44 protein-coding genes, 4 tRNA genes and 1 pseudogene (1 of these 49 running past the window's edge) are annotated in these 57,671 nt (G+C 60.6%); 33 read left to right on the top strand and 16 right to left on the bottom strand.

From position 1 onward, the window contains the following. From ACM6G4_RS00290 to ACM6G4_RS00265, 6 genes are all read right to left on the bottom strand, one after another. Nucleotides 1-39 carry the 5' end (the start) of a FadD3 family acyl-CoA ligase gene (locus ACM6G4_RS00290; RefSeq protein WP_056722382.1) on the bottom strand. It extends 1,542 nt beyond the left edge of the window, so only the first 39 of its 1,581 coding nucleotides appear in the window; its start codon is at nt 37-39; the stop codon falls past the left edge of the window. A gap of 72 nt (nt 40-111) precedes the next feature. Beyond that, the gene (locus tag ACM6G4_RS00285; protein WP_414912749.1) at nt 112-858 is read right to left on the bottom strand and encodes an SDR family NAD(P)-dependent oxidoreductase; all 747 of its coding nucleotides are present in this window, start codon (nt 856-858) and stop codon (nt 112-114) included. Nucleotides 859-1,089: 231 nt separating this feature from the next. After that, on the bottom strand, nt 1,090-2,172 hold the full coding sequence (locus ACM6G4_RS00280; RefSeq protein WP_414912748.1) for a 2Fe-2S iron-sulfur cluster-binding protein: 1,083 nt from the start codon (nt 2,170-2,172) through the stop codon (nt 1,090-1,092). A 13-nt stretch (nt 2,173-2,185) separates the two neighbouring features. Then, nucleotides 2,186-2,941 (bottom strand): glucose 1-dehydrogenase, encoded by a 756-nt coding sequence (locus tag ACM6G4_RS00275; RefSeq protein WP_056722377.1) that lies wholly within the window; start codon nt 2,939-2,941, stop codon nt 2,186-2,188. Continuing rightward, nucleotides 2,929-4,608 (bottom strand): FAD-binding protein, encoded by a 1,680-nt coding sequence (locus tag ACM6G4_RS00270; RefSeq protein ID WP_414912747.1) that lies wholly within the window; start codon nt 4,606-4,608, stop codon nt 2,929-2,931. The genes ACM6G4_RS00275 and ACM6G4_RS00270 overlap by 13 nt, the downstream gene beginning before the upstream one ends. A 9-nt stretch (nt 4,609-4,617) precedes the next feature. Beyond that, the gene (locus ACM6G4_RS00265; RefSeq protein WP_046042741.1) at nt 4,618-5,133 is read right to left on the bottom strand and encodes a flavin reductase family protein; all 516 of its coding nucleotides are present in this window, start codon (nt 5,131-5,133) and stop codon (nt 4,618-4,620) included. Nucleotides 5,134-6,351: 1,218 nt separating this feature from the next. Between ACM6G4_RS00265 and ACM6G4_RS00260 the strand changes: the two genes are divergently transcribed. The 14 genes and pseudogenes from ACM6G4_RS00260 (at nt 6,352) to ACM6G4_RS00195 (ending at nt 20,364) form a co-directional block, all read left to right on the top strand. Beyond that, entirely contained in the window at nt 6,352-7,536 is a 1,185-nt protein-coding gene (locus ACM6G4_RS00260; protein WP_409078867.1) for a flavin-dependent monooxygenase, read from the top strand. Between the two features lie 124 nt (nt 7,537-7,660). Beyond that, nucleotides 7,661-8,782: an LLM class flavin-dependent oxidoreductase gene (locus ACM6G4_RS00255; RefSeq protein WP_116581264.1), complete on the top strand. Its 1,122-nt coding sequence runs from the start codon at nt 7,661-7,663 to the stop codon at nt 8,780-8,782. Between the two features lie 680 nt (nt 8,783-9,462). Beyond that, nucleotides 9,463-9,822: pseudogene (locus ACM6G4_RS00250) on the top strand (DUF6124 family protein). A gap of 141 nt (nt 9,823-9,963) precedes the next feature. Continuing rightward, nucleotides 9,964-10,854, top strand: coding sequence for a VOC family protein (locus ACM6G4_RS00245; protein ID WP_414912746.1), 891 nt, complete (start codon nt 9,964-9,966; stop codon nt 10,852-10,854). 11 nt (nt 10,855-10,865) lie between these two features. Next, a complete protein-coding gene (locus tag ACM6G4_RS00240; RefSeq protein WP_414912745.1) occupies nt 10,866-11,747 on the top strand; it encodes a CoA transferase subunit A in 882 nt (293 codons plus the stop codon). Nucleotides 11,748-11,758: 11 nt separating this feature from the next. Next, nucleotides 11,759-12,547: a CoA-transferase subunit beta gene (locus ACM6G4_RS00235; RefSeq protein WP_414912744.1), complete on the top strand. Its 789-nt coding sequence runs from the start codon at nt 11,759-11,761 to the stop codon at nt 12,545-12,547. A gap of 23 nt (nt 12,548-12,570) precedes the next feature. After that, nucleotides 12,571-13,443 carry an enoyl-CoA hydratase gene (locus ACM6G4_RS00230; protein ID WP_414912743.1) on the top strand — a complete coding sequence of 291 codons (873 nt, stop codon included), beginning with the start codon at nt 12,571-12,573 and terminating at the stop codon, nt 13,441-13,443. Between the two features lie 2 nt (nt 13,444-13,445). Continuing rightward, on the top strand, nt 13,446-14,513 hold the full coding sequence (locus ACM6G4_RS00225; protein ID WP_056722357.1) for an NAD(P)H-dependent flavin oxidoreductase: 1,068 nt from the start codon (nt 13,446-13,448) through the stop codon (nt 14,511-14,513). A gap of 11 nt (nt 14,514-14,524) precedes the next feature. Further along, on the top strand, nt 14,525-15,280 hold the full coding sequence (locus ACM6G4_RS00220; RefSeq protein ID WP_409078864.1) for an enoyl-CoA hydratase family protein: 756 nt from the start codon (nt 14,525-14,527) through the stop codon (nt 15,278-15,280). Nucleotides 15,281-15,290: 10 nt separating this feature from the next. Next, nucleotides 15,291-16,457 (top strand): acyl-CoA dehydrogenase family protein, encoded by a 1,167-nt coding sequence (locus ACM6G4_RS00215; protein ID WP_414912856.1) that lies wholly within the window; start codon nt 15,291-15,293, stop codon nt 16,455-16,457. 10 nt (nt 16,458-16,467) lie between these two features. After that, nucleotides 16,468-17,535 carry an acyl-CoA dehydrogenase family protein gene (locus tag ACM6G4_RS00210; protein ID WP_414912742.1) on the top strand — a complete coding sequence of 356 codons (1,068 nt, stop codon included), beginning with the start codon at nt 16,468-16,470 and terminating at the stop codon, nt 17,533-17,535. A 148-nt stretch (nt 17,536-17,683) separates the two neighbouring features. Next, nucleotides 17,684-18,832 (top strand): acetyl-CoA C-acetyltransferase, encoded by a 1,149-nt coding sequence (locus tag ACM6G4_RS00205; RefSeq protein ID WP_414912741.1) that lies wholly within the window; start codon nt 17,684-17,686, stop codon nt 18,830-18,832. Nucleotides 18,833-18,903: 71 nt separating this feature from the next. Further along, on the top strand, nt 18,904-19,779 hold the full coding sequence (locus tag ACM6G4_RS00200; RefSeq protein WP_056722348.1) for an SDR family oxidoreductase: 876 nt from the start codon (nt 18,904-18,906) through the stop codon (nt 19,777-19,779). 75 nt (nt 19,780-19,854) lie between these two features. Then, nucleotides 19,855-20,364, top strand: a complete 510-nt coding sequence (locus ACM6G4_RS00195) for a DUF1993 family protein (protein ID WP_056722346.1) — start codon at nt 19,855-19,857, stop codon at nt 20,362-20,364. A gap of 150 nt (nt 20,365-20,514) precedes the next feature. Here ACM6G4_RS00195 and sstT read toward each other — a convergent pair whose 3' ends face one another. Further along, on the bottom strand, nt 20,515-21,747 hold the full coding sequence (gene sstT / locus ACM6G4_RS00190) for a serine/threonine transporter SstT (RefSeq protein ID WP_046043062.1): 1,233 nt from the start codon (nt 21,745-21,747) through the stop codon (nt 20,515-20,517). Between the two features lie 345 nt (nt 21,748-22,092). Between sstT and ACM6G4_RS00185 the strand changes: the two genes are divergently transcribed. Then, complete coding sequence (locus ACM6G4_RS00185; RefSeq protein ID WP_414912740.1) at nt 22,093-23,253, top strand: MFS transporter; 1,161 nt, start codon at nt 22,093-22,095, stop codon at nt 23,251-23,253. On the opposite strand, the gene nhaR is transcribed toward ACM6G4_RS00185, so the two are convergent. Further along, a complete protein-coding gene (gene nhaR / locus ACM6G4_RS00180; RefSeq protein WP_056722345.1) occupies nt 23,240-24,139 on the bottom strand; it encodes a transcriptional activator NhaR in 900 nt (299 codons plus the stop codon). The genes ACM6G4_RS00185 and nhaR overlap by 14 nt on opposite strands. A gap of 135 nt (nt 24,140-24,274) precedes the next feature. Between nhaR and ACM6G4_RS00175 the strand changes: the two genes are divergently transcribed. Together ACM6G4_RS00175 and ACM6G4_RS00170 are read left to right on the top strand one after the other, a co-directional pair. After that, nucleotides 24,275-24,517: a hypothetical protein gene (locus ACM6G4_RS00175; RefSeq protein WP_414912739.1), complete on the top strand. Its 243-nt coding sequence runs from the start codon at nt 24,275-24,277 to the stop codon at nt 24,515-24,517. 29 nt (nt 24,518-24,546) lie between these two features. Beyond that, nucleotides 24,547-25,296, top strand: coding sequence for a TerC family protein (locus ACM6G4_RS00170; protein WP_056722343.1), 750 nt, complete (start codon nt 24,547-24,549; stop codon nt 25,294-25,296). Nucleotides 25,297-25,379: 83 nt separating this feature from the next. On the opposite strand, the gene ACM6G4_RS00165 is transcribed toward ACM6G4_RS00170, so the two are convergent. Beyond that, the gene (locus ACM6G4_RS00165; protein WP_177336458.1) at nt 25,380-25,547 is read right to left on the bottom strand and encodes a hypothetical protein; all 168 of its coding nucleotides are present in this window, start codon (nt 25,545-25,547) and stop codon (nt 25,380-25,382) included. Between the two features lie 179 nt (nt 25,548-25,726). Between ACM6G4_RS00165 and ACM6G4_RS00160 the strand changes: the two genes are divergently transcribed. From ACM6G4_RS00160 to ACM6G4_RS00150, 3 genes are all read left to right on the top strand, one after another. After that, entirely contained in the window at nt 25,727-26,461 is a 735-nt protein-coding gene (locus ACM6G4_RS00160; protein ID WP_056722341.1) for a peptidase C39 family protein, read from the top strand. A gap of 94 nt (nt 26,462-26,555) precedes the next feature. Then, nucleotides 26,556-26,762: a DUF6021 family protein gene (locus ACM6G4_RS00155; protein WP_056722339.1), complete on the top strand. Its 207-nt coding sequence runs from the start codon at nt 26,556-26,558 to the stop codon at nt 26,760-26,762. Between the two features lie 17 nt (nt 26,763-26,779). Next, nucleotides 26,780-26,995 (top strand): hypothetical protein, encoded by a 216-nt coding sequence (locus ACM6G4_RS00150; protein ID WP_007977127.1) that lies wholly within the window; start codon nt 26,780-26,782, stop codon nt 26,993-26,995. Nucleotides 26,996-27,051: 56 nt separating this feature from the next. Here ACM6G4_RS00150 and pbpG read toward each other — a convergent pair whose 3' ends face one another. Together pbpG and folD are read right to left on the bottom strand one after the other, a co-directional pair. Next, nucleotides 27,052-27,990, bottom strand: a complete 939-nt coding sequence (gene pbpG, locus ACM6G4_RS00145; protein WP_056722336.1) for a D-alanyl-D-alanine endopeptidase — start codon at nt 27,988-27,990, stop codon at nt 27,052-27,054. 235 nt (nt 27,991-28,225) lie between these two features. Beyond that, entirely contained in the window at nt 28,226-29,080 is an 855-nt protein-coding gene (gene folD, locus ACM6G4_RS00140) for a bifunctional methylenetetrahydrofolate dehydrogenase/methenyltetrahydrofolate cyclohydrolase FolD (protein WP_046043051.1), read from the bottom strand. Between the two features lie 274 nt (nt 29,081-29,354). Between folD and ACM6G4_RS00135 the strand changes: the two genes are divergently transcribed. From ACM6G4_RS00135 to ACM6G4_RS00080, 12 genes are all read left to right on the top strand, one after another. Then, nucleotides 29,355-29,431, top strand: a tRNA-Arg gene (locus ACM6G4_RS00135). A 32-nt stretch (nt 29,432-29,463) separates the two neighbouring features. Beyond that, nucleotides 29,464-29,539, top strand: a tRNA-His gene (locus ACM6G4_RS00130). Nucleotides 29,540-29,595: 56 nt separating this feature from the next. After that, nucleotides 29,596-29,680, top strand: a tRNA-Leu gene (locus tag ACM6G4_RS00125). Nucleotides 29,681-29,758: 78 nt separating this feature from the next. Continuing rightward, nucleotides 29,759-29,834, top strand: a tRNA-His gene (locus ACM6G4_RS00120). Between the two features lie 386 nt (nt 29,835-30,220). Then, nucleotides 30,221-31,531 carry a trigger factor gene (gene tig / locus ACM6G4_RS00115; protein WP_414912738.1) on the top strand — a complete coding sequence of 437 codons (1,311 nt, stop codon included), beginning with the start codon at nt 30,221-30,223 and terminating at the stop codon, nt 31,529-31,531. 93 nt (nt 31,532-31,624) lie between these two features. Then, nucleotides 31,625-32,260 carry an ATP-dependent Clp endopeptidase proteolytic subunit ClpP gene (gene clpP / locus ACM6G4_RS00110; RefSeq protein WP_015094302.1) on the top strand — a complete coding sequence of 212 codons (636 nt, stop codon included), beginning with the start codon at nt 31,625-31,627 and terminating at the stop codon, nt 32,258-32,260. Nucleotides 32,261-32,371: 111 nt separating this feature from the next. After that, a complete protein-coding gene (gene clpX, locus ACM6G4_RS00105; RefSeq protein WP_008048848.1) occupies nt 32,372-33,655 on the top strand; it encodes an ATP-dependent Clp protease ATP-binding subunit ClpX in 1,284 nt (427 codons plus the stop codon). A 252-nt stretch (nt 33,656-33,907) separates the two neighbouring features. Next, nucleotides 33,908-36,304 carry an endopeptidase La gene (gene lon / locus ACM6G4_RS00100; RefSeq protein WP_056722330.1) on the top strand — a complete coding sequence of 799 codons (2,397 nt, stop codon included), beginning with the start codon at nt 33,908-33,910 and terminating at the stop codon, nt 36,302-36,304. Between the two features lie 149 nt (nt 36,305-36,453). Beyond that, a complete protein-coding gene (locus ACM6G4_RS00095) occupies nt 36,454-36,726 on the top strand; it encodes an HU family DNA-binding protein (protein WP_002552737.1) in 273 nt (90 codons plus the stop codon). A 234-nt stretch (nt 36,727-36,960) separates the two neighbouring features. Next, on the top strand, nt 36,961-38,832 hold the full coding sequence (locus tag ACM6G4_RS00090) for a SurA N-terminal domain-containing protein (protein WP_414912737.1): 1,872 nt from the start codon (nt 36,961-36,963) through the stop codon (nt 38,830-38,832). Between the two features lie 203 nt (nt 38,833-39,035). Beyond that, complete coding sequence (locus tag ACM6G4_RS00085; RefSeq protein ID WP_056722327.1) at nt 39,036-39,875, top strand: DUF2242 domain-containing protein; 840 nt, start codon at nt 39,036-39,038, stop codon at nt 39,873-39,875. Nucleotides 39,876-39,930: 55 nt separating this feature from the next. Then, complete coding sequence (locus ACM6G4_RS00080) at nt 39,931-40,203, top strand: hypothetical protein (RefSeq protein ID WP_414912736.1); 273 nt, start codon at nt 39,931-39,933, stop codon at nt 40,201-40,203. Between the two features lie 3 nt (nt 40,204-40,206). On the opposite strand, the gene ACM6G4_RS00075 is transcribed toward ACM6G4_RS00080, so the two are convergent. From ACM6G4_RS00075 to ACM6G4_RS00055, 5 genes are all read right to left on the bottom strand, one after another. After that, on the bottom strand, nt 40,207-41,247 hold the full coding sequence (locus ACM6G4_RS00075; protein ID WP_414912735.1) for an AraC family transcriptional regulator: 1,041 nt from the start codon (nt 41,245-41,247) through the stop codon (nt 40,207-40,209). A gap of 3 nt (nt 41,248-41,250) precedes the next feature. Further along, nucleotides 41,251-42,381: a nitrilase-related carbon-nitrogen hydrolase gene (locus ACM6G4_RS00070; protein ID WP_414912734.1), complete on the bottom strand. Its 1,131-nt coding sequence runs from the start codon at nt 42,379-42,381 to the stop codon at nt 41,251-41,253. Nucleotides 42,382-42,605: 224 nt separating this feature from the next. After that, nucleotides 42,606-43,934: a TolC family outer membrane protein gene (locus ACM6G4_RS00065; RefSeq protein ID WP_414912733.1), complete on the bottom strand. Its 1,329-nt coding sequence runs from the start codon at nt 43,932-43,934 to the stop codon at nt 42,606-42,608. A 1-nt stretch (nt 43,935) separates the two neighbouring features. Further along, nucleotides 43,936-45,276: an HlyD family type I secretion periplasmic adaptor subunit gene (locus ACM6G4_RS00060; RefSeq protein WP_056722318.1), complete on the bottom strand. Its 1,341-nt coding sequence runs from the start codon at nt 45,274-45,276 to the stop codon at nt 43,936-43,938. A gap of 6 nt (nt 45,277-45,282) precedes the next feature. After that, a complete protein-coding gene (locus ACM6G4_RS00055; RefSeq protein WP_056722316.1) occupies nt 45,283-47,019 on the bottom strand; it encodes a type I secretion system permease/ATPase in 1,737 nt (578 codons plus the stop codon). Between the two features lie 671 nt (nt 47,020-47,690). Between ACM6G4_RS00055 and ACM6G4_RS00050 the strand changes: the two genes are divergently transcribed. Continuing rightward, the coding region (locus ACM6G4_RS00050; protein ID WP_414912732.1) for a peroxidase family protein at nt 47,691-57,671 on the top strand (9,981 nt) is incomplete at its 3' end.

The following is a 57,671-nucleotide window of genomic DNA, read 5'->3' as shown; positions in this document are numbered from 1 at the left end:
CAGTTGAGCGATGGTCAGTGCGGTGGCGACAGGCGGCATGGGGCCTCCCCGGTTAGAAGACAGTTGCGAAAAAGGGAGTAGGCCGGGCAGGGCGCCCGGCCGGATAACGAATTACTGGGCGGGCGGGGCGAAACGGCGACCGGCGGAGAAACCACCGTCCACGGCGATCATCTGGCCGCTGACAAAGGACGCTTCGTCCGAGGCCAGGAACAGCGCGACGTTGGCCACTTCTTCCGGCTGCCCGGAGCGGCTGAGCATGTGTTGCGAAGCGAAAAACGCGTGGAACGCGTCATTGTCACGGACCATGCTGGTCATCGGCGTTTCGATCAGGCCCGGGCACAGGCCGTTGACGCGAATGTTGGCGTAGCCGTAGTCGATGGCCATCGAGCGGGTCAGCTGGTTGATGCCGCCCTTGGACACGTTGTAGGCCACGTTGCCGTCGCAGCCTTGCAGGCCGAAGATCGAACCGACGTTGATGATCGAGCCATTGCGTTGTTCAACCATCGACGCCAGCGCGTACTTGCTGGTGAGCATGCTGCCGGTCAGGTTGATGTCCATCACTCGTTGCCAGTTGGCGGTGGTGGTCTGGGTCACGCTGCCCTGGTCGGCGACGCCGGCGGCGTTGACCAGTACGTCGATGCGCCCGAAGCGGCTGATGACTTCTTGCATGACCTGCTGCACCTGCGCTTCGTCGCGCACGTCCAGGGTCATGAACAGGCCGGGAAAGTCAGCCGGTGCGCTGCCGATGTCCAGCCCGATCACTTGCGCGCCTTCGTCGGCGAAACGGCGTACACAGGCCAGACCGATACCCGAAGCGCCGCCGGTGACTACCGCGACCTTATTCTGCAAACGAGCCATAACTGCACCTCTTTTATTGTTGTGGGCTAATGCTTGGGCCGAGTCTAACCGCAGACCGGGCCGGACATGATCGTCCGTTGAGACTATGGCGACAGAGCGCCTCAATCGGCCTGATCGCAAATGAACGCACGTTCCCTGTAGGAGCTGCCGCAGGCTGCGATCTTTTGATTTTTCAGAAGCAAGATCAAAAGATCGCAGCCTGCGGCAGCTCCTACAGGGGCAGGTGTAGCCTCAATCGGGGAATTTCAGGCGTACCCGGGCACCGGTAGGTCGGCTCTGGCAGGCCAGTGTCCAGCCATCGGTCAGTTCCTTGGCGCTCAACACGTCGTTGCGCGCCAATTGGATTTCGCCTTCCTTGACCACGCACATGCACGCCCCGCAAAAACCCTCTTCACAGGACGACGGCACGTCCAGGCCCGCCGCCTTGCAACTTTGCAGCAGGGTGTCGCCGGGCTGGCAGGCAATCTCGTGTTGCTGGCCATCGAGTTCGACGATCAGCGCTTCGCACTGCGAATCCATGGCTGCAGCCCGTGCCACAGCTTCTTCGGCCAGCAGCTCGTCGGGGTCCGGTGGCGAGACGAAACGTTCGACGTGGATCCGCTCGGCCGCTTCGCCCAGTGCCAGCAGCGTGCGCTCCACGGTGTCCATGAACGGTCCCGGCCCGCAGATGAAGTACTCGCCACCGGCCGATCCGCGCAGCAGATGACGGACCTGATGGTCCGTCAGGAAACCCTGCACCGAATCGAGGACGTGCACCACGTGCAGTTGATCAGGATGCGCCTTGATCAACCGGCACAGCTCGTCCTTGAAAATCACCGACGCCTCATCGCGGTTGGCGTAGATCAACTTGATCGGCCGCCGGCTGCTGTGCAGCACCGATTTGAGAATGGAAAACACCGGGGTGATGCCCGAACCGCCCCCGAACAGGACCAGGGGTTTTTCGGTGTCCGTCTGCGGGTCCAGGCAGAACAACCCGGCCGGTGGCAATACTTCCAGCCAGTCGCCGACCTGCACTTCGTTCATCCAGTTCGACACCCGGCCGCCGTCGACCCGTTTCACCGTGACCTTGGGCAGCGCGTCCGCGAGGGGCGAGCTGGCCATGGAGTAGCAGCGGGTCAGCAGTTTGCCGGCCAAGGGCACGCGAAAACTCAGGAACTGGCCCGGTTTGTAGCGAAAGCGCTCACGCAGGGTTGGCGGTATGTCCAGCACCAGCGAGCGCGCATCGGCGGTCTCGTCGATCACCGCGCACACTTGCAATGAGACGCTTGCCGTCGTGTGTTCGGCCGGGGTCAGGTTCTGCTGTTGCGTGCCCATGTTCACCTCGGCCTCAGAGCCCGCTGATCAGTTGCGCATTGTCGACGCGGATCTCGGCACCGTTGACGAATCGCGACTCGTCGGCGGCGAGGAACAGCACCACGTTGGCAATGTCCCGCGGAGCGGCCATGCGGTTCATCGGGTCCTGGTCCAGCGCTTCCTGCGGGATTGGCTGACCACCGGCCAGGGCCTGGGTCATCGGCGTGTTCACGCCATCGGGGTGCACGCTGTTGCAGCGGATGCGGTAACCCTGCTGCTTGCAGTGCAGGGCAATGGAACGGGTCATCGCCGCCACCGCGCCTTTGGACGCCGAATAAGCGCAGAACATCGGCATCGCGCCCAACGCGGCCACCGACGACATGTTGATGATCGACCCGCCGCCGGTTTCCTTCATCGCCTGGATCGCGTACTTGCAGCCGAGGAAGTAGCCTTCGCCGTTGATCTTCTGCACCTTCTGCCACAGCTCCAGCGTGGTGTCTTCGATGCTGCCCAGGGCCAGGATCGCGGCGTTGTTGACCAGCACGTCGAGGCGGCCGAAGTGTTCGACGGTGGTTTTAACGACGTGCTGCCAATCGCTTTCGCTGGCGATGTCGTGGCGTATGAACAGCGCGTTGGCGCCGATTTCCGCGGCCACCTGGCGACCAGCCTCTTCGTTGAGGTCGGTCAGTACTACTTTGGCGCCTTCGCGGGCCAGCAGCAGGGCGTCTTCGCGACCGATGCCGCTGGCGGCGCCGGTGATGATGCAGACTTTGCCTTCTACACGTTGCATTGTTGTTCTCCTGATCGTGCGGTTTGAAGTGCGAATTGGTCGGCCACGTGGGCGGCAGCCCGGCGACCGGAATAAATACAGTCGGCCAGGGACAGGCCGGAGACGTACAGGTTGGACGCGACCCCGACCGCATTGCGGCCGGCGCTGTAGAGACCGTTTATTGGCTGGCCGGTGTGGTCCAGTACCCGACCGCTGTCCTCGCAGACCTTCAGCCCGCCCAGGGTGATGACCGGGCAGGGGAAAAGTTTGCTGTCGAAGGACAGGTCGAGGGCGTACCACGGGCCTTGTTCGAGGTTGGCGAGCATCGCGGCGGATTTGCCGAACTCGTCGGCGACCTCACCCCGTGCCGCGCGGGAATAGCGTTCGACGCTCTGGCGCAGCAGTTCCGGCGGCAGGCTGCAGCGTTTGGCCAACCCGGCCAGACTGGTGCTGCGCTTGGCGTTGAACAACAGGTTGAGCAGCACTGGCAGGCGCTGGAAATTCCACACTTTGCCGGGGCCGACCTGACTGAGTGCTTCTAGAACCAGCGCCTGATTGAGAATCAGAATGGCGCGGCCGTCCTGTTCTTCGACCATGGCGTGGCCGAGGGTCGCGCCGTAGATTTCTTCGTTGGCGTAACGTTGCCCGCGAGCATTGACGATCAGTCCGCGAGCCCAGGCCAGTGGTGGATTGATGAAGCGCCAGGCGCTGACCTTTTCCATTCGCGCCACGCTGCCACCGGCGCTTTGGCCCAGGGCGATGCCGCTGCCATTACACCCGGTGGCGCCTAGCGGCAGACCCGCCAGGTACTGCGGCGCGTGTTGGCGAACCAGATCGCGATTGAAGATAAAGCCGCCGCTGCTCAGCAACACCGCCTGTTCGGCACGAATCAATTGGCGAATGGCGCTGGCCTGTTCGATGCAGCGCTGACGGGCGCGCAAGCGGTCGGCCAACGCCGGAGCGTACATATGAATGGCGGCGGCCCAGCGCGACAGACGGGCATGTTGTCTGGCGGCGCGGCTACCCGACGGCAACTGCCAGGCTTCGACACCGAGGACCTTGTCGTCGAGGTCGAGCACCAGTCGCCGCACTTCGCACTGGCTGCGCAGGCGCGCGCCATTACGCAAGGCGCTGGCCTTGAGCGGGGCGAACAGGCTGGCGCCGGACATGCCCGGGCCTTTGGTGCGGTGGCCACGGGGCGCCGGCTTGGCGCTGGCGGCATAAGCCGGCACGGCTTCGTTGCCGGAGTAATAGAGGTAGTACTGGTCGCTCGGGTACGAGGTCTTGTGCGGCGGCACGCTGGCTTCGAAGGCCGCGCCTTGGCGCTCCAGCCAGGCCAGTTGCTCGCGGCTGCCTTCGCAGAAGTTGCGCAACGTCGCGTGGCTGATCGCTTCGCCGACTTCCTGACGCAGGTAATTGAACATGGCCTCGCTGCTGTCTTCATAGCCAGCCTGTCGTTGATACGGCGTGCCACCGCCGGCATACACCACGCCGCCGCTGAGTGCCGTGGCGCCGCCGCCTTCGAAGCGATCCAGTGCGAGTACCGACAGGCCGCGAGTGCTGGCTTCGATGGCGGCACAGGCGCCGGCACCGCCAAACCCGACGATCAGCAAGTCGCAACGGTCATCCCATGGCAACTGGTCGGCGCTGTTCACTCGCAACGCCGTCAACCGGTTCAGGCTGTCCATGTTCGGGCCTCAGCCAGCAGCAGCGAGAGAAGGTGCGGGTTTGGCGGTGGTGGTGTAGCTGCCGTCGAGGTAGACCAGCGGGGTGATGGCATCAGTGGTGTGGATCTGCAGGATGCGCCCGATGAACACGGTGTGGGTGCCGTAGCTGAAGTGGCCGTCCTGGCGGCAGAGGATCGCCGACTGTGCGTCACCCAGGTAAGGAATGCCGCCGGGGCTGGTCAGCCAGTTGCCACGGTCGAAGCGCGCTTCGCCCTTGATCGCGCCGCTGCACAGGTTGGCCAGGTCTTGTTGTTCGACGCCGAGGATGTTGACGCAGAAGTCGGCACCGGTCGCCAGTGCGGCGTGGGGCGAGGCGGTCTTGTTGACGCAGATCAGCAGTGATGGCGGCTCGGTGCTCAGGGAGTCGACCGCGGTGGCGGCCATGGCGAAGCGTTCGGAGCCGTTGCTGGTGCTGATAATGGTGACTGACTTGGCCAGGCGGCGCATGGCCTGGAGCATGTCGGCTTTGAGATTGACGTCGTTCATCGCACTGGGCCTTTTTGTTGGTTGGGGAGTGCGATGGATTCTTGCTCTGGCTCTTGTCTGGGGCATCGTCCGAGGGGACTAGGCCTTGGCGGCCTCTGGGCCGACCAGGCTGGTGGTTTGGGTTGTGTACATATCCGTTTCTTCGGTAACGGCGGCTGGCGGTTTCGCCCTTACGGCGAGTCCCTTTTGTCAAACGACACAAAAGGAACCAAAAAGTCTCGCCCCTTACGTACGGCCCCTCGCTGAGGCTCGGCGTTCCTTCGCTGCGGTATTCATCCGGGGGCATTGCCCTCCGGTCGGCTTCGCTTCGACCTACATGCAATGAGTTCGACTGCGTCGAACGGCGCTGCGCGCCAATCCCCGGATGAACACCTCCACTCAGCCTGCCGAGGGGGCGGGTGGATCAAGATCAAGAGCTGCAGGCGAGCTAACGCTCGGCCTGATGAGTGGTGAGAAGCGTGGGTGTACGCCGCTCTGCTTTTGCTTTTCTGTGGGAGCGAGCTTGGTCCGGGCGGCGTTCCGACGATGGCGGCCTGCCAGCCGACCAATTCCTTACAGACTCAGCACCTGTGGGAGCGAGCTTGGTCCGGGCGGCGTTCCGACGATAGCGGCCTGCCAGCCGACCAGGTACCTCCCAGACGAACGAAACCCGTGAACAGGCCGGCCGGTAGGCCGCCTCGGGCGCTGTTGCGGTACACGCCCCCTCGTGAGGCCGAGTGGAGGTTCTGCGCAGTGGGCAACCCGGCATGGATGCCGGGTTAGCCGCCCCCGGCCATGGATGGCCGATGGCACCGAATGTCAGGGGCAAGAGCCCTTTGGTTACTTTGGGGCTTTTCCAAAGTGACCCGCCGTAAGGGCGGAACCCTAAGTGGCCGTGACCGCAGCAATGGATATGTACACCCACAAAACACTCGTCGCCTGACACAAAGCCATCGTCGGAACGCCGCCCGGACCAAGCTCGCTCCCAAAGGGATCTTCAGTGGCCACAAGTCCCGAGTAAAACAGGGGGCTCATGTGGGCCTGCCCGCGAAGACGGCCTGCCAGCCAACACATCACTTTCTGATTCACCCCCCAGAGACCAGTTCCCCAATCCCACATGGTCCGTTTGAGGGATGTCTCCAGCGTTGCGCATTGTTTGAATGCCAGTGTAGGGGCGCTACACCCGCCCCGTTGTACGCGCGCCCCGGCGGACGGGGTGAACAAAGGAGAACAATAAAAATGCTCAACCAAGACCTGATTCGCCAGCGTCTGAGCCAACGTGCCCGCGAGTTGGTGCCGATCCTGCGTGAACGCGCCCTGAATGCCGCGCAAGCAGGCCAGTTGCCTGAAGAAACCCTGAAGGATTTCCACGACGCCGGGTTCTTTCGCATCCTTCAGCCATCGCGCTGGGAAGGCTATGAACTGGAGCCCAAGGACTTCTTCGACGTGCAGATGACGCTCGCCGAAGGCTGCATGTCTTCGGCCTGGGTACTGGGGGTGGTGGCGATCCACAACTGGCAACTGGCGCTGTTCGACGACCGCGCGGCCCAGGATGTCTGGGGTAGCGACTCCAGCGTGCTGATCTCCTCTTCCTATATGCCGGTGGGCAAGGTCGAGCGGGTCGAGGGTGGCTTCAAGTTGAGCGGACGCTGGGGCTTTTCTTCCGGCAGCAAGCATTGCGACTGGGCGTTCCTCGGTGCGCTGGTGCCGTCGGCAGAGGCGGGTGGGGCGCCGGATTACCGGACGTTCCTGGTGCCGCGCAGCGACTACCAGATTCTCGATAACTGGAACGTCATGGGCCTGGAAGCCACCGGTTCCCACGACATCCTGGTGGAAAACGCTTTCGTGCCCGAGTACCGCACCCATCGCGCGTTCGACGGTTTCATGCAGAACAGTCCGGGCAACGAGGTGAACACTGCGCCCCTGTTCCGCCTGCCGTTCGGGCAGATATTCGTGCGTGCTGTTTCGTCCTCGGCCATCGGTGCCCTGCAAGGCGCGGTGGATCAGTTTGTCGAGCACAACCGTGCCCGGGTCGGAGTCAATGACGGTCGCAAGATGGTCCAGGACCCGGCCGCGCAATCGTCGCTGGCCAATGCGATGGTCTGCGTCGACGAGTGCAAGACCGTGCTGCATCGCAACTTCGCCCTGATGCTCGAGCGCGCGCAGAAGGGCGAGCCGTTGAGCATGCCCGAGCGGGTGAAGATGCGTTACGACTCGGCGCTGGTGGCCGACAAGTGCGCCAAGGCCGTTGGCGACCTGATGTTCAACAGCGGTGCTTCGACGATCTTCCGCAGCCATCCGATCAACCGTGCGTTCCGCGACATTCACACCGGTCGCGCCCACGTTGCCAACAGCCCGGCCAAGTACGCCTGGAACCTTGGCGGCGTGAGCATGGGCCAGGACAGCAGCGACTTTTTCCTCTGACGCTGCCCTACAAATCGGCTAGTCCGTTTGCGTGATTCGAGCGCCCCGCCGATGCACGAGCATTGGCGGTAAGGCGATGGTCTACGGCGCCGATTGCGCATCCAAATAAGCACAAGGATCAACCATGAAATTTTCCCTGATTTACGAAGCCCAGACGGTGGACTCCAGCCGCGAAGGCGACCGCAAGATTTTCGAGGACACCGTCGAACAGGCCGTGCTCGCCGACAAGCTCGGTTTCGACACCTTCTGGTGCGTGGAACACACCGCGCTGAGCAACTACTCGCACATGTCCGCGCCGGAAACCATGCTGGCTTTCGTGGCCGGTAAAACCGAGCGCATCGGCATCGGCCACGGCGTGGTCTGCCTGCCGCCGGCGATGAACCACCCGGTAAAAGTCGCCGAGCGCATCGCCACCCTCGACCTGCTGTCCAAGGGCCGTGTGCACTTTGGCGTGGGCAAGGGCGGCACCCAGCAGGAAGCCGGCACCTTCGGCTACGACCTGGCGACCTTGCAGCCGCAGATCGACGAGATGATGTACCTGATCCCGAAAATGTTCGTGCAGGACGAGATCGAGCACAACGGCGACTTCGTGCAGATCCCCAAGCGCCCGATCCATCCAAAGCCGTACCAGGATCCGCACCCGCCGATGTACCTGGCGTGCACCAACACCGAGTCGCTGAAGAATGCCGGTGGTCGTGGCATGGGCGCGCTGGTGCTGGGCTTCGGTGGCCCGGAAGAAATCGCCAAGAAGGTCGAGGTGTATCACACGGCCTACGACAACCGCGATGAGAAGAAGCAAGTGGGCTTCCGTCCTAATCGCCACATTGCCGCGCTGTGCCCGGCCATCGTGCTGGACGACAACGAAGAAGCGCGTCGCATCGGTATCCGTGGCCAGCGCTACTTCATGGAGTCCCTGGGCTACTGGTACGGCGGCGGCGAACGTCCGGACCCGGAGAAGTGGAAAGACGACACCTTCGTCGATGGCAACGGCCAGAGCGTGATCAAGTCGCGCTTCGCCTCCGAAGAAGTCAGCGTCGACTTCTCCGACCCGACCATGGCCATGATGAACCCGAACCACGCCTACGGCACCGTCGAGGATTGCATCGGCTACGTGCAGCGCCTGATCGATGCCGGCGCCGACGAAATTCTGTTCATCTGCCAGATGGGCACCGTGCCGCAGTGGGCACAACTGGAGACCTTGAAGAACATTGGCGAGAAGGTGATTCCGCATTTCCGCAAGGGATAACGGAAAGCACAGGGCGTCGAACAACTCCATCCCTGTGGGAGCGGGCTTGCCCGCGATGAGGGCATTACATTCAACATTTCAGTTGGCTGACAGATCGCCTTCGCGGGCAAGCCCGCTCCCACAGGTTCAGTGTCATGCCCCAATGCCTCATTTTTTCAGGCCAGGCACGGACGTCAGGCCAACTTTTCCAACGGGTCCCCAAGGCCCGTTTTTTTATGCCTCAGATATTTCAGACCATCCCCGTAGGAGCTGCCGAAGGCTGCGATCTTTTGATCTTGATCTGGAAAAACAAAATCAAAAGATCGCAGCCTTCGGCAGCTCCTACAAAGGTGTTAGTGAGGGTTGTTTAATGCCTGTCGGATTAACGTCTTGAAAGCTACAGCGCCTTGCGTCGTTGCCTACAGGTACGCCAGAATCCGCCGGCTTGTGCGCCTTGGAGCCCCTCGGTAACTTGATTCGCGTCACTGCTCATCAGTGATCGGGTTTAGCAGCTCGGGTATAACCTAAGTCGTACGACGCTTCTATCAGTCAGGTTTTGTGCCTGTATTTTGATGGTGGCTGTACGCAGGGCGCCCTTGGGCGCGCCGGCTTCTTAGGTTCCCCGGTCTGCTAACCTGCGTGCAGCTGCCACCCTCTTCGTTTAGCAGCAGGAGGTTGGCACATCATTAGGAACCTGAGATATGTTCAAAGTCACACCAAACCCGTCGGACACCGATCCAGCATCCCCGTACGAACCCGATTCAAAAAAACTCAACGAAGCCGCCGAGCGTGCCCTCGCTTACCACTTCCCCTAGACCGCCGACATCAAAGCCACCCCTCGAACCATCAGCACGCTGTTCAGCGTCGACCCCGGGGCCACGACCGAAACCCTGGTGGTCTATCTGGTCGAGACCCTGGCCTCGGTCGATGTGATGGTGCATCAACTGGTGGATCATCTGGAGGGCGGTGACCGTAATGCGCTGCTGGGTATTTCCAATAGCGTCATGCTGGCTGAGATCACCGCGAACCGCGTGCTCGATCAAGTCGATCCGCGAGAGTAGCGATTGCGTTCTGCCTGTTTTCCGCTAGTCCCATTGGACGATGTTGCCCCTCCCCGAACCCGTTTGAATAGCCCCTACATAAAGTCTCCCCCGGCACCAGCCGAAGGGCGGCACGGCCTGAGAAAAACGAGGAGTGCATCCATGGATATCCGTGGTCTGGGTTACGTCACCCTGCTGTCCAGCGACCTGGCGCAATGGCGCCACTACGCAAGCCAGGTGTTGGGCATGATGGTCAGCGGCGATGATGAGCGTCTGTACCTGAAAATGGACGAGCGTCATTACCGCATCCTCGTGCAGAAGAACGCCGAGAACGGTTTCGGTGCCTGCGGTTGGGAGGTGGCCGGCAAGGCGGCGCTGGAACAGGCGGTCAGCGAGTTGCAGCAGGCCGACGTGCAAGTGATCCGTGGCACCGCCGCCGAAGCGGAACTGCGCAAGGTCCAGGAACTGGTGCACTTCAGCGACCCGGATGGCAATCGCCACGAAATTTTCTGGGGCCCGTTGCAGGATTTCGCCCGTTTCGTCTCGCCGGTGGGCGTCAAAGGTTTTGTCACCAACGACCTCGGCATGGGCCACGTCGTACTGCCAGCCCCGGCCTTCGAACGCTGCCGCGACTTCTACGAGCAGGTGATGGGTTTCGGCCTGTCGGACCTGATGAAAGTCCGCTTCACCCCGGACCCGGCCGAACCGCAAAAGCGTATTCACTTCCTGCACTGCAACAACGGCCGCCACCACTCGCTGGCGATTTTCGAGTGCCCGATGCCCCACGGTTGCGTGCACATGATGGTCGAGGTCAACGCGCTGGACGAAGTCGGCCGCGCCCTGGATCGCGTTCATGCCAACGGCGTGAAGCTGTCGGCCACCCTCGGCCAGCACACCAACGACCAGATGATTTCTTTCTACATCAAGACCCCGTCCGGGTTTGACCTGGAATACGGCTGCTATGGCCTGGTGGTCGACTGGGACCGCCATACACCGTTCGAAAGCACCGTGGTCAGCCACTGGGGCCACGACTTCAGTGTCGGTCGCCAATGAGGAACAAGACGATGGACAAGCAAATGAGCACCGCCGGGATTGTCGGCCAACTGCGTGACGGCATGACCATCGGTATCGGTGGCTGGGGCCCGCGCCGCAAGCCGATGGCGCTGGTGCGCGAGATTCTGCGCTCGGACCTCAAGGAGCTCACTGTTGTTGCATATGGTGGCGCGGACGTCGGCATGCTCTGCGCGGCCGGCAAGATCAAGAAGCTGGTGTTCGCCTTCGTGTCCCTGGATTTCATTCCACTGGAGCCGTACTTCCGCAAGGCGCGCCAGGAAGCGGCGCTGGAAGTGATGGAGATCGACGAAGGCATGTTGCTGCTTGGCCTGCGCGCCGCAGCGATGAATGTGCCGTTCATTCCGACCGCCGTGGGCCTGGGCACCGACGTGCTGCGCCACAACCGTCAGATCAAGTTGATCGCCTCGCCCTATGCCGATGGCAAGGACTGGGTCGCCATGCCGGCGCTCAAGCTCGACGCGGCGCTGGTGCATGTCGACCGCGCCGATGCACGCGGCGTGTGTCAGATCAGCGGTCCGGATCACTACATGGACGACCTGTTCGTGCGGGCCGCGACCCACAGCTACGTGACCTGCGATGAGCTGGTCGACAGCGAGTATTTCCATCAGGACAGCGCCCATGCCCATCAAGTGTTCTGGGAACGCAACCTGACCACCGCCGTGGCCCACGTGCCGGGCGGGGCGCATCCGTCGTCGTGCGCGCCGCTGTACGGTTTCGATGTTGCGCACTTCAAAGCCTACAACGCCACGGTCCAGGCGGCCGATGGCTGGGAAGGTTATGTGCGCGACTACGTCGACTGCACCCACGAACAGTATCTGGAAAAGGTCGGCGGCCTGGCTGCGATCCGTGAACTGCCATTGCCGATTTTCTAAGGAGCCTTTCGATGAGCACTACTGATTTCAGCCTCGCTGAGTTGATGATCTGCGCGGCCTCCGAAGCCTGGCGCGAAGACGGCGAAGTATTGGCCTCCGGCATCGGCGTGATTCCGCGTCTGGCCGCTTCGCTGGCCATGTTGACCAGCAACCCGAACCTGCTGATGACCGATTCCGAAGCCTACATGGTTGCCGAACCGGTGCCGTTGGGCGCACGCAAGGGCTACGAGCCCAAGCGCGACAGCTGGATGGGTTTCTCGCGGATTTTCGACAACGTCTGGGGCGGCAAGCGCCATGCGTTGGTCGGCCCGACCCAGATCGACCGTTACGGTCAAGCCAACATTTCCTGCATCGGTGACTACGCCAAACCCAAGGCGCAGATGCTCGGCGTGCGCGGTTTCCCCGGCAACTCGATCAGCCACGCCAACTCGTTTTGCGTGCCGAGCCATAACCGGCGGGTATTCGTCGAAGGCGAGGTCGATATGGTCGCCTCGGTCGGCTACAACCCGGCCCGCCTGGCGCGGGGCTGGTCGCTGGACGACATCGACATCCGCCTGATCATCACCGACCTCTGCGTCCTGGATTTCCAGGGCCCGCAGCGGCAGATGCGCATCCGTTCGCTGCACCCCGGCGTGACGGCGGCGCAAGTCCAGGACAACACCGGCTTCGAGCTGCACGTGCCGGACGTTTGCCCGACCACGGCGGCACCGACGGCCGAGCAGTTGCAGCTGATCCAGCGCCTGGATCCGCACAACCTGCGCGCCCTGCAACTCAAAGACAACCCGCCAGGCCAACGCTGAGCAACGCGTTGCGGAGAAAAGTGATGGCTGAACATAACGATAACAATCAGGCCGGGGTGGTGCTGTACGAGGTGCGCGACGCGGTGGCCCTGGTCACCATGAACCGCCCCGAGTTCCACAATGCGCAGAACTCGCAGATGACCTATGCGCTGGACGCGGCGTTTCGCCGGGCCTGCGATGACGATGAAGTGAAGGTCATTGTGCTGCGCGGCGCCGGCAAGCATTTCTCCGCCGGGCATGACATCGGCACCCCGGGCCGCGACGTCGACAAAACCTTCGACCGCGCCAGCCTGTGGTACGACCATGTGAACAAACCGGGCGGTGAGTTTCTCTATGCCCGCGAGCAGGAAGTCTATCTGGGCATGTGCCGTCGCTGGCGCGAGATGCCCAAGCCGACCATCGCCATGGTCCAGGGCGCGTGCATTGCCGGTGGTTTGATGCTGGCCTGGGTCTGTGACCTGATCGTCGCCAGCGAAGATGCGTATTTCGCCGATCCGGTGGTGCGCATGGGCATTCCCGGGGTCGAATATTTCGCCCACGTGCATGAACTCAATCCGCGCATCGCCAAGGAGTTCCTGTTCCTCGGCGAACGCATGCCGGCACCCCGTGCCTATCAGATGGGCATGCTCAATCGGGTGGTGGCTCGCGATGAGCTGGAGCAACAGACCCTAGACATCGCCGGGCGCATTGCACAGATGCCGCGCCTGGGCCTGCAATTGAGCAAGCAGGCGGTGAACAACGCCGAAGACCTGATGGGCAAGCGCGCAACCATGGACATGGTGTTCGGCCTGCATCACTTCGCCCATGCCCACAATGAGCTGGTGTCCGGCGACCGTCTCGGCGGCTACGACGCCAAGGCCATGGCCAGTTCCCAGCGCAAAACGGGCGAGGCGTGAGCATGGCGATCTCGTTGAATACTCGTTTGACTGAACTGCTCGGTTGCCGCTACCCGATCATCCAGACCGCCATGGGCTGGGTCGCCGACCCGAAACTGGTGGCGGCCACGGGCAATGCTGGCGGCTTTGGTTTTCTCGCCGGGGCGACCATCGAACCGCAGCAGATGGAAGCGGCGATTATCGAAACCCGGCGCCTGACCGACCAGCCGTTCGGCGTGAACTTCCACATGTACCAGGCCAATGCCGGCGAGATCGTCGAGCTGGTATTGCGCCACAAAGTCCGGGCGGTCAGCTACAGCCGTTCGCCGGGCAAGCACATGATCAGCCGCTTGAAGGATGCCGGGGTGGTCTGCATTCCCACAGTGGGCGCGCTCAAGCATGCGCAGAAAGCCGTGGAAATGGGCGCCGATGCGGTGACTGTACAGGGCGGCGAGGGCGGCGGGCATACCGGTTCCGTTCCTACTTCGATGCTGCTTGATCAGGTGGTCAATGCCGTGTCGGTGCCCGTGGTGGCGGCCGGTGGTTTCAAGGACGGCAGGGGCCTGGTGTCGGCCCTGGCCTACGGTGCCGAAGGCATCGCCATGGGCACGCGTTTTTTGATGTGCGCCGACAGCCCGGTGCCCCAGGCGACCCTGGCGCGGTACCTGGCGGTCAAGGACCCGGCGGCCATCATCATCAGCCGCGCCATCGACGGCATGCCGCAACGGATGATCCGCAACGAATTGCTCAACCAGCTGGAAAACAGCGGTGGTCTCAAGCGCCTGTTGCTGGCGTTGCAAAGTGGCCTGGCCTACCGCCGCCACACGGGCATGAGCCTGACCCAGTTGCTGAGCAGTGCCTTGAAAATGCGCGGTGCCGGTGAACTGACCGCCGCGCAAAGCATCATGGCCGCTAACGCGCCGATGGTGATCCAGAAAGCCATGGTCGACGGGCGTCCGGCCGAGGGCGTGTTGCCTGCCGGACAAATCGCTGCATCCATCGACAGCTTGCCCAGCTGCGCCCAATTGATTGAACAGATCGTCCGCGACGCCGAAGCGCGCCTGGGCGAGCTGTGCCGCCGTGTGTCGTGAAGGGGAAAGGCATGAAACCATTTAGCGTGAGTATTGATAGCGGCATCGCAGAACTGGTGTTCGACCGGCCACCGGTCAATGCCTTCAGCAGTCAGGGCTGGGCCGATATCGCCAGCGAGATCGAGGGCCTGGGTCGCGACAGCGACGTGCGGGTGATCGTGATCCGTGCCGAAGGTCGCGGCTTCTGCGCCGGGGTCGATATCAAGGAACTGGCCGCCGACGGCAACCTGATCGTCGCGGTGAACAAGGGCAACTACGATAGCTTCAAGGCCATCCACCGCAACCCGAAACCGGTGATCGTCGCCGTGCACGGTTTCGTGCTGGGCGGCGGCATCGGCATTTGCGGCGCCGCCGACATCATCGTCGCGTCCGAGTGCGCCACCTTTGGCGTGCCGGAAGTGGATCGCGGGGCCATGGGCGGCGGTGCGCATTTGCAGCGCCTGTTCCCGGTGCAGAAAGTCCGCCACATGTACTTCACCGGCGAGGCTATCGACGCCGCCGAAGCCTACCGCCTGGGTGCGGTGGAGCGGGTGGTCAAGCGCGAAGACTTGCGCGACGCCGCGTTGCAGATCGCCCGCACCATCGCCGCCAAGAGCCCCGGCATGATCAGCCTGGCCAAGGAAGCGCTGAGCGGCATCGAAGACGGCAATCTGGAAGACAAATACCGCTGGGAGCAGGGCTTCACCCTCGAAGCCTACCGCTCACTGGACTCTCAGGAAGCACGCGACTCGTTCGTCGAGAAACGCGATGCCCGATTCAACGGCTGAAGGCATATCCATGGACCTGACCTATACCCCGGCCCAGCAGGCCTTTCGTGCCGAGGCACGGACCTGGCTGGCGGCCAATGTACCGAGTGAACCGCTGCAATCGTTCGACACCGAGGCTGGCTTTGCCCAGCACCGGGCGTGGGAAGCCAGGCTCAACGAAGGCCGTTGGGGCATGGTCACCTGGCCGACCGAGCTCGGCGGGCGCGGTTGCGACCTGATCGAGTGGCTGATTTTCGAGGAGGAATACTACCGTTGCGGGGCGCCGGCACGGGTCAACCAGAACGGTATCTTCCTGCTCGGCCCGACCCTGATGGAGTACGGCACCCCGGAGCAAAAGGCGCGTTTTCTGCCGCGCATGGCCACTGGCGAAGACATCTGGGCCCAGGCCTGGTCCGAGCCGGGCGCCGGTTCCGACATGGCGGCGATCCGTTCCAAGGCTGAACGCGTGGGCGACCACTACGTGATCAACGGCCAGAAAACCTGGTCGACCCGTGCGGTGTGGGCCGATTGGGCGTTCGGTATTTTCCGTACCGACGCGCAGTCCCAGCGTCATCACGGCCTGACCTTCATTTTGCTGCCGCTGGATACGCCGGGGATCACCGTGCGGCCGATTCCGCAGCTCAACGGCTTGCCGGGCTTCGCCGAGATCTTCTTCGACGACGTCAAGGTGCCGGTGGAGAACGCCCTCGGTGGCGAAGGCATGGGCTGGCATGTGGCGATGTCTACCGCCGGTTTCGAGCGGGGTTTGTTGCTGCGCTCACCGGCGCGCTTCCAGGAAACCGCCAAGCGTCTGGTTCAGCTGTACCTGGCCAACCGCGAGCAGGCCGACCGCGACCCGGCCATCGGTGAAGCGGTGATGCGTGCCTGGCTCGATGCCGAGGCCTACACCCTGAGCACCTACATGACCGCCTCGCAACTGGTGCAGGGCGGCAAGATCGGGCCGGAGTCGTCGACCAACAAGATCTTCTGGTCCGAACTCGACCAGCGCATGCACGACACCGCCATGAGCATTCTCGGCCTGCGCGGCGAACTGCTGCCGCATGCACCGGCCGCCGGTGACGTCGGCCATTGGCTGGAAGGTTTCCTGTTTGCCCAGGCCGGTCCGATCTACGCCGGCACCAACGAGATCCAGCGCAACATCATTGCCGAACGCATGCTCGGCATGCCGCGTGCCTGAGGAATAGACCATGGACTTTAGTTTCAGCCGCGACCAACTGCTGTTTCAGGACAACGTCCGCAGCTTTCTGATCAACGAAGTCACCCCGGAACGCATCCGCGAACTGTGGCAGAGCGACAACGGGCGCAGTGATCAGCTCTGGGCACAACTGGTGGAACTCGGCCTGACCGCCCTGACCGTCCCCGAGGCGCAGGACGGCATGGGCATGAATGAGCTGGACTTCGTGCTGATCGCCCAGGAATGCGGTTATGCCGGTCTGCCCGAGCCGCTGGTGGAGACCATGCTGGTCGGCGTGCCGTTGCTCGCCGCACTGGATGAGCAACACGCGTCGTTCAAACAAAAATGGCTGTCGCGAGTGGCCGAGGGCCGTGCACGTCTCGCGGTTTCCGAGCCAGGTAACCCGCTGGTCAGTGATGCCCATGTCGCCGATCTGCTGTTGCTGGCCCATGGCGATGAGGTGCATGCGCTGGAGCGTGATGCCGTGCGCCTGACCCGCAACGAGTCGGTCGATCCGAGCCGTCAGTTGTTTCAGGTCGAGTGGACGCCAACCCCCGCCACTTGTGTGGCCAGTGGTGAACAGGGCCGACGCCTGTGGGCAGCCGCCTTCAACCGTGGCGCCCTCGCCAGTGCCGCGCAATTGCTCGGGCTGGCCAAGCGCATGGTCGACCTGGCGGTGGACTACACCTTCGAGCGCAAGCAGTTCGGCAAGCCGGTGGGTTCGTTCCAGGCGGTCAAGCATCTGATGGCCAACGTCGCGGTGCAGATCGAGTTCGCCAAGGGCCCGCTGTACCGCGCCGCTTATGCCATCGCCGAACAACAACCGGAGCAGGACGTATTCGTGTCCCACGCCAAATTGGCGACCGCAGAAGCGGCCATGCTCGCGGCGAAAAACACCATCCAGGCTCACGGTGCCATGGGGTACACCTGGGAAGTGGATTTGCACCTGTTCATGAAACGCGCCTGGGTGCTGGACAAGGTCTGGGGTGATCGCGGCCTGCACAAAGGGCGGATTCGCGCGGCGCTGTTTGACGGCACACCCGCGCTGGGTGCGGGCAGTACGTTTCTGACTCGTCAGTAAGGGTGACGAAATCCCCTGTGGGAGCGGGCTTGCTCGCGAAGGCGGCAGCACATTCAACATTTTTGTCGACTGAACTGACGCATTCGCGAGCAAGCCCGCTCCCACAGGTTATCGGCGCCTGACTTCAACTTTTATTGTGGGATACACCATGCCTGAAGCTTATATCGTCGACGCCCTGCGCACGCCCACCGGGCGGCGCAAGGGTGGTCTGAGCCAGATCCACGCCGCCGACCTGGGCGCCCACGTATTGCGTGCGCTGGTCGGGCGCAACGCCATTCCCGACGAGGATTACGACGACGTGATCTTCGGCTGTGTCGACACCATCGGCCCGCTGGCCGGGGACATCGCCCGTACCAGTTGGCTGGCGGCCGGGCTGTCGCAAGCGGTGCCGGGCACCACCATCGATCGCCAGTGCGGTTCGTCCCAGCAAGCGGTGCACTTTGCCGCCCAGGCGGTGATGAGCGGTACCCAGGATGTGGTCGTCGCCGGTGGCGTGCAGACCATGACCCAGATCCCGATTTCCTCGGCGATGATCGTCGCCGAACCCTTGGGCTTCACCGATCCGTTCAGCGGTTCCGAAGGCTGGGTGCGGCGCTATGGCGCGCAACCGCCAACGCAGTTCCGTTCGGCGCAGATGATCGCGCAAAAGTGGGACCTGTCCCGGGCGCAGCTTGAAGCCTATTCGCTGGAGTCCCATCGACGTGCCTTGCAGGCCATCGAGCAAGGCCGCTTCAATCGCGAGATCGTGCCACTGGCCGGTGTGCTGCATGACGAAACGCCACGCCAGACCAGCCTGGAAAAAATGGCCGAGCTGGAGTTCCTGTTCGGCTGCGACCGGGTGACCGCCGCGGTGTCGAGCCAGACCTGTGATGCGGCCAGTGCGATGCTGATCGTTTCGGAGGCGGCGCTCAAACGTTACGGCCTGACACCACGGGCACGCATCCATCACCTGAGCGTGCGCGCCGAAGACCCGATCTGGATGCTCACCGCGCCGATCCCGGCTACCGCTTACGCACTCAAGCGTGCCGGCATGAAGCTGGAAGACATCGACCGCGTAGAGATCAACGAAGCCTTCGCCTCGGTGGCCATGGCCTGGTTGAAAGAAACGGGCTATCCCCACGAACAGACCAACGTCAACGGCGGCGCGATTGCCCTCGGCCATCCATTGGGTGCCACCGGCACCCGCTTGATGTGCACCTTGCTGCATGAACTGGAACGCAGCGGTGGACGCTACGGCATGCAGACCATGTGCGAAGGCGGCGGTCAGGCCAACGTGACGATTATCGAACGCCTGTGATTTCAAGATGCCCACTGAACCTGTGGGAGCGGGATTGTGGCAACGAGTGATGAATTTGAAGGATGAGCAATATGAAAATCTGTGAAAACCGTGTGGTGATCATCACCGGTGCCGGCGGTGGCCTGGGCCGCGCCTACGCGCTGGCTTTCGCCGCCGAAGGCGCGAAAGTGGTGGTCAACGACATCAACCGCGAAGCGGCGCTGGCCGTGGTCGGCGAAATCCTGGGGCAAGGCGGCAGCGCCGTGGCCAACAGCGACGACATCACCCGCTACGACTCGGCGGGCCTGATTGTGCGCCAGGCCATCGAAACCTTTGGCGACCTGAATGTGGTGGTCAACAACGCCGGCATCTGCCGCGACCGCATGTTCGCCAGCCTGACCGAAGCCGACTGGGATGCCGTGGTAGCCGTGCATCTGAAGGGCCACTTCTGCATTTCCAGTCACGCCGTGAAGTACTGGCGCGAGCAGGCCAAGGGTGGCGCCAAGGTCGATGCGCGGATCATCAACACCAGCTCCGGCGCCGGGTTGCAGGGCTCCATCGGCCAGTCCAACTATGCGGCGGCCAAGGGTGGGATTGCTTCGCTGACGCTGGTGCAGGCGGCTGAACTGCGCCGCTACGGGATCACCGCCAATGCCCTGGCGCCGGCCGCGCGCACCGGGATGACCGAGCAAGTGTTCGCCGACACCATGAAAAAGCCTGAAGAAGGCTTCGATTACTTCGCCCCGGAAAACGTCGCGCCGCTGGTGGTGTGGCTGGGCTCCGAGGCTTCCGCCGGGGTGACCGGGCAGATGTTCGAAGTCGAGGGCGGCAAGTTGTCGATCGCCGACGGCTGGCGCCGTGGTCCGCAACTGGATCGCCAGGGCCGCTGGGCGGTTGGCGAGATGGGCGAAGCGATTGCGCAGCTGATGACTCAGGCCGTTCCGGCGGCGAAGGTTTACGGCAGCTGAAAAAGAACGGTCTCGGGAGGGCGCGGGTGGCTATAATCGGCCCCACGTTCCCTCCTGTCATCACACGAGACTGCCATGACCATTTCCCTGTACGACGCTTCCATCCCTGTTCTCCAGCAAATGCTCAACGCCCTCAGCGGTGTGCTGAAAAAGGCCGAAGCCCACGCTACCGAAAAAAACATCGACCCTAATGCCTTCCTGCAAGCGCGCCTGTTCCCGGACATGTTCCCGCTGGTACGCCAGGTGCAGATCGCCGTTGATTTCGCCAAAGGCATTTCTTCGCGTCTGGCCGAAGTCGAACTGCCGAAGTACGACGACACTGAAACCACCTTCGCCGAGCTGCAAGCATTGATCGCCAAGGTTCTGGCCTACATCGGCGAGTTCACGCCGGAGCAGATCAACGGCAAGGAAGGCATCGAGATCGTGACCCGTCCGGGCACGCCTAAAGAGAAGCGCTTCAGCGGCCAGTCCTACCTGCTGACCTACGGCCTGCCGCAGTTCTTCTTCCACGTCACCACCACTTACGCACTGCTGCGCCACAACGGCGTGGAAGTGGGCAAGCGCGACTACATGGGCGCGTTCTAAACCGTCCAGGTACAAAAAAGCCCGCCAAGGTTTACGCCTTGGCGGGCTTTTTCGTTGGTGGAGCCAGAGATCGCAGCCTGCGGCAGCTCCTACAGGGTGTACGGTGAGCCAATGTAGGAGCTGCCGCAGGCTGCGATCTTTTGATCTTCGTTAGGCCAGGCGTTCTGCTTTTGCCTCTTCACCCAGGCAAGCCGCCGCGGTGAACAGCACATCGGTGGAGGAGTTCAGCGCGGTTTCCGCCGAGTCCTGCAACACGCCGATGATGAAACCGACCGCCACCACCTGCATGGCGATTTCGCTCGGGATGCCAAACAGGCTGCACGCCAGTGGAATCAGCAACAGCGAACCACCGGCCACACCCGAAGCACCGCAGGCGCAGATGGCTGCGACGACGCTCAGCAGGATCGCGGTGGGAATGTCCACGGCGATGCCGAGGGTGTGCACGGCCGCCAGGGTCAGCACGGTGATGGTGATCGCAGCTCCCGCCATATTGATGGTCGCGCCCAGCGGGATCGATACCGAGTAGGTGTCTTCGTGCAGGCCCAGGCGCTTGCTCAACTCCAGGTTGACCGGAATGTTCGCCGCCGAGCTACGGGTGAAGAATGCCGTGATGCCGCTTTCGCGCAGGCAGGTCAGCACCAGCGGGTACGGGTTGCGACGCAATTTCCAGAACACGATCAGCGGGTTCATCACCAGCGCCACGAACAGCATGCAGCCCAGCAGTACGGCCAGCAGGTGCGCGTAGCCGATCAGGGCGCCGAAACCGGAGGTGGCGAGCGTCGAGGCCACCAGGCCGAAGATGCCCAGCGGGGCGAAGCTGATCACCAGGCGCACAATCACCGTCACGCCGTTGGACAGGTCGCCCAGCACTTCACGGGTGGTGTCGCCGGCGTGGCGGATGGCAATGCCCATGCCGATGGCCCAGGCCAGAATACCAATGAAGTTGGCATTCATCAGGGCGCTGACCGGATTATCGACCACGCTCAGCAACAGGCTTTGCAGCACTTCGCCAATCCCGCCTGGCGCAGTGACCGCGACGTCCTGGGTCGACAGCACCAGGCTCGAAGGGAACGTCATGCTGGCAACCACCGCGACCACGGCGGCGGCGAAAGTGCCCAGCAGATACAGGAACAGAATCGGCCGGATATGGGTTTCCTGGCCGTGCTTGTGGTTGGCAATCGACGCCATGACCAGCACGAACACAAGAATTGGCGCGACGGCTTTCAGTGCCGAGACAAACACTTTGCCGATGAACGCCGTGGACTTGGCCAGGTCGGGGGCAATCAGTGCCAGGGCAATACCGGCGATCAGGCCGATCACGATCTGTGTGACCAGGCTCAAGCGTTTAAGGCGTTGCAATAGAGAAGGGGATGAAGCAGTCATAAAACGGCATCTCTGATTTTTTATAAGTGCGAGGTTTCACCGCAGTTGCAGCAACAAGCAGGGCAGGCCGCAGACGGGAAACCGAGAGGGGAACACGGCGCTAATGCCAGCGCTGATTCCTGTGGCGAGGGAGCAAGCTCCCTCGCCACAAAGGGCGCGGACTTTATCACAGCGCAGGAACGATCTTTCAGGCCTGTGACGAACTGCCGCCCTGGCATTCAACGCGAATTACAGGTTCGTGCAACCGCATCCGAAAACACTCTGTTAAGATTCGCCATCCTCATTTTCATCTCTGCCAGTGGGCCTTCGGGCTATCGCTGGTGTTTTCGTTTTCTGGAGTTTTGCATGCTGTTGCCCATTCTTCTGTTGTCCGCCGCCGGCTTCACGGTGCTGACCACGGAGTTCATCATCGTCGGCCTGTTGCCGGCCATCGCCCGGGACCTGGAGGTCAGCATCCCCCAGGCCGGTTTGCTGGTGACCCTGTTCGCTTTCACCGTGGCCGCGTTCGGGCCGTTCCTGACGGCGTATTTCGCCCGCTTCGAGCGGCGCAAGCTGTTCATCTCGGTGCTGATCATGTTTGGCTTGGCCAACACGCTCGCAGCGCTGGCGCCGAATATCTGGGTGATGGCGTTTGCCCGTTTGATCCCGGCACTGGGGCTGCCGGTGTTCTGGGCCTTGGCCAGCGAAACGGCGGTGGATATCGTCGGGCCGGATTACGCCGGGCGCGCCATTGCCAAGATCGGTTTCGGCATCGTTTGCGCCACGGTGTTTGGCATTCCCGTGGGCACGCTGATTTCCGATGCGTTCGGCTGGCGCAGTGCCTTCGCGATTCTGGCGGTCATCGCCTTTGCCAAGGCGTTGCTGCTGTTTATCTATCTGCCCAGGACCAACCTGCACCAGCATCAGGTGAGTTTTCGCTCGCAGTTCAAGATTCTGCGCAGCCCGCTGATGCTCGGTCACGTGCTGCTGTCTGTGATTGTGTTCAGCGGCATGTTCACCGCGTACACCTATCTGGCGGACATTCTTGAGCGCCTGGCAGGCTTCAACGGCACCGTGGTCGGCTGGTGCCTGATGGGCTTCGGCGCGGTCGGGCTGATCGGCAACTCCCTGGGTGGCCGTGCGGTGGATCGTCACCCGTTGATGGCGTCGATGATGTTCTGTGCGTTCATGATCGCCGGCCTGGTGGCGCTGGTGCCGAACATCCATTCGCCCCTCGGCCTGGCGGCGGCGATGGGCATCTGGGGCGTGACCCAGGCGGCGTTGTTCCTGGTCAGCCATGTGCGCCTGATGAAAGCGGCGCCCGAAGCGCCGGCTTTCGCCGCGTCGCTGAACATCGCCGGGGCCAACCTCGGTATCGGTCTGGGGGCGATGATCGGTGGTCGGGTGATCGACAGCGTCGGTCTGCAAGGCCTTGGCTTCGCCGCCGCCGCTTTCATTCTGGCGTCGATCCTGCTGGCCATCGCCCTGATGACCTTCAAGCCCCGCGATGAGGTCACAGCGCTGTAAACAGCTCGCGTCGGGCACCTTCGGTAATGGCGACAATGCCGGGGTGCTTGACCTTGCGTTCCACTGAGATGGCATAGAACGACTCGCTCACCGCGTCGGTCTGGCCAATCACCTCCACGCCGTATTGGCGTTGCACTTCATCGGCAATCACGCTCGGGCCGATGAATATCCCGCTGCCGGATTGGCCGAAGGCCTGCATCAGGGCACTGTCGTCGAACTCACCGACAATCTGCGGCTGGATCTGCTGCTCGGCGAACCAGCGTTGCAAGCGGCTGCGCACCACGGTTTCCGGCCCGGGAATCAGCAGCGGCGCACCGTGCAGATTGCGCGGAAAGTCGTGTCCATAACGCGCCGCCAGTTCAGGGGTGGCGAAGAAGCTGATCCCGCACTCACCGAGTTTCTGACTGTAGCCCTTGATGTCCAGGTGCGACGGCATCGGGCTGTCGGAGATCACCAGGTCCAGGCGCTGGATCGCCAGGTCGGCCAGCAAACGCTCAAGCTTGTCTTCGCGACAAGTGATGCGCAGCGGTTCGCTCAGTTCCATGGTCGGTGCAATCAGGCGATAGACGATGGACTTGGGCACCACGTCGGCCACACCGACACGAAACAGGATCTGCTGTTCATTGGGTTGTGCCCGCAGCATCAGTTCCAGTTCGCCACCGAGCTGGAACATTTGTTCGGCGTAGGGCAGGGCCTGGCGGCCGGCCTCGGTGAGTTCCAGTTGCCGTCCGACGCGCCGGAACAACTCGATGCCAAAGGTCTGTTCCAGCAATGAAATCTGCCCGCTGATGGTTTGTGGCGTGAGATTGAGCTGCTCACAGGCGCGCACGATGCTGCCGGTCTTGGCCACCACCCAGAAGTAATGCAATTGCCGATAGTTGAGCATGGCGTCCAACACTTCGTAAAAGTCGAAGTATAACCGCTAAAAATACGAATTTTCCTGAAGTGTTTGCTTCCCTAGAATGCATCGCTATCAACGGGCCATCGTTTAGGTCCCGTTCGTTCTATCGAGGAAAGCATCATGAAGCTTAAAGCCACGGCACTGCTGATTACGTCTTTACTGGTACTGGCCGGTTGCGACCAGGCCGAGAAAAGCGCGCAACAATTGATGGGCAAGGCTGCCGAAAGCGCCAAACAGGTGATTGACGATACCCACAAGGCCGCCGAACAGGCGCTCAGTGACGCCACCAGCGGGTTGATCAGCAAAAAAGAATCATCGGAAAAAGAATCGGAAAAAACCGAGTCTTCCTCCCAGGAAATCTAAACCGTATTACAACGAGTCAGGACTGACCCATGGACTACCTTTTACAACTTGCCGCCAGCCCCACCGCCTGGGTCGCCCTTGCCACCCTGATTGTGATGGAGATCGTGCTCGGCATCGATAACCTGATCTTCATCTCGATCCTGACCAACAAGCTGCCCTTGCACAATCGCCAGCGGGCACGACGCATCGGTATCGGCATGGCGTTGATCCTGCGCCTGGGCTTGCTGAGCACCATTGCATTCATCGTCCAGTTGACCAATCCGGTGATCGAGATTCTCGGCCACGCGTTCTCATGGAAAGACATGATCCTGATTGCCGGTGGCCTGTTCCTGTTGTGGAAGGCGACCACCGAGATCCATCACAGCATGGACCCGGCACCGGAAGATCCGAAATCGGCGACCTCGACCGTGACCCTGGGCTTTGCTGCCGCGATCGGTCAGATCCTGATGCTGGACATGGTGTTCTCCATCGACAGCATCATTACCGCTGTCGGCATGACCGAGCATTTGCCGATCATGGTCATTGCGGTGGTGGTGTCGGTACTGGTGATGCTGCTGGCGGCTGATCCGCTGGCCAAGTTCATCAACGACAACCCGACGGTGGTGATGCTGGCCCTGGGCTTCCTGATCATGATCGGCATGACACTGATCGCCGAAGGCTTCGGTGCCCATGTACCGAAAGGCTACGTCTATGCCGCCATGGCATTCTCGGCTGCGATCGAGGTGTTGAACATGATGTCCCGTCGGTCCAGGGAGAAGCGGGCAGCCACCGAGGCCTGACCCTCGCTGAACGAAACGGCCGCCTGAACTCGAAGGAGTGCAGGCGGCCGTTTTTGTTGGTCTCGGGTAAAGGTGTGGTGTGGTCAGTGAGCGTTGGCGTGTTGGTTCGGCGTCTTGTCCGCTTCCGGCGCAGGAGCCGGCTGGACAGGATAATGGTGGCGGCGAGTGATGCGCAGCACGCCCCACAGCATGGCGGCAGCTACCGCCAGCCAGCCGCAAACCAACATTACAATGATCATGGTCAGGCTCATCTGTGCCTCCTCTTTGCCCTTCTATGGGCACTCACGCTTCGCTGTCGTCTCTTCAGTGAACAGTCTAGCCGTTGCTGCATTTCAGGCTATTGACCGAAAGTCGTCTGTCACCAACCAGTTCGCTCTATCGAATGCACTCCGCTACCGTTTAGAGCTATACCGTAGCGGCGCGGCGACCTATGATCGACGCCCAAGCCGGGAATGGGATTGCCTGGCGTCTGAACCTGAACAAGAGAGAGATGATGGTGCGGGTATTTTCTCGAATTTTGTCGACCATGCTGATCGCCGGTTGCGTGGCAAGCCTGGCGGGCTGTGCCGGGAGCGTTGCGCCCGAGATCAAGCGCCTGCCGGAACGAGTCGAACTCAGCGGCCGGTTCTACCGGGGCGATGCGTATCAAAGCGGGCCGCAGGTGCTGGCCAGCATGCTGTCCCAGCAGGGCATCGTGATTACCCCGGGACTGCTCGACAAACCCCTGCATTTGCCGGGAGGCGAAGCCCAGTTACAACAGAACATGCAGAACCTGGCCCGCGAGTACGGGATGGTCGTTTACCCCCTCGATAGCAACCTTGCCGCCCTGTTGACCCAAGTTGCCGCCGGTTATCCGGTGATGGTGCGCTTTACCGAAGGCTCGGCCATGTGGGCCGAACCGCGTTACGCCATTCTGGCCGGCTACAACCGCCAGAAGCAGACGGTCCTGGTGCGGGCCGGGATGAACCGCCGCGAACTGATGAGCTTCAGTTCCTTCGAGTCGGCGTTCAAGGATGCCGGTGGTTGGGCGGTGCTGATCCAGAATCCGAGCCAAATCCCGGCCCAGGTCGATCAGCAGCGTTGGCTCAAGGCCGCCAACGATCTGGCCCAGGCCGGTCAGGAACAGGCCGCCGCCAGGGCGAAAAAAGCCTTGGCCAGCCAGTAAGTCCGTTGGTCACCCGCCGGGCACCATTGCCCATGGCCAGTCTCTGATCTTAAGGGCCCGGAACATTGCTTCGGGTCCATATCAGGAGGTACCCATGGCTCATTCCAAAACGCCCGTCGGTCCGCACTCGTCTGAACATTCGTCTGGTGATGAGCTGGGTTTCGATCCCGACTCCCCGGACCTTGCCGATCCTCAGGTCGACCCGATCGGGCCTGCCAAGGCACCGAGGGACGTGAAGCCGGGTGACAACCCCAAGGCTCCGGCCAAGCCCTATGATCCACTGGGTGACCTGAAGCCTTAGGTCCAATGGAGGTGCGTATGTCTACTGATTCCAGTTTCGACGACAAACGTCCGGAAACTGTCCCTACAACCCCCGAGCAAAGCACCGATCCGGTGATGGATCCCGACAGCCCGTTGCGCGATCCCCTGGCGCGGCCAACGGTGGTGCCCACTGAAAAGCCGAAGGGTTGGAGAGATCCAAGTACTGGTGACGGCATCCCGGATGACGACCAGATGCCGCTGCCCAACGACTGAAGATCCGGCGAAAAAAAGCCCCGAATGATCGGGGCTTTTCGTGCGCTGCCGCTTGGTTACTTCGACGCTTCAACCACGCCGCTCTGGCGCTGCTTGAGGTTCTTGTCTGCCTTGTACTGCAAGGCGACGGAAGGCACGTCAGCACTTTTTCCGCTCTCTACCCAATTACGCATGCGCGTGGCATCGGCAAAATGGGTGTACTTGCCATAAGCGTCAAGGATCACCAAGGCCACCGGACGGTTACCCATTCGGGTCACCAGCACCAGGCAGTGACCTGCTTCGTTGGTGAAACCGGTTTTTGTCAGCTGGATGTCCCAGTCCTGCTTGCGCACCAAATGGTCGGTGTTGCGGAAACCCAGGCTGTAGTTCGGTTTGCGAAACGAAACGGTCTTTTCCTTGGTTGTGCTCAGTTCGGTCAGCAGCGGGTACTTGTGCGCGGCGATCAACAGTTTGCTCAAATCGCGAGCTGTCGAAACGTTGCGCGGCGAGAGCCCTGTCGGTTCGACGAAATGGGTATTGGTCATGCCCAAGGCCCGGGCCTTGGCGTTCATTGCAGCAATGAACGCGGCATAGCCACCCGGATAGTGGTGGGCCAGGCTTGCCGCGGCCCGGTTTTCAGATGACATCAGGGCAATCAGCAGCATTTCCCGGCGCGGCAGTTCGCTCTTGAGCTTGACCCGGGAGTACACACCTTTCATTTCCGGTGTGTCGCTGATGTTGATGTTGATGTATTCATCCATGTTTTGCCGGGCTTCAACCACGACCAGGCCGGTCATCAATTTGCTGACGGACGCGATGGGAACGACGACGTCCGGATTGCTGGCATAGATGACTTTGTTGGTCTGCATATCCAGCAGTAAAGAGCTGCCGGAGGCGAGCTTGAGTTGCGAGGTGTCTCGAGGCGCTGCCGTGGTTTCGCCAGCGCTGGCGATTGGCGTGATGAAAGTCCCTGTAACTGCAAAAAATAGGCTCAGGATGGAAAGACGGATTTTCACGCTGGCAGACTCGTAAGGTGTTGATAAGCCGTTTTGTAACGGGCTATTTCGTAAAAAGCGCGACATTCTGGAGTATGGCTGAATAACTGTCGATGGTTGATCAAGTAACAGGTGAAAGTCCTGAGAAACATGAAAAGAAAGTCATTTTCCGGCAGGCGGTCGGTGTTTTTCGCGGGCAAAAAAAACCCCGCCAGGGCGGGGTTCCTTGTCACGCTGAACGCGTGCGCGTTGAAACTCAGCTGTGCAGGGTTTCAGCAGCGTACAGGGTGTTTTCCAGCAGGCAGGCTCGGGTCATCGGGCCGACACCGCCCGGTACCGGAGTGATCCAGCCGGCGCGGGGCAGGGCGGTTTCGTAGATCACGTCACCGACCAGCTTGCCATCGTCCTGGCGGTTGATGCCGACATCGATCACGATCGCGCCTTCCTTGATCCATTCGCCCTTGACCAGGCCCGGCTTGCCGGCAGCGACGACGACCAGGTCCGCACGGCCGACATGGCCGGCCAGGTCCTTGGTAAAGCGGTGGGTGACCGTCACGGTGCAACCGGCCAGCAGCAATTCCATGGCCATTGGGCGGCCAACGATATTGGATGCGCCGACGACAACGGCATCCATCCCGTAAAGGTCGACACCAGTGCTTTCCAGCAGGGTCATGATGCCTTTGGGGGTGCATGGGCGCAGCAGCGGGATTCGCTGGGCCAGGCGGCCGACGTTATAAGGATGGAAACCGTCGACGTCTTTATCCGGACGAATGCGTTCCAGCAGCCTGGAGGCGTCCAGGTGCTCGGGAAGCGGAAGCTGAAGCAGGACGCCGTCGATTGCAGGATCGTCGTTCAGGCGATCGATCAGCTCGGTCAGCGCTTCTTGAGTGGTTTCCGAAGGCAGGTCATAGGCTTGGGATAGAAAGCCGACCTCTTCACAGTCTTTACGCTTGTGCGAGACATAAACCTGAGAGGCAGGATCGCTGCCGACCAGGATCACCGCAAGGCCGGGCGTGCGCAGGCCTTGCTGGCGACGCTCGGTGACACGTTGGGCGATCTGCTGGCGCAGGCTGGCGGCGATCGATTTGCCGTCGATAAGTTGTGCAGTCATTGCGCGTGATTAACCATCGAGAGGGGAAAAAAAGAGAACGCATTCTCGCATGTCATGCGGTGAGGGCAAAGGCGCTTGGTCTGCAAATTCCCCTAACTCCTTTAATTAAATGAATTTTTTTTAAAAAGGATTTGACGACCTTCGGGTGGCTCTATACTATTCGTCGCACTTGTCGGGCACAGCCTAGCACTGGTTAGGAAGGTTGAGCGGGATTACGATTCTGCGAGACTGGAAAGCACTTAGTTTGTAGTCCTCCAAGGTTACAGCTAACAAGGCGCCCGTAGCTCAGCTGGATAGAGCATCCGCCTTCTAAGCGGATGGTCGCAGGTTCGAGTCCTGCCGGGTGCGCCATTAGGCAGCTTTGGCACAAGTAGCGCGATATGGTGGGCGTAGCTCAGTTGGTAGAGCACGGGATTGTGACTCCCGTTGTCGTGGGTTCGATCCCCATCGTCCACCCCATATTTCGAAAGGCGCCAGATTAACAGTCTGGCGCCTTTGCTTTAAAAGCTTCACCCGCGGATGTGGTGGAATTGGTAGACACACTGGATTTAGGTTCCAGCGCCGCGAGGCGTAAGAGTTCGAGTCTCTTCATCCGCACCAATTAAAGCTTCACTCGGGCATTTGGCCTGGCTGGAGCTTGATAAAGAAGTTTGTTTGGCTTCTTTAACAGGCAATATGGTGGGCGTAGCTCAGTTGGTAGAGCACGGGATTGTGACTCCCGTTGTCGTGGGTTCGATCCCCATCGTCCACCCCATATTTCGAAAGGCGCCAGATTGAAAAGTCTGGCGCCTTTTTTGTTTCAGTGGCCGCAGGTTCCGGGTCGCAGGGGCAGGGTGTTTCGTCGTATTTATGTTTCTCGATGATGCAGTCCTGCCCGCCGGCCTTGCTTGCGAGATCGGCTGTCAGGGAGATGATTGGCTGCCTTCTCTATATAGGGAAAGGTTGGCGCAGAGCCCTGGCGTGATTGGTTGTATTTGCCATCGGGGCGAGGTGCATTCGTGCATTCGCACCTATAAATTGCCTGCTGCGTTTTTACCCGTTTTCAGTAGGGTGACTTCTTGAGTTTGACCCACTAGAATGCATGCCCTTGATTCTGGGGTCGGAAACGGCCGGCTAACGTCTGTGCAACGAGGAATATCCATGCAAGTTTCTGTTGAAAATACTACTGCTCTTGAGCGCCGCATGAGCGTCACCGTGCCGGCTGAGCGCATCGAGAGCCAGGTCAACAAGCGTCTGCAGCAGACCGCCCAAAAGGCCAAGATTGCTGGCTTCCGTCCAGGCAAAGTGCCAATGAGCGAAATCAAGCGCCGTTTCGGTGCTGACGCTCGCCAGGAAGCTGTAGGCGACGTGATCCAGTCTTCCTTCTACGAAGCTGTGGTTGAGCAGAAGCTGAACCCGGCTGGTCAGCCTTCGATCGAGCCAAAATCCCTGGAAGCGGGCAAGGACCTGGAATACGTAGCCGTATTCGAAGTGTTCCCTGAGTTCACCGTTGCCGGTTTCGAAGGTATCACCGTAGAGCGCCTGAGCGCTGACGTGACTGACGCCGATCTGGACAAGATGCTGGACATCCTGCGCAAGCAGAACACCCGTTTCGAAGTGGCCGATCGTGCTGCCCAGAACGAAGACCAGTTGAACATCGATTTCGTCGGCAAGGTCGACGGTGAAGTGTTCGCCGGCGGTTCCGCCAAAGGTACCCAGCTGGTTCTGGGTTCCGGCCGCATGATCCCTGGTTTCGAAGATGGCCTGGTTGGCGCAAAAGCCGGTGAAGAACGCGTTCTGAGCCTGACTTTCCCAGAGGACTATCAGAACCTGGACCTGGCTGGCAAAGCCGCCGAGTTCACCGTGACCGTCAATACCGTTTCCGAGCCAAAACTGCCAGAACTGACCGAAGAATTCTTCGCTCAATTCGGCATCAAGGAAACCGGTCTGGAAGGCTTCCGCGCCGAAGTTCGCAAGAACATGGAGCGTGAGCTGCGTCAGGCGATCAAATCCAAGGTCAAGAACCAGGTAATGGACGGCCTGCTGGCCACCAACCCGATCGAAGTGCCAAAGGCCCTGCTGTCCAACGAAGTTGACCGTCTGCGCGTGCAGGCTGTTCAGCAGTTCGGCGGCAACATCAAGCCTGACCAACTGCCGGCCGAACTGTTCGAAGAGCAAGCCAAGCGCCGCGTAGTGCTGGGTCTGATCGTGGCTGAAGTGGTCAAGCAATTCGACCTCAAGCCTGACGAAACCCGCGTTCGCGAGATGATTCAGGAAATGGCTTCGGCCTACCAGGAGCCTGAGCAAGTTGTGTCCTGGTACTACAAGAACGACCAGCAACTGAACGAAGTTCGCTCGGTTGTGCTGGAAGAGCAAGTTGTGGATACTGTTCTGCAGAAAGCTAGCGTGACCGACAAATCGGTCTCTTACGAAGAAGCGGTCAAGCCGGTAGAAGCACCACAAGCCGACTGATCACTTTTGCGATAAGAAGCAAACACCATAAGCCAGCCTTCGAGCTGGCTTATGCGTATTCAAGACATAACTATTTGGGAGTGACTGCAGAGCATGTTCCGTAATTCGTATATTCAGCAGAACTCTGATATCCAGGCCGCAGGCGGCCTGGTCCCGATGGTTGTCGAGCAGTCCGCTCGTGGCGAGCGCGCCTACGACATCTACTCGCGTCTCCTCAAGGAGCGGGTGATCTTTCTGGTTGGTCCGGTAGAGGACTACATGGCCAACCTGATCTGTGCGCAATTGCTGTTCCTTGAAGCGGAAAACCCGGACAAGGACATCCATCTCTATATCAACTCCCCGGGCGGTTCGGTGACTGCAGGCATGTCGATCTACGACACCATGCAGTTCATCAAACCCAACGTGTCGACCACCTGTATCGGTCAGGCGTGCAGCATGGGCGCGTTCCTGCTGACGGCCGGTGCACAAGGCAAGCGTTACTGCCTGCCGAACTCGCGTGTGATGATTCACCAGCCACTGGGCGGTTTCCAGGGCCAGGCCTCGGATATCGAAATCCATGCCAAGGAAATCCTCTTCATTCGCGAGCGTCTCAACACGCTGATGGCCAAGCACAGCGGGCGCACTCTCGAAGAAATCGAGCGCGATACCAACCGCGACAACTTCATGAGTGCAGACGCCGCGCGTGAGTACGGTTTGATCGATGAAGTGATCAGCCAGCGTCCTGCTTAAAATAAGCAGCTCAAAATAAGGTTGGTCGGCGGGTCCGACACCTGCGGGCTTGAAAAAGCCCGCAATAGCCTTCATCTTGTGTTGCAAGCCTATCGGATTTGGATCGAACGAATGACTGACACCCGCAACGGCGAGGACAACGGCAAGCTGCTCTATTGCTCCTTCTGTGGCAAAAGCCAGCATGAAGTACGCAAATTGATTGCCGGCCCCTCGGTCTTTATCTGCGACGAGTGCGTCGACCTGTGCAACGACATCATCCGCGAGGAGGTGCAGGAAGCACAGGCCGAAAGCAGTGCGCATAAATTGCCTTCGCCTAAAGAAATCAGCGGCATCCTTGATCAGTATGTGATTGGTCAGGAGCGTGCGAAAAAGGTTCTGGCCGTAGCGGTGTACAACCACTACAAGCGCCTGAACCAGCGTGACAAAAAAAATGACGACGTCGAACTCGGCAAGAGCAACATCCTGCTGATCGGCCCGACAGGCTCGGGTAAGACCCTGCTTGCCGAAACCCTGGCCCGCTTGCTGAACGTTCCGTTCACCATCGCCGACGCAACCACCCTCACCGAGGCGGGTTACGTGGGTGAAGATGTCGAGAACATCATTCAGAAGCTGTTGCAGAAGTGCGATTACGACGTGGAAAAAGCCCAGATGGGCATTGTCTACATCGATGAAATCGACAAGATTTCGCGCAAGTCTGACAACCCGTCGATCACCCGGGACGTTTCCGGTGAAGGCGTGCAGCAGGCCCTGCTCAAGTTGATCGAAGGCACGGTCGCTTCCGTTCCACCGCAAGGTGGTCGCAAGCATCCGCAGCAGGAATTCCTGCAGGTCGACACCCGTAACATCCTGTTCATCTGCGGTGGCGCGTTCTCGGGTCTTGAGAAGGTCATTCAAAACCGTTCCACCAAGGGTGGCATCGGTTTCAACGCAGAAGTGCGCAGCAAGGAAGAAGGCAAGAAAGTCGGTGAATCCCTGCGTGAAGTCGAGCCTGACGATCTGGTCAAGTTCGGTTTGATCCCGGAATTCGTCGGTCGTCTGCCGGTACTTGCCACGCTCGACGAGCTTGACGAGGCTGCACTGATGCAGATCCTCACCGAGCCGAAAAATGCCCTGACCAAGCAGTATGCCAAGCTGTTCGAGATGGAAGGCGTGGATCTGGAATTCCGGACCGACGCTCTGAAATCGGTCGCCAAGCGTGCCCTGGAGCGTAAAACCGGTGCCCGTGGCCTGCGTTCGATTCTCGAAGGTGTATTGCTCGACACTATGTATGAAATCCCCTCGCAGTCCGAGGTGAGCAAAGTAGTGATCGATGAAAGCGTGATAGAGGGCAAGTCCAAGCCACTGTATATCTACGAGAACAGTGAGCCGACCGCCAAGGCCGCGCCAGACGCTTAAGTGTCACGCAGCTTGAATAAAGAAGGGGCCTTCGGGCCCCTTTGCTTTTGTGGAAGCTGGCCAGCCAGCGAAGGCGAACTGACAGCCAATCTGATTTTTCGGGTGTGTCCGGACCATCACAAGCGCTGCCATCGGCTGCAATCTTTTAAGTCGTACTTTTATCCGCTTGTTTTTTTCCAAAGCAGCCCCCATCTTGGTTTCAAGCTTACTTCCATCTGTTTACGGCCTTACGGCCGCCGTAGAGGCGAAATCATGAAGACAACCATCGAATTGCCTCTCCTGCCATTGCGTGATGTCGTGGTTTATCCGCACATGGTTATCCCGCTGTTCGTGGGGCGCGAGAAATCCATCGAAGCCCTCGAGGCTGCGATGACGGGTGACAAGCAGATTCTTCTGCTGGCCCAGAGAAACCCGGCTGACGACGATCCCGGTGAGGATGCCCTGTACCGCGTGGGTACGATTGCCACTGTTCTGCAGTTGCTGAAGCTGCCTGACGGAACGGTCAAGGTTCTGGTCGAAGGTGAGCAACGGGGCGCTGTCGAGCGCTTCAGCGAAGTGGATGGCCACTGCCGTGCCGAAGTCTCCCTGATCGACGAAGTTGAAGCGCCGGAACGCGAGTCGGAAGTGTTCGTTCGCAGCCTGCTGTCCCAGTTCGAACAATATGTGCAGTTGGGCAAGAAAGTCCCGGCTGAAGTCCTGTCGTCGCTCAACAGCATCGATGAGCCGGGCCGCCTGGTAGACACCATGGCCGCGCACATGGCCCTGAAGATCGAACAGAAGCAGGAAATCCTCGAAATCATCGACTTGTCGGCCCGGGTCGAGCACGTCCTGGCGCTGCTGGATGCCGAGATCGATCTGCTGCAAGTCGAAAAACGCATTCGTGGCCGCGTCAAAAAACAAATGGAGCGCAGTCAGCGCGAGTACTACCTGAATGAGCAAATGAAGGCCATTCAGAAAGAGCTCGGCGACAGCGACGAAGGTCACAACGAAGTCGAAGAGCTGAAAAAGCGTATCGACGCCGCCGGCCTGCCGAAAGACGCGCTGGCCAAGGCAACGGCCGAGCTGAACAAGCTCAAGCAGATGTCGCCGATGTCCGCGGAAGCGACCGTGGTGCGTTCGTACATCGATTGGCTGGTTCAAGTGCCGTGGAAGGCCCAGAGCAAGGTGCGCCTGGACCTGGCGCGTGCAGAAGACATTCTGGACGCCGACCACTATGGCCTGGAAGAGGTCAAGGAACGCATCCTCGAATACCTCGCCGTGCAAAAGCGCGTGAAGAAAATCCGTGGTCCGGTGTTGTGCCTGGTCGGTCCTCCAGGTGTGGGTAAAACATCCCTGGCGGAGTCGATCGCTCACGCCACCAACCGCAAATTCGTGCGCATGGCCCTCGGTGGCGTGCGTGATGAAGCGGAAATTCGTGGTCATCGCCGTACTTACATTGGTTCGATGCCAGGAAGATTGATTCAAAAGATGACAAAAGTGGGTGTCCGCAACCCGCTGTTCCTGCTCGACGAAATCGACAAGATGGGCAGCGACATGCGTGGCGATCCGGCATCGGCGTTGCTGGAAGTGCTCGATCCTGAGCAGAACCACAACTTCAACGATCACTATCTGGAAGTCGATTACGACCTGTCCGATGTGATGTTCCTGTGCACCTCGAACTCGATGAACATCCCGCCAGCGTTGCTGGACCGGATGGAAGTGATCCGTCTGCCGGGCTACACCGAAGACGAGAAGATCAACATCGCCGTCAAATACCTTTCGCCGAAGCAGATTACGGCCAACGGCCTGAAGAAAGGCGAGCTGGAGTTTGACGCGGAAGCGATCCGCGACATCATCCGCTACTACACCCGTGAAGCCGGTGTGCGTGGGCTGGAGCGCCAGATTGCCAAGGTCTGCCGCAAGGCGGTCAAGGAGCATGCGCTGGAAAAACGCTTCTCGGTGAAGGTCACCGCGGACATGCTGGAGCACTTCCTGGGCGTGCGCAAATTCCGCTATGGCCTGGCCGAGCAGCAGGATCAGATCGGTCAGGTGACCGGGCTGGCGTGGACTCAGGTGGGTGGCGAACTGCTTACCATCGAAGCGGCCGTCGTGCCGGGCAAGGGCCAGTTGATCAAGACCGGTTCCCTGGGTGACGTGATGGTCGAATCGATCACCGCGGCCTTGACCGTTGTTCGCAGCCGGGCGAAGAGTCTGGGGATCCCCCTGGACTTCCATGAGAAGCGTGACACGCACATCCATATGCCGGAAGGGGCGACCCCCAAGGACGGCCCTAGCGCCGGTGTAGGCATGTGCACGGCCCTGGTATCGGCATTGACCGGCATTCCGGTACGCGCGGATGTCGCCATGACCGGCGAAATCACCTTGCGTGGCCAGGTATTGGCCATCGGCGGCTTGAAAGAGAAACTGCTGGCTGCCCATCGTGGCGGAATCAAGACCGTGATCATTCCTGAAGAGAATGTGCGCGATCTCAAAGAGATTCCGGACAATATCAAGCAGGATCTACAGATTAAACCGGTTAAATGGATTGACGAGGTCCTGCAAATTGCGCTGCAATACGCGCCGGAGCCCTTGCCGGATGTGGCTCCGGAGATAGTCGCGAAGGATGAGAAACGCGACGCAGATTCTAAGGAAAGAATTAGCACGCATTAGTACGTATTTGCCTGGGGGGCTTTCTTGACAGCTTTTTAGAGCCCTTGTTATAAAGCGGCTCTTAAGTGTCTGTAGGCCATTCAGCACTCGTTTTTGCTTTCACCAAAAAAACTTAGAATCATACTCAAATAGATATAAGGGGACTTAGAGTGAACAAGTCGGAACTGATTGATGCTATCGCTGCATCCGCTGATATCCCGAAAGCTGCTGCTGGCCGTGCGCTGGACGCTGTAATCGAATCCGTCACTGGCGCTCTCAAGGCTGGCGACTCTGTTGTTCTGGTTGGTTTCGGTACCTTCTCCGTAACTGATCGCCCAGCTCGCATTGGTCGTAACCCACAGACCGGTAAGACGCTGGAAATCGCAGCAGCCAAAAAACCAGGTTTCAAAGCCGGTAAAGCACTGAAAGAAGCTGTCAACTAAGTTCGATTCAGGTTTTTACCCATCCGGGTCAGGTCATGCCTGACTTGGCAGCGGAGCGGCAGTCCTGACTGCAGGTCGCCGGTTCAAGACACCGAGGGTCGCCAGTTCGAGCCCCTCGATCCGCTCTGCCAGTTACGAGAAGGCGCATCCTCGGATGCGCCTTTCTTCTATTCGGATTCTACCCACGCTCCACGGTTGCCTAATTTTTGAAGTTCAACCGTTTCTGGGGGACGCATGCTGCAGAATATCAGGGACAATTCACAAGGCTGGATTGCCAAGACTATTATCGGGGTCATCGTTGCACTGATGGCTTTGACCGGTTTCGACGCCATTTTTCAGGCCACGACGAACAAGAATGAGGCGGCGAAGGTCAATGGCGAAGAAATCAGCCAGAACGAGCTGAGCCAGGCGGTCGATATGCAACGCCGTCAGCTCATGCAACAGTTGGGCAAGGATTTCGATGCTTCCTTGCTCGATGAAAAAATGCTGCGCGAGTCGGCTCTCAAAGGCCTGATCGATCGCAAACTGCTGCTGCAAGGCGCAGAAAACTCGAAATTCGCTTTTTCCGAAGCGGCTCTGGATCAGGTCATCCTGCAAACGCCTGACTTTCAGGTGGATGGCAAGTTCAGCTCCGAGCGTTTCGACCAGGTGATTCGCCAACTCGGCTACACCCGCATGCAATTCCGCCAGCTGATGGCTCAGGAAATGCTGATTGGTCAGTTGCGTGCCGGTCTGGCCGGTAGCGGTTTCGTGACCGATGCACAGGTGCTGGCGTTTGCCCGTCTGGAAAAACAGACCCGCGATTTCGCCTCCCTGAACATCAAGGTCGACCCGGCGGCGGTGAAGCTGACCGACGATGAGGTCAAGGCCTATTACGACGAACACGCCAAGGAATTCATGACGCCGGATCAGGTGGTCATCGATTACCTCGAGCTGAAGAAGGCTTCCTTCTTCGATCAGGTCAGCGTCAATGACGAAGACCTGCAGGCGGCTTATCAGAAAGAAATCGCGAACCTGTCCGAGCAACGCCAGGCGGCGCACATTCTGATTGAAGTGAACGACAAGACCACCGAGGCGCAAGCCAAGGCGAAGATCGAAGAGATCCAGGCCCGTCTGGCCAAGGGTGAGAAATTCGAGGCGCTGGCCAAGGAATTCTCCCAGGATCCTGGTTCGGCGAACAACGGCGGTGATCTGGGTTATGCCGGTCCTGGCGTCTACGACCCTGCGTTCGAAAAAGCCCTGTATTCGTTGACCAAGGATCAGGTTTCCGCGCCGGTTCGCACCGATTTCGGGTTCCACCTGATCAAGCTGTTGGGCGTGGAAGCGCCTGAGGTACCGACATTCGCCAGCCTGAAAGACAAGCTGACCCGCGAATTGAAGGCCCAGCAGGTCGAACAGCGTTTTGTCGAGGCGACCAAGCAGCTGGAGGATGCCTCGTTCGAAGCGTCTGATCTGGCTCAGCCGGCGCAGGACTTGAAACTGACCGTCCACACGTCCAAGCCGTTCGGCCGGGAAGGTGGTGAGGGTATTACGGCCAACCGTGCGGTGATCACGGCTGCGTTCAGCCCGGAAGTCCTGGATGAGGGGGCGAACAGCACCGCCATCGAACTGGATCCTGAAACCGTGGTCGTGTTGCGTGCCAAGGAGCACCTGAAGCCTTCGCAATTGCCGCTGGAAAGCGTCTCTGCCGCGATCCGTGTGCAATTGGCCAAGGAGCACGCCAGCGCCGATGCCAAGACCAAGGCTGACGCCCTGATTGCCAGCCTGCGCGACGGCACGACCCCGCTGGATCGGGTGATCGACGGCCAGTCCTGGAAAGTCACCGACGCGGCAACTCGTGCCCAGGAAGGGATCGACCCTGCGGTGCTGCAAGCGCTGTTTCGCATGGCGAAGCCTGCGGCCAAGGATAAACCGACCTTCACCAGCGTGACGCTGGCTGATGGCAGCCTGATGATCGTGCGCCTCAATGGCGTGAACGAAGCCGCGGCACCGACCGAAGAAGAGAAAGCACAGTATCGTCGCTACCTCGCTTCCCGCATCGGCCAGCAAGACTTCGCGGCTTACCGCAAGCAGCTGGAAAGCCAGGCGGAGATCAAGCGTTACTGATGCCTGACCAGGTTTAACGCGGTACATGAGACCCCGGCCGAAAGGCTGGGGTCTTTTTGTTTGGCCGTACGTCATTTGTCGCGGTGACTTTTGCGCAAAACCGGGGTCAATCAGCCTGTAACCGTTTTAAGACACGATCGATGCTCCGCTAAGCATCGATCTGTTGCACAATACGCCCCGAACCGTTTTCCTCAGGATGTTCAATGTTTAAATCACTTCCCATGCGGGTTGTCGGGCTGGCAGCCGTGTTTGCCACCGCGGCTGGTTGTTCATCGAACAAGGCCGCCATCTATGAGCATGAGAATTTCGACGACTCCGGTACCTTTTCCCGAAACTATCCGGTCAGCGATACCCAGAGCTGTGAGGCCGCCCGTCGCGCCTTGCTCAGCCAGGGTTACATCATCACCAGCAACGATCCGAAGCTGGTCAGCGGTCACAAGAGTTTCCAGCAGACCGGCGAGAATCACATGGAGATCAGCTTCAGTGTGGTCTGTGCCGATGACGGCAGCGAAGGGCACCACGCGACCATATTCGCCAATGCCCTGCAGGATCGTTATGCGCTGAAGAAGACCAACAACTCCGCCAGTCTCGGTGTGGGTGTGTTGGGCTCGGTATCGATGCCGATCGGCTCCTCAGATGACTCGATGGTCAAGGTCGCCAGCGAAACCGTATCGTCCGCCAAGTTCTACGAGCGTTTCTTCGCACTGGTCGAGTTGTTCCTGCCGCCGGAAGCGAAAAAGGCCGCGCACATCCCCGAAAAGCCGAAAACGGACCTGGGAATGCCAGAAGCCAAGGCAGCACCGGCACCGCTGGCACCGGCCCCGGCAGTGACTCCTGCTGTAGAACCTGCTGCGCCCGCGCCCGTAGAAGCGGTTCCAGCGGCCTCCGAGCCGGTTGCCCCGCCTCCTGAAGCGGCGCCGATTACCCCGGTTCAGAACGCAGAGCCGGCGCCTTCGGCAGAAACCATCACGCCACCGACTAACCCGACGGACATACCACCGCCGAGCGAGCCGATTCAGGCGATTCCTGTCTCTGGCCAGTGATCGATCGCGTTACGGGATCGGCCAGCGAGTAACGATCCCGTAGCGGGCGCAAAGATTGACCCTCATCAACAAGGTCCGCTGTTCTGCGGCCTTGCGCGAAAAAACCGATGATAAATTCCTGACCAGCTGCTACGTTTTATTGAGTAGCGACAGAGTGTTGTGCCCGCGTCATTTTTCTTTCATGCGGGCACATTATGCTCAGGGAATTGGTTATTTATTCAGACGGTTGGGGAATTCAAATATGGACGATTATCAAGAAGAGCTGCTCGAGTACCAGGCTTTTGAACTTGACCCACTGGAGCCGGCGGAAGACGCTACCGAGTTGTAGGCATCAAGCGGATTGGCGATGGCTGCGGCGAAATTCGCCGGGTGTCTGCCCGTTCCAGCGTTTGAATGCGCGTTGAAACGCTTCGGCTGAGGCAAAGCCCAGCAGGTAGGCGATCTCTCCGAACGCCAGTTCGGTGTCGCGTATGTAAGTCATGGCCAGGTCGCGGCGGGTGTCGTTGAGAATTGCACGAAACTGCGTGCCTTCATCGGCGAGCTTGCGGCGCAAGGTCCAGGTGGGCAGCTTCAGGCGTGCCGCCACCTCCTGCAGGTCGGGCTCCCGGCCACCATTGAGCAAGGGTCCCAGCAGCGCGATGATGCGTTCACGCAGGCTGCGGGTGCGTGTCAGTTGTTCCAGTTCCCGCTCACACAGTTGCAGCAAATGTCGCCAGGTGCTCGGGCAGTGCTCGGGGTTGCGCTGGGCGAGACTGGCCAGGCTCAAGCGCAGTTGATTGCGTTCGCCGCCAAACTGGATCGGACAGTCGCCCAACACGTCATAGGCCTGGCGGTAGCCGGGCTCCTCGAATTCGATCTCGATACGTTCGGCACGCAGCGGGGCAGGGCTGACACTGGACAATTGCTGTAACCAGCCGGCGATGATCGAATCCACCACAAAGCGGTTGTAGGCGTTATAGGGGCTGATCGAGTAGAACCGCAGCCAGGCGCCCCGGGCGTCTTCGTGAAAGCTTGATTGACCGCGATAATTGGAGCCGTACAAGGCTTCGAATCGAATCAGGCAGCGCGCGGCTTCTCGTACCGTCGGTGCCTGGGCCGCGGTGACGCCAGCGAGGCCAGCCTGGCTCAGGCGACTGAACTGACCCATGCGCAGGCCAAGGGCCGGGTTGTCGGTCAGTTGAATGGCACTGTGGCCCAGGCGCATGTAGCGCGGTATCGACAGCCGGGCGCCGGCTTCGCTGAGGCGCGCGGCATCTAGACCGTATTGATCGAGCAGTGGCTGTGGATCGACACCGTGACTGCGTACGGCATCGGCCAGGCTATGTACAAAGCCCACCGACAGATCGCCGAGGCGCATCGGCTGTGGATTCATGGCCTACAACCAGAGGTTCAGCAAGCGCGCACCATGGGCGTTGCCATCGGCAAAGTGCTGGCCGTTGCTGCTGAGGAAACTATGCCCGGCGCTGCCCTGGTCCCAGAACTGACCCCGAAGGAACACGCTCATGCCAGCGACGGCCTGACTGGCCGGCGTCCGGGTCGTGAGGGTCAGGCGCTGCCAGGCCTGGCCTTCACTGACTTCTCCAGGTTTCAAGTCGACCGACGCCGGCGCCGACGACCCCCTGTAGCCGCGCCACGGTTGATCCCAAGTGCCACGGCCGGCAACAAAGGCCGGTACCGCAACCAGCTGTACGCTTTGGTCGTTGAGCTTGAGGTAGTTTTCCGGGTACCAGCTGTCGTGGCCGATCAATACGCCCAGCCTTCCTGCGGGGGTATCAACGACGTTGAGCGAGTGCTCACCGTTCGCCTTGATCCCGTTCTGTTCTGCGAAGAACGGGTGTATCTGGCGCTGGGGCTGGCCGATCGGCAGGCCTTCGCTGTTGAACACCACGCTGCTGTTGTACAGCGCGCCGCGGCCGATTCTCAAGGTGCCGTCGATGATGCTCGGTTCGGGCAGCACGATGGAGCCCGCGACCAGTGTCACGTGGAACTCCCTGGCCAGGCCTCCGAACAATGTCTGGTAGTCCCTGGCCATTGCCTTGGCTTTCATGCGCAGGTGGGCATCGTCCAGACGGTTGCCGCCCTCGGCGCTGATCAACGCCTTGGCGAACTTCAGGGGATTGCTTACCGCCAGCCAGTTCATGGCCTCTTTGAGGGTGCTGGCCTGATACAGCTCATCCTTTTCACCGCTGACCATCAGCCAGGTACCGACGTGCTCCGGCAACACGACGACGGTCTTGCCGTTCAGCAAACCCTGGTCCCGGGCTGCCTGCAGATAGGCTGCGAGCTTGCGGTGCAAACGCTCGGGACTTTGGTAGTCGGTAGGAAACAGTTCGGGCTGGATGCCCAACAGGTTGCCACGGTCCGCAGGCGTGCCCTGGTCGACAGCGAGGCTGATCCGCAGGTCCGAAAGGTAATGACCCACCGGCCGGTCTGCGGCCCACATCGCGTAGGTCGTGAGGGCGGCGAGCAACGCCATGGAAAATGTCAGGTACAAAAGTTTGCGCATGGGGAGACAGTTTACAGCCTGGAGCCTGGCGTGGCTTTTGATTTGGAGCTGGATCGAGCATAAAGGGAATCAAGGGTTTAGTGGGTAGCTTTCAGCGATGACTGTTTTTTTGCTGGCGGCTGCCTTTCTGTGCTCGGACGCGGCAATGAATGGCTGGGTGGGGGATCATGGGAGGAGGGGCGCCGGTCAGCCATCATTTTGCGCGACCGGCCGGCAGGTGAGCGTCAGTTGGTGACCAGTAGTTCCGGGCCGAGGTAGTTGTTGATCTGGTCGATATCGTCGTCGCCCAGACTGCCTACCGAAGAGGCCAGGCGCAGGCGCGACATCAAATAGCGTAATTTGGCATCGAACAGATCGTGGCGTGCGACGAAGAGCAGTTCTTCAGCATTGAGGACATCCGAGTTGGTGCTGGTGCCGCCTTCCTTGAAGCCCTTGCGTGACGATGCCAGTGAGCGTTCGTTGGACGCGACGGCTTTCTCCAGCGCGCGAATGCGTTTGGCACCGCTCAGGATGCCTTGATACTCACGGGTGGTTCCGGTGATGACTTCCTGTCGTGCGGCGTCGAGTTCGTCCGTGGCCTTATTGCTATTGGCGCTGGCCTGGCGTGTCAGCGCGCTGACGCCGCCACCACTGAACAGCGGGATATTGACTTCCAGCCCGATCGAGCCGTAGTGGTTACGTTGATTCAACTCGGAGAGTGATTGGCTCTCACCCGCGGTGTAGCCGGCGATGAAATCCAGGGTTGGCCAGTGGCCGGCACTGGCACGCTTGACCTCCTCTTCGGCGAGGTCGCGGCTATAGCGGCGCGCATGGATCAGTGGGCTATCGACCTGGGCTTTGACCAACCAGTCCTGAAGGTTGCCTGGTACCAGCGGTGGTGTATCGAAACTCGGACGCAAGGTGGTCAGAGATTCGGGGGTTTCACCGATGTATTCCTCGAGCTTGCGGCGCGCGTTGACCAGGTTGTCTTGTGCTTCGATCAGTTCGGCTTCGGCGAGGTCGCGGCGAGCGGTCGATTCGTCGACGTCGGTGACGGTGCCGGCCCCCAGTTCCAGGCGCCGTTTCGCCGAGGCGAGTTGTTCGTCGAAGGCGCTCAGCTTGGACTTTGCCAGTGTGATGGTTTCGCTGGCCAGGAGCACATCGAAATAGCTTTCGGCCAGGCGCACTGCGGCGTCCTGGCTCTTGGCATCGAATACCGCGTTACTGTAGTCGGCACGCTGCTGACCCTGGCGGTACTCGGCCATTTTCTGTTTGTTGAACAGTGGTTGGCGCAGGCGCACGTTAGCGCCCTTTGAGTCGTAATGGAGATCTCTGTCGATGTTGTTCTGGCTTTGGGAGCCATTGACCTTGTTGTTGTAGGCCGAGGCATTGATCTGCGGTAACAGGCCGGCCTTGCCGATGGCGCGGTTCTCCTGGCCGGCCTCTTTTTCATGCACGGAGGCCTGGTAGATGGGGCCCTGGAACTGCAACAGATCCCAGGCTTGCTTGAGGTCCATGGCGTCGGCCGGCAAGGCCAACCCCATCAGGCAGAAGAGCAGGCAATGACGGTCCATTTCATTGTTCCTTGAATGAGCTGTCCACACGTTCGAGCATTGGTTTAAGAAGATAGCTCAACATATTGCGTTCGCCTGTCTTGATGGTGACGCTGGCAGGCATGCCAGGGCGAATGTGATTGGTGCCAAGCAGGCCCATGCCATCGGGGGTGACTTCCACCTGGGCCAGATAGAACGGCTGCTTGCTTTCCTCGTCCATCAGGCGGTCGGCGGAGATGGTCATCACTCGGCCGGGTATGTTTGGTGTCTTGGCATGGTTGAAGGCCGGGAAGGAAATGTCCACGGGCAGTCCGGGGACCATCTTGTCGATGGCCTGCACGGGAATCATCGCGTCGACCTGCAACGGTTCGTTGAGCGGAACGATTTCCATGATCTTGAAGCCGGGCTGGATGATCCCGCCGACGGTGGCGATGCTCAAGGCCTGGACCATGCCATCGATCGGTGACCGAATCACCGTGTGGGTCACTTCATAGTCAAGTGCGCGCAAGCGATCGGCCAGGGTGGTGTTTTCCTTGGCGGTTTCCGTCAACTGCGATTCGACTTCTTTCAGGTAGTCGTGCTGGCGCTGCAGGATGCGCAGCTTGATTTCGGTGGTCTGGCTACGCACCCGGGCGATGTTGTTGAGGTTCTCGGCCTGGCCGGCGGAAAGGTCGGCGTTGCTGCGTTCCAGCTCAAGCAGGCGGTTGCGCGGTACATAGCCTTCGGCGGTCAGCACGCGGGTGCCTTGCAGTTCCTGATTGAGGAAACTGATTTGCGAGGCGCGGGCACTATAGACTTGCTGCAGGCCCTTGAGCTGCACGGCCGACGCCGCCAGGTTCTCCTGCAGGATGCTGATCTCACCCGCGAGACCGGCGCGCCGGGTGTCGAGCAGGCGCTGTTGCAGGTCCATGGCGGCTTCCAGGCGGTGGTCATCCTTGAAGCGCTTTAGCAGTTCAGGATCAAAGTTCACCACGTCGCGGTTGTCACGCTCCGCTTCCAGACGGTTTTCCACCGTCTTGCTGACGATGTACTGGGCGCTGACCGCTCCCTGTTCGGCAAGGGCACGCAACGAGTCGAGGCGGACTACCTCCTGGCCTTTTGTCACTAGATCGCCTTCGCGAACGAGGATGGCTTCCACGGTGCCGCCGCTCAGATGCTGCACGGCTTTGCGATTGCTGGTGACCTTGACCGTGCCTGTCGCTACCACGCCGGCATCCAGCGGCGCCAGCCATGACCACAGGAGAAAGCCGCCGAAGCCGGCGAGCACCAGCCACACGCCCCAGCGCGCGGGTTTGCCGACGTCCAGGTCTACCATGCTCCTGGAATCGGCTGTAATCATGTCGGTATGTTGGCTCATTTGCATGATCGGTCACTCCCGTGCTTTGACGGAGGCCAGCGGAGTCGACGCGCCTGCAGGGATCACACTGGCCTTGCGCAGCGCTGCGAATACTTCATCGCGCGTACCGAGCATCTGCACGCCGCCGTCACGCAGCATCAGCACCTTGTCGACGGCGCAGAGTACGTTGGGACGGTGAGAAATCAGAATGACGGTGGCACCACGGCCCTTGAGTTCGGCCAGGGCATCGACCAAGGCCTTTTCGCCGACGTCGTCGAGGTTGGCGTTCGGCTCGTCCAGCACGATCAGATTGGGCTCGCCATACAACGCCCGGGCCAAGGCGATGCGCTGCTTCTGGCCACCGGATAGTGGGCTGCCATCGGTGCCCAGGCGGGTGTCATAGCCCTGCGGAAAACGCAGGATCATCTCGTGTACACCAGTGATCTTGGCGGCGCGGATCACTGCTTCGCTGTCCACTTCACCAAAGCGCGCAATGTTGTCGGCGATATTGCCCTCGAACAGCTCCACGTCCTGTGGCAGGTAGCCGAGCCAGGGGCCAAGTTCGCCCTTGTTCCAGTTGAATATGTCTGCGCCGTCCAGGCGCACCTTGCCGGCTTGGGCCGGCCAGACGCCAACCAGCAGGCGGGCGAGGGTGGACTTGCCCGAGGCGGATGGGCCGATGATGCCAAGGCTTTCGCCGGGGACAAGGCTGAAGCTCACCCCGCGCAGAATCGTGTTGTTGGTACCCGGGGCTCCGGCATACACATTCTCTACCGCCAGCATGCCCATTGGCCGCTGCAGCGACATGCTCGGTGGCCGGCGCGGATAGTCGTGCAGCATCTCGTTGAGCCGGCCCCAGGCCGTACGGCAACCGAGCAGTTGTTTCCACGATGCGATGACCTGCTCCACCGGACCCAGTGCGCGGCCGGTGAGGATCGAGCAGGCAATCATCATCCCCGGGGTGATCTTGCCTTCGATCGCCAGCAGCGCGCCGGCACCGAGGATCAAAGACTGCAAAGTGATCCGCACGAAGCGCCCGGTGCTGCTGATAAAGGCGGCGCGGTCGGAGGCCAGGGTCTGCATTTCCAGAATGCGCAAATGACTTTGGAACCAGCGCTTGCTGATCGACGGCAGCATGCCCATGGCCTCGATGACCTCGGCGTTGCGCAGGTTGTTGTTGGCATATTGGGCGGAGGAGAGGGAGGCCTGATTGGCTTCGGCCAGCGGCTTCTGCGTCGCCTTTTCAGTGAGCCAGGCCAGGCCCATCAGAATCAGTGAGCCGATTAGCGTGATCAGTCCGAGTATCGGGTGAATCAGATAGGCGACCAGCAGGTAGATCGGCGTCCACGGTGCATCGAAAAACGCGAACAGGGAGTTGCCGGTGACGAACTGACGAACCTGGGCGAGGTCTTGCAGGGCCTGGGCCGGGTTACCTCCGGCGCGGCTCAGGTTGCGCTCGAATGCCGCCGTGAAAATGCGTCGGTTGAGGTCCATGTCCAGGCAGTTGCCGACCCGGATCAGCACGCGGGTGCGAACCATCTCCAGTGTGGACATCAGCAGGAACAGACCCACCACCAGAACCGTCAACATTGCCAGCGTCGTGACGTTGCGACTGACAAGGGCTCGATCGTAGACCTGCAGCATATAAATAGCTGGCGTCAACATCATGACGTTTATGACGCCGCTGAACGCTGCCAGCGAATAAAAACTGCGGCGCATGCGAAAGAGCGCGTCGGCCAGTTCGGAACGGATGCTCGACTGCTTGGGCATGTTGATCCTCCCACTGCGAAAAGCCGATTGCCCCTGAGGCGCAACAGCTAACAGTAAATGTAGCCCTGTAAACAGCTTTTGGACACGCAGGCTGGTCGCTCTGTGGATGGCGAGTCTTCCGAAATCGCTGCGTTGCTCCCTTATGCAGCAGCGTAGGTGGCGGTTAAACAGTCCGAAATAACATTTCGCTCTATACCAGCACACAACTTTCTATATGTCTTTTAAAAACAGCTACTTGGGATGTCTACCACCAGTCGTCTGTTTTAACGACGTAATATTGACAAAGATTTGCTATGGAACTTTAGTCTTAGTTATCGGGGGGGCCGCCCGCCTGAAGCCTGCCATTGCTTTGGCAGCGCAAGGCGCGGTGTTTTTCCCGAGAGGAGCAGAATCATGTCGATCATTTCGTTCTTTTGCAGAGGGAAGGGGCTTTCCAGGACGTTTGCCTTCACTTCCAGATTCCATGGCCCGCCCAGGGCTCGAATCCGCTCTGCCTGATCGCCCGGCGAGCAATTCATATCGCGAATTCCAGGCGCGAATCCCGGGTCCCGGGTAACGCCAGCTCTCGCAAAAAAACATAACCAACAAACTGCGCAAGCCAGCACTTGACTTGGCGCGGGAGGGTTTTCTCGTCCCGTGCCTTTACCCAGACATATCGAGGGCAATTCAAAATGGCCAATTTCAGCAAGTCGGACCTGGAGTTCATCCTCAAGCAAATCTTTATCGCAGAAGCGAACGCCGACGGCGCCAGCCTCATTGATTTGCTTCCCAACACCCAGGTGCCATTCGGCCTGCGTACCGTCGATGGCAGCTTCAACAACCTGGTCACCGGCCAGAGTGATTTTGGCTCCGCGGACGGTGCCTTCCCGCGCCTGCTTGATCCCTCGTTTCTGGACGCATACGCCGCGCCAGGGACGGTGATCGATCCGCAACCACGGATTATCAGTAACCTGGTCGTCGATCAGACTGCCAACAACCCGGCGGCCTACGCCGCGGCGTTCGACCCGGGCCTGGACGGTGTGCTCAACTTCGGCACGGTGGGTAATGACGACGTACTCAAGGATGGCGTACAGATAGTCACCAGCCCCGGGCTGGATGGCGTGTTCGGCACGGCCGATGACAAGGACGTGTTCTTCATGCCCAACGTCTCGCCGGACGTCGGCCTGACCGCCAGCTTCAACTCGTGGATGACCTTCTTCGGCCAGTTCTTCGACCACGGCCTCGACCTGGTCACCAAGAGCGCTACCGACGTCGTGTTTGTTCCGCTGCAGCCGGACGATCCGTTGTTCGTACCGGGCAGCCCGACCAACTTCATGGTGCTGTCACGTGCAGTACGTACCGCCGGCGCGGACGGAGTAGTCGGCACGGCCGATGATGGCCAGACCAACACCACCTCGCCGTTCGTCGACCAGAGCCAGACCTACAGCTCGCACCCGTCGCATCAGGTGTTTCTGCGTGAGTATGTCCTCAATGCGGCAGGCGAACCTGTTGCAACGGGGCGCTTGATCACCAACCGCGACCTCGGCGCCGATGGCCTGTTCGGCACCGCCGATGATGGCGCCAGCGAAAACGGCGGCATGGCGACCTGGAAGGTGGTCAAGGCGCAGGCCCGTGACATTCTCGGCATTGACCTGACTGACGCTGACGTACACAACGTGCCATTGCTGGCAACCGATGCATACGGCAACTTCATCCGCGGGCCTAACGGCATGCCGCAGGTGGTGATTCGCATCAGTAATGGCGCTGATGGCGTCGCCGGGACAGCGGACGACGTCACTCAATTGGTCGAAGGCAACCGGGCCGCTCCTATCAGCCTGGCCAGTGCCGTGAGTACCGGGCATGCCTTCCTCGACGACATCGCCCACAACGCCGCGCCGGTAGTCGTCGGCGGGGTTCTGCAAGCGGATGCCGACACGACTGTCGGCAATGCGCAGCCTGTTGACGGGCTCGGCAATAACCTGACCTATGACAATGAACTGCTTGACGCCCACTACATTGCCGGCGATGGCCGGGTGAACGAAAACATTGGCCTGACCACCGTGCACCATGTGTTCCACTCCGAGCACAACCGCCTGGTCCAGCAATCGAAGGACACCATCCTTGCCTCCGGCGACCTGGTTTTCCTCAATGAGTGGCTGGCGGACGACGTGGCTGCAATACCGACTACACCTGCCGAGATTGCGGCGTTGGTATGGGACGGCGAACGCCTGTTCCAGGCCGCCAAGTTCGGTACCGAGATGCAATACCAGCACCTGGTGTTCGAGGAGTTCGCGCGGACCGTTCAGCCACAGATCGACGGATTCCTTGCGCCCAACGGTTATGACACCTCGATCAACCCGGCCATCCTCGCCGAGTTCGCCCACGTGGTATACCGCTTCGGTCACTCGATGTTGACCGAGACCGTCGATCGCTTCGATCCTGCGTTCAATCCGCTGCTCACTGACCCCACCAACCCGGACTCGCAAATGGGGCTGATCGCGGCCTTCCTAAACCCGCTGGCGTTCGCCAGCAGCGGGTTGACTGCGGATCAGGCGGCAGGGGCAATCATTCGCGGTGTGACCCGCCAGGTCGGTAACGAGATCGATGAGTTCGTCACCGAAGCGTTGCGCAACAACCTGCTCGGTCTGCCGCTCGATTTGCCGGCCCTGAACCTGGCACGTGGTCGCGACACGGGTATCCCCACCTTGAATGAGGCGCGCCGGGAGTTCTACGAATCAACCGGAGACAGCCAACTCAAGCCGTACATCAGTTGGGCTGACCTGGCAGACAGCCTCAAGCACCCCGAGTCACTGGTCAACTTCATCGCGGCCTATGGTACCCATAGCACGATCACGGCGGCGCTCACACTGGCAGACAAACGCGCTGCAGCCCTGGCGCTGGTATTGGGTGGCGTGGGTTCGCCGGCTGACCGCCTGGACTTCCTCAACAGCACCGGTGCCTACGCCAACGTAACGACGGCCGGTGCGGATGGGGTACTGGGTACTGCCGATGACGTGACAGGTGTGACGGTCACGGGCGTCGACGACATCGACTTCTGGGTCGGTGGCCTCGCCGAGCAGAAAATGCCGTTCGGCGGCATGCTCGGCTCGACCTTCAACTTCGTGTTTGAAACCCAGATGGAGGCGTTGCAGAACGGCGACCGCTTCTACTACCTGTCGCGTACCGCGGGCCTGAATTTCGGCACCGAGTTGGAAAACAACTCCTTTGCCAAGCTGATCATGCTCAACTCCGATGTCACCCACCTGTCGAACACCGTGTTCCTGACGCCGACGTTCACCCTCGAGGTGGATCAGACCACTCAGTTCACCGGCCTTGGCGCGGGCGGCCGAGACGATCCGACCGGCGGCATCATGATCAACGGCGTGGAAGTCGTGTCGCTGGTGATTCGCGACAACCCCGATACCGTGGGGCCGGACACCAATTATCTGCACTACACCGGTGAAGACCATGTTGTCCTGGGCGGCACTGCCGGCAATGACATCCTTATTTCCGGTGACGGCGATGACACCCTTTACGGCGACGCCGGCAATGACCGCCTCGAAGGCGGTGCCGGGAACGATGCGGTGCTGGGCGGCGCGGGTGATGACATCATCACCGACTCGTTCGGTGACAACCGTCTGGAAGGCAATGCCGGTAACGATGTGATCGTGGCCGGCAGCATGCTGGTTGCAGGCAACCTGATCCTGGGCGGCGATGGCCAGGACTTCATCGTCACCACGGAAGACATCACCACCACCTTCGGTGGCCAGGGTGACGACTTCATCCTCGGTGCCAAGACCAACCTGCCACCTACCGGTAACGCAGGTGACGACTGGATCGAGAAGGGCACCCAGGACGGTGCGCCAGGCGATAACTTCGCGCCACTGCTCACTGACGATGTGATCGGCAACGACATCTTCATCGGTGGTGGCGGTTTTGACGAAATGATCGGCGAGGGTGGCGACGACATCTTTGTCGGCAGCGATGCCCAGGACAAGATGGACGGCATGTCCGGTTTCGACTGGGTGACCTACAAGAATGACAGGATCGGCGTGACCGTTGACCTGAGCCTGGCCGCGCTGGCGCAGCCACACGGCAATGCACCAAACCAGAACGCCGGGGTCTTCAATCCGGTCGGTGCCTCACCTGCCTCGATTCTTGACCGTTTTGCCGAGGTCGAAGGCTTGTCCGGTTCGAGTTTCGGCGATGTGCTCAAGGGCGATGATGTCGATGCAGTCACTATCGTCAACCACGGTGGTGCCACGGGCGGTGCGCTGACCAATGTCGCGTTGATCCGCGGACTGGACCAGTTCCTGGCCGATGCCGGTTTGCCGGTCACCGGTTTTGCCACCGGCAACATCATCCTCGGCGGTGATGGCAGTGACCTGATCGAAGGTCGCGGTGGCGATGACCTGATCGATGGCGACAAATGGATCAACGTCAGGATTGCCGTTTATGACGCGGCTGACATCAACCATACCGGCCCCGAGATCGCCTCCTTCGACAGCATGGTCGATATGATCCCGCTCATGCTGGATGGCACCTTCAACCCTGGTCAGCTCAAGGCCGTGCGGGAAATCATGCCCGGCACCTCGACTGGCGGGGCGGCCTTCGATACCGCCATTTACTCCGGTCTCGAGGCCGAATATGCGGTGACTGTCGACGACCGTGGCACCGCCGATGTGACGGACGATGTCTGGACAGTGGCCGATACCGTAGCGGGTCGCGACGGCATCGACACCCTGCTGCATATCGAACGCCTGCAGTTTGCCGATAACCAGCAAGTGCTGGTGGCGGGGCTCAATGCCCAACCGGATGGCAGTCCGACTGTCGCGGATGGTAACGGCGGCGAACTCACCGTGGGCGATACGCTGACGGTCAGCGTGGCCGGGGTGACCGATGCCGACAATATCGCGGCGGGTAATCCGCAGGGGTTGATCACCAACTCCTCTGTGTCCTACATCTGGCAGTTCGAAGCCACTCCAGGCAGCGGCGTATTCGAGGACATCATCCTGTTGCCAGCTGGCGACCTGGCGTTCCAAAGCGCCGACGGTACCGCGTTCAAGGTCTCTCCTGACCTTGCCGGGTTGTCGTTGCGGGTCAAGGCGATCTATCAGGACGGTCACGGCACCACGGAGATCCTGTTCTCCACGCCGACGGCTGCCATCGCCGCCGGTGCACCGGTCACGCCAACGCCGCTGGTACCTGTAGTCGATGCCACCGCGGGTGGCGCGGGCCTGCACATGGTCCGTTCCGACCTCAACTTCATTCTTGACCAGATCAAGATTGCCGAGGCGGAAGCGGCCGGTCAGGACATCCTCTCGCTGATCCCGAATATTCGCGCGCCGCTGGGCCTGCGTGCGGTCGACGGGTCGAACAACAACCTGATGAACCTCAACGGCAACAACAACACCGAGTTTGGTGCCGCCGATAACCTCTTTCCGCGCATAAGCGATCCGGTCTTCAATCCGGCGGAAGGGGGAACATCGTATACGCAGACCAGCGGCCTTGTGATTGACTCGCAGCCGCGCACCATCAGTAACCTGATCGTCGACCAGACGTCGAACAACCCGGCGGCCTATGCCACGGCTTTCGACCCGGGCCTGGACGGTGTGCTCAACTTCGGCGCCGTGGGTAATGACGACGTGCTCAAGGATGGCGTACAGATTGTCGCCAGCCCCGGGATGGATGGTCAGTTCGGTACTGCCGACGACCATGATGTGTACCTGTTCGAAAACACTGCGGCGGATGCGGGATTGTCCGCGCCGTTCAACGCCTGGATGACCTTCTTCGGGCAGTTCTTCGATCATGGTCTGGACCTGGTCACCAAAGGTGGTTCGGGTACCGTCTTCATTCCGCTTCAGCCGGATGATCCACTCTTTGTTCCAGGTAGCCCGACGAACTTCATGGTCCTGACCCGTGCAACGAACCAGCCAGGGGCGGATGGCATTCTTGGCACGGCCGACGACATCCATGAGCACACCAACTCCACCACGCCGTTCGTGGACCAGAACCAGACCTACAGTTCGCACCCGTCGCACCAGGTGTTCCTGCGCGGTTATGAACTTACCGCCAGCGGCCCCGTAGCGACAGGCCGGTTGATTACCAACCGTGACCTGGGTGCGGATGGCACGTTTGGTACCGCGGACGACGTCGAAATCGGTGGCATGGCGACCTGGAAGGTAGTCAAGGCGCAAGCTCGCGACATTCTGGGAATCAACCTGACCGATGCCGATGTCGATAATGCCCCGCTGTTGGCGACTGACGCCTATGGCAATTTCATCAAGGGGCCGAACGGCTTCCCGATGGTGGTGATGAGTGGGGTTGACGGTCTTGGTGGCACGGCGGATGACGTCCTTGTCGAAGGCAATCCGCTTGCTCCCCTTGACCTGACCAATGCTGTGCGCACCGGTCACCAGTTCCTCGTCGATATTGCCCACAATGCAACACCGGTAATCGTCGGCGGGGTTCTGCTGGCGGATGCCGACACCGCTGTCGGTAATGCGCAACCCGTAGGCCCGGGCGGCAACAACCTGACCTATGACAATGAACTGCTCGACGCCCACTACATCGCCGGCGACGGCCGGGTCAACGAGAACATCGGCCTGACCGCGGTGCATGCGATCTTCCACTCCGAGCACAACCGCCTGGTCCAGCAGACCAAGGACACCGTGCTCGATTCGGGTGACGTGGCCTTCCTCAACGAGTGGCTGCTCAATCCGGTGGCCGCATTGCCAGCCACCCAGGCTGAGTTCGATGCGCTGCAGTGGAATGGCGAGCGCTTGTTCCAGGCGGCCAAGTTCGGCACCGAAATGCAGTATCAGCACCTGGTGTTCGAGGAGTTTGCGCGGACCATCCAGCCTAGAGTCGACCTGTTCTTCGCACCGACCCAGGTCTACGACGTCGACCTCGATGCCTCGATCGTCGCCGAGTTCGCCCATACCGTATACCGGTTTGGCCACTCGATGCTGACCGAGACCGTCGATCGCTACGACATCGACTTCAACGTGATAGGCGATCCGGCCAGCGCTAATCCCGATCAGCAAATGGGCTTGATCGCGGCGTTCCTCAACCCTCTGGCGTACGCCGCCAGCGGCGTATCACCTGAGGACGCAACCAGTGCGATCATACGTGGGGTGACTCGGCAAGCCGGTAACGAAATCGACGAGTTCGTCACCGAGGCGCTGCGCAATAACCTGCTCGGCCTGCCGCTCGACCTGCCGGCGCTCAACATCGCCCGTGGCCGCGACGTGGGGATTCCCTCACTCAATGCGATCCGCCGCGACATCTACAGCCAAACCGGTGATACCCAACTCAAGCCGTACACCAGTTGGGTCGATCTGGTGCAGTACCTCAAACATCCGGAGTCGTTGATCAACTTCATCGCGGCCTATGGCACGCATGACACGATCACGGCGGCGACCACACTGGATGGCAAGCGCGCGGCAGCCCTGGCGCTGGTCTTCGGTGGTGTGGGTGCACCGGCTGATCGCCTGGACTTCCTCAACAGCACGGGTGCCTATGCCAACGTAACGCTGGCCGGCACGGATGGCGTGGTGGGCACTGCCGACGACCTCAGGGGTGTGACGGTCACTGGCGTCGATGCCATCGACCTCTGGATCGGTGGCCTGGCCGAAGCGAAAACCCCGTTCGGCGGCATGCTCGGCTCGACCTTCAACTTTGTGTTCGAGAACCAGTTGGAAAAACTGCAGGACGGCGATCGCTTCTACTACCTGGAGCGTACCTCTGGCCTGTCGATGAATGCCGAACTTGAAAGCAACTCGTTCGCCAAGTTGATCATGGCCAACACGTCGGCCACTCACTTGCCGGGCCTGGTGTTCTCGGATCCGGGGTTCTATCTGGAAGTGGATCAGGGCAGGCAATTCAACGAAGGCCTGCTCACCGCCGACCCGCTCGGCCCGAACGGCGAGCAGGTGGTGTTCCGCGACAACCCGCTGACCGTGGGGGCGGACACCAACTACATCCGCTACAACGGTGCCGAGCACATCGTGCTGGGTGGCACGGACAACGCAGACATCCTCATCTCCAGTGAAGGCGATGACACGGTCTGGGGTGATGGTGGTAACGATCGCATCGACGGCGGTGACGGCAACGACCAGCTGCGCGGTGGTGAAGGCGACGACATCATCACCGACACCGGCGGCGACGATAACATCCAGGGCGGCGACGGCAACGACGTGCTGCACGGTGGCAACGGCGTCAACCTGATCATTGGCGGGTTCGGCAGCGACTTCATCATTACCGGTGAGGACGCCTCCGAGGCCATTGGTGGCCAGGGCAATGACTTCATCCTGGGCAGCAAAGCCAACGAACAGGACATGGGTAACGAAGGCGACGACTGGATCGAGAAGGGTACCTCGGACGGTGCGCCTGGCGACAACTTCGATCCGCTGGGCAACGACCCGGTCATTGGCCACGATGTATTCGTCGGTGGTAACGAGAACGATAAGTTCAACGGCGAAGGCGGCGACGACATCATGGTCGGCAGTCTCGGCATGGGTGACCGCTATATCGGCGGCTCGGGCTATGACTGGGCGACCTTCAAGGATCTCGCCCAAGGTGTGAGTGTCGATTACAGCGACCGCTTCTTCGATGTGCCACCGCAGCCAGGTTCGGGGGCTTCGGCGCTGGTGCGCTTCGACATCATGGAAGGTCTGTCGGGTTCGTCCCACGGTGACTTCCTGCGCGGTGATAGCGAAGATGCGACCTCGCTACCCACCGCGGGTGCAACCGGCAGTGTGCTGACCAACATCAGCCTGATCAATGGTCTGGCGGGTCTGCTGCCAGTCGGAGCGACGTTCTTCGACGGCGGTAACATCATCCTCGGTGGCAGTGGCAGCGATCTCATTGAAGGTCGCGGTGGTGACGACATCATCGACGGTGACAAGTGGCTGAACGTGCGCATCAGCGTACGGGCAAACGCTGATGGCACTGGCGCGGAAATCGCCACGTTCGACAGCATGGGGCCGATGGTCCAGGCGATGTTGAACGGTACTTACAACCCGGGCCAGCTTGTCATCGTGCGGGAGATCCTGACCGGCACTGACAACTTCGACACCGCGGTGTTCTCCGGTAATGCGTCGGAGTACAGCATCGCTGTCGAGGGCAACGCCGTCATCGTGACCGACCTGGTGGCCGGGCGTGATGGCGTCGATCGCCTGACAGGCATCGAGCGTCTGCAGTTCGCTGACCAGGCGCAGGCCTCCGGTGTTGGCACCGCCTTGAACAGTGCTCCTGTGGGGCGTCTGGCGATCCTCGATGCCACCACCGGTGCGCGCGAAGATACTCCTGTCGCCGGCCAACTGCTGCGCGTCAGCAGTCAGTCGATACGCGACGCGGACAGTGTCAGTGCGGCCAATCCTACCGGCGTGGTTACCGGTCCCGTGTCTTACTACTGGCAGGTCGAAACCATTGCCGGTTCGGGCATCTATGAAGACATCACCATTGTCGCCGCCGGCGAGGCATCGCGGGTGACGGGTACCACCTATCGGGTGGCGGATGATGTCGCCGGTCTGAACATCCGCGTTCGCGCGGTGTATCAGGATGGCAATAGTACGCTGGAGATCGTCGACTCGGCGGGTAACACCGCACCGACTGCAGGGCCGGGCATCCTCGGGCTTGCGGTGCAGAACCAGGTGTTGACCGCCGACCTGTCGACCATTGTCGACGTCGATGGCCTCAGCAATCCGCAGTTCACCTTCCAGTGGCAGGAGACCAACGGGGTTACCTTCGTCGACATCGCCGGAGCCACCGCCAGTACGTTCACACTTGGCCAGGCTCAGGTCGGCGATCAGGTGCGCGTGGTGGTCAGTTACGTGGATGACTTCGGTACCGCCGAAAGCGTTGCGTCCGACGCCACGGCACCGGTGGGCAATGTCAACGACGCACCGACAGGCGCGTTGCTGGTCAGCGATACGACACCGACTCAAGGTCAGGTGCTGACCGCGCTGACGGCAGGGATTGCCGATCCGGACGGGCTGGGCACATTCAGCTACCAATGGCAGCAAGGTACCGGGACTACCTTCACCAATATCGTCGGCGCGACCGCCGCGACGTTCACCCCTGGTGCGGCGCAAGTCAACCAGCAAATTCGGGTGATCGCGCGCTACACCGATGGCTTCGGTACGCTGGAGTCAGTGACCTCCGCAGCGACGGCACTGGTAGTACTGCTGGGTGCGGTGCAAACGGGCGACGCCTTGGCAAACATCCTCATCGGTACCGCGGGTAGCGATGTGCTGTTTGGTCTGGGCGGGAACGATACGCTCATTGGCCTGGGTGGTGTCGACCAGTTGTTTGGTGGCGTCGGCGACGACAATCTGAGTGGTGGGGACGGCAACGACTTCATCAATGGTGACGCCGGCAACGACTTCCTCAATGGCGGTGCGGGTAACGACCTGATGCTGGGCGGAACCGGCAACGATACCTACCGCGTCGATTCAGCCGGCGACCTGCTGGTCGAGTTGACGGGTGAAGGTGAGGATTCCGTACAGACCTCGCTGGCCAGTTTCACACTGGGCGCCAATGTCGAGCATCTGCTCTACCTCGGAGTCGGCAACTTTGTCGGCACCGGCAACGCGTTGAACAACGTCATCACCGGTGGGGTGGGCAATGACACCCTCAACGGCGGTGATGGCAACGACAACCTGCTGGGT

It is taken from the genome of Pseudomonas sp. IT-P258, from assembly GCF_949767825.1.
Lineage (GTDB): Bacteria > Pseudomonadota > Gammaproteobacteria > Pseudomonadales > Pseudomonadaceae > Aquipseudomonas > Aquipseudomonas monachiensis.
The sequence above is the reverse complement of the archived record's forward strand: the minus strand, read 5'-3'. Positions and strand labels throughout refer to the sequence as shown.

Excerpts from the sequence above, each read along its gene's own strand:
- ACM6G4_RS00165 (WP_177336458.1), bottom strand. The coding sequence starts at position 25,547 with ATGAGCCTGACCATGATCATTGTAATGTTGGTTTGCGGCTGGCTGGCG.
- ACM6G4_RS00215 (WP_414912856.1), top strand. The coding sequence starts at position 15,291 with ATGGACCTGACCTATACCCCGGCCCAGCAGGCCTTTCGTGCCGAGGCA.
- ACM6G4_RS00235 (WP_414912744.1), top strand. The coding sequence starts at position 11,759 with ATGAGCACTACTGATTTCAGCCTCGCTGAGTTGATGATCTGCGCGGCC.
- ACM6G4_RS00240 (WP_414912745.1), top strand. The coding sequence starts at position 10,866 with ATGGACAAGCAAATGAGCACCGCCGGGATTGTCGGCCAACTGCGTGAC.
- ACM6G4_RS00060 (WP_056722318.1), bottom strand. The coding sequence starts at position 45,276 with ATGCAAATGAGCCAACATACCGACATGATTACAGCCGATTCCAGGAGC.
- ACM6G4_RS00225 (WP_056722357.1), top strand. The coding sequence starts at position 13,446 with ATGGCGATCTCGTTGAATACTCGTTTGACTGAACTGCTCGGTTGCCGC.
- clpP (WP_015094302.1), top strand. The coding sequence starts at position 31,625 with ATGTTCCGTAATTCGTATATTCAGCAGAACTCTGATATCCAGGCCGCA.
- ACM6G4_RS00260 (WP_409078867.1), top strand. The coding sequence starts at position 6,352 with ATGCTCAACCAAGACCTGATTCGCCAGCGTCTGAGCCAACGTGCCCGC.
- ACM6G4_RS00155 (WP_056722339.1), top strand. The coding sequence starts at position 26,556 with ATGGCTCATTCCAAAACGCCCGTCGGTCCGCACTCGTCTGAACATTCG.
- ACM6G4_RS00090 (WP_414912737.1), top strand. The coding sequence starts at position 36,961 with ATGCTGCAGAATATCAGGGACAATTCACAAGGCTGGATTGCCAAGACT.
- ACM6G4_RS00170 (WP_056722343.1), top strand. The coding sequence starts at position 24,547 with ATGGACTACCTTTTACAACTTGCCGCCAGCCCCACCGCCTGGGTCGCC.
- ACM6G4_RS00270 (WP_414912747.1), bottom strand. The coding sequence starts at position 4,608 with ATGGACAGCCTGAACCGGTTGACGGCGTTGCGAGTGAACAGCGCCGAC.
- nhaR (WP_056722345.1), bottom strand. The coding sequence starts at position 24,139 with ATGCTCAACTATCGGCAATTGCATTACTTCTGGGTGGTGGCCAAGACC.
- ACM6G4_RS00160 (WP_056722341.1), top strand. The coding sequence starts at position 25,727 with ATGATCGACGCCCAAGCCGGGAATGGGATTGCCTGGCGTCTGAACCTG.
- ACM6G4_RS00065 (WP_414912733.1), bottom strand. The coding sequence starts at position 43,934 with ATGGACCGTCATTGCCTGCTCTTCTGCCTGATGGGGTTGGCCTTGCCG.
- clpX (WP_008048848.1), top strand. The coding sequence starts at position 32,372 with ATGACTGACACCCGCAACGGCGAGGACAACGGCAAGCTGCTCTATTGC.
- ACM6G4_RS00210 (WP_414912742.1), top strand. The coding sequence starts at position 16,468 with ATGGACTTTAGTTTCAGCCGCGACCAACTGCTGTTTCAGGACAACGTC.
- ACM6G4_RS00075 (WP_414912735.1), bottom strand. The coding sequence starts at position 41,247 with ATGAATCCACAGCCGATGCGCCTCGGCGATCTGTCGGTGGGCTTTGTA.
- ACM6G4_RS00255 (WP_116581264.1), top strand. The coding sequence starts at position 7,661 with ATGAAATTTTCCCTGATTTACGAAGCCCAGACGGTGGACTCCAGCCGC.
- ACM6G4_RS00055 (WP_056722316.1), bottom strand. The coding sequence starts at position 47,019 with ATGCCCAAGCAGTCGAGCATCCGTTCCGAACTGGCCGACGCGCTCTTT.
- ACM6G4_RS00195 (WP_056722346.1), top strand. The coding sequence starts at position 19,855 with ATGACCATTTCCCTGTACGACGCTTCCATCCCTGTTCTCCAGCAAATG.
- ACM6G4_RS00175 (WP_414912739.1), top strand. The coding sequence starts at position 24,275 with ATGAAGCTTAAAGCCACGGCACTGCTGATTACGTCTTTACTGGTACTG.
- ACM6G4_RS00285 (WP_414912749.1), bottom strand. The coding sequence starts at position 858 with ATGGCTCGTTTGCAGAATAAGGTCGCGGTAGTCACCGGCGGCGCTTCG.
- ACM6G4_RS00205 (WP_414912741.1), top strand. The coding sequence starts at position 17,684 with ATGCCTGAAGCTTATATCGTCGACGCCCTGCGCACGCCCACCGGGCGG.
- lon (WP_056722330.1), top strand. The coding sequence starts at position 33,908 with ATGAAGACAACCATCGAATTGCCTCTCCTGCCATTGCGTGATGTCGTG.
- ACM6G4_RS00200 (WP_056722348.1), top strand. The coding sequence starts at position 18,904 with ATGAAAATCTGTGAAAACCGTGTGGTGATCATCACCGGTGCCGGCGGT.
- ACM6G4_RS00265 (WP_046042741.1), bottom strand. The coding sequence starts at position 5,133 with ATGAACGACGTCAATCTCAAAGCCGACATGCTCCAGGCCATGCGCCGC.
- ACM6G4_RS00070 (WP_414912734.1), bottom strand. The coding sequence starts at position 42,381 with ATGCGCAAACTTTTGTACCTGACATTTTCCATGGCGTTGCTCGCCGCC.
- ACM6G4_RS00275 (WP_056722377.1), bottom strand. The coding sequence starts at position 2,941 with ATGCAACGTGTAGAAGGCAAAGTCTGCATCATCACCGGCGCCGCCAGC.
- tig (WP_414912738.1), top strand. The coding sequence starts at position 30,221 with ATGCAAGTTTCTGTTGAAAATACTACTGCTCTTGAGCGCCGCATGAGC.
- ACM6G4_RS00245 (WP_414912746.1), top strand. The coding sequence starts at position 9,964 with ATGGATATCCGTGGTCTGGGTTACGTCACCCTGCTGTCCAGCGACCTG.
- ACM6G4_RS00230 (WP_414912743.1), top strand. The coding sequence starts at position 12,571 with ATGGCTGAACATAACGATAACAATCAGGCCGGGGTGGTGCTGTACGAG.
- ACM6G4_RS00220 (WP_409078864.1), top strand. The coding sequence starts at position 14,525 with ATGAAACCATTTAGCGTGAGTATTGATAGCGGCATCGCAGAACTGGTG.
- ACM6G4_RS00150 (WP_007977127.1), top strand. The coding sequence starts at position 26,780 with ATGTCTACTGATTCCAGTTTCGACGACAAACGTCCGGAAACTGTCCCT.
- ACM6G4_RS00085 (WP_056722327.1), top strand. The coding sequence starts at position 39,036 with ATGTTTAAATCACTTCCCATGCGGGTTGTCGGGCTGGCAGCCGTGTTT.
- sstT (WP_046043062.1), bottom strand. The coding sequence starts at position 21,747 with ATGACTGCTTCATCCCCTTCTCTATTGCAACGCCTTAAACGCTTGAGC.
- folD (WP_046043051.1), bottom strand. The coding sequence starts at position 29,080 with ATGACTGCACAACTTATCGACGGCAAATCGATCGCCGCCAGCCTGCGC.
- ACM6G4_RS00280 (WP_414912748.1), bottom strand. The coding sequence starts at position 2,172 with ATGGGCACGCAACAGCAGAACCTGACCCCGGCCGAACACACGACGGCA.
- ACM6G4_RS00185 (WP_414912740.1), top strand. The coding sequence starts at position 22,093 with ATGCTGTTGCCCATTCTTCTGTTGTCCGCCGCCGGCTTCACGGTGCTG.